The organism is Paenibacillus sp. A3 (assembly GCF_001399685.1).
In the GTDB taxonomy this organism is placed as follows: domain Bacteria; phylum Bacillota; class Bacilli; order Paenibacillales; family NBRC-103111; genus Paenibacillus_G.
In genome coordinates this window covers 1-57,671 of record NZ_JTHN01000023.1, presented here as the reverse complement: position 1 = coordinate 57,671, position 57,671 = coordinate 1, and the positions used below count along the sequence as shown (strand labels likewise).

Below are 57,671 nucleotides of genomic sequence, written 5' to 3'. Positions count from 1 at the left end.
TGATCTGCCGAAGCGACCGGAGCCGCCGATAAAATGACGCTGCGGCGGGTTTCACCTTTCCACGAAACCACGGCCTTTTTCTCCCCGGCCTTAATCCGGAAGGAATAGCCCGAAGGATGGGCGAAGGTCCATCCGTTCTCCCGATCCGGACCTGTAACGGTGTACTGGTACATTTTCGCCACAACGGCGGAGTGGAAATACAGCTCTCCGTCGCGCTCGTATCCTACTTTTGCATCCCCAAACGTAAACGTGTTATCTGTCTTGTATATAGCTCCCTTGCGGCTTATCTCCCCGGAAATTTGCATATCCTGCTCACGTCCCGGAAGCTGAAGCCGGTCACGGGTAGGGTTTAGGGTAACCCATGCGTTTCCAAGGAAGGTGGGGATTTGAAACCACCGTGTTCCGTTGGGGGCCGTCCAGGCTGCGGGGGCACGAATCTTTTGCGGGCCGAGAACCCCGTAGTTCAGCAGCTGAGAGCTGTCCGGATATTGGTAAAGCCATGTTTTATCCGACTGCAGATCGATTTCGGTGTTGTCCGGCTTGGCGTCTTCCGGATCTGCATATTTGGGATTGAACCAGCCTTCGCCTTCGTTTGACCGGACATGATACCAGGTTCCTTCCCAGTCTCGGACCGGATTCGCTTCGATTTTCTCAAAAACGGTTAGCGTCTGGGGAGCGGCTACATTGGGCTTACCGCTATAGGGAGACGGCGAAGGATACAAAGGCGCGGGCTGCCTCCTTGTGATCGTCTCGTTCGCTTCCGTGATAAACTCGCCGGGATAACGTGTCCATCTTGTTCCCTCCGGGGTCTCCACTTGGTAGAAGCTGCCTAAGGGAGATTGGAATTCTCCCGTCTCCGTGAATATCTGATCCCGGATCTGCCGATGGGAGGCTGAAGAATCCGCGACATGGTTCCACAGGGGAACGCTGCTAAATTCGGCGGTCCCATAATATTTTTTCTTAGTATGGCTGTAGTAGGAGCCGATTTGCTTGAGCGGCAGCCGAATCCATTGGTCACCGAGCCAAGACGTGCGGATCTTCAGCCATTTTAATTCGTTTTCGTCATGCTTCGGACTGTAAAACCATTGCTTCTCCGCGCCGACCACCTCCACTTGCTGGGGAGACAAAACGGCGGAAGGCTGTAGCTGGGTACTGGCTTGGTATAGATCGGCGTATTTTCCATTAAGGTGATCTTGGAAGGAGGGAGCACGTCAATGTTCACGGGTTCGGTCTTGATCCATCTATCACCAAAGGTCGTACGAATCTTCCACCAATTCGGCATTTCCGCCCAACGCGTTTCGGCTTCGATGACTTCAACCGTTTGCGGGGAGAAGGCTCCCTCGGTTTTGTTCACGAGCGCGTTCGGAATGACATAATACGGCGTATCTTGAAGCAGCGTCAATGTCCGAGGAATGCGAACGGCATCGGCAGGCTCGGTCGGGGTATCCGCATATTCCGAGGCCTTCCCGTGAACGGCCGAGGCCAGCGACAGGCCTATTCCCAAGAGGAAGGCCAAAGTTGATTTATTGCGCATAGCAGGTCTCCTTATTCATTCTGTCAATTTGCCGTAATACCATATTCTGGCAGATTCCTGAAGCGGAAGAAACGTTTTATTCGGTAAGTGGTGCCAAGTTGATTGTAACTTTTTGACAAGAACTGCGTCTAAGTTCATGTTTGCATCAAAAGAGCAGGAACGAGGAGATGACATTTGTTGAAACGAATTTTCCTTACATGGCTGAGTGCACTGCTGATGTTGTCCATGCTGACAAGTACGGCGAAGGCGGAGGGAGACACGGTTCAGGTTCGCATTGCTGGTTTTCCGGTGAAGGTCAACGGCCAAATCGTGAATAACACGCAGGTTGCGTATCCGTTCGTGGTGTACAAGGATATCACTTATGTGCCGCTGAACTGGGACTTGATTCAAGAGCTTGAACTGGATGTCGATTGGAGCGAGGAAGAAGGTCTGAAGGTTTATAGAGCTTGCTGCGCCACCTCTTATGGGAAGTATCCGGCGCTGGAAAAGAGCAGGCTCACGCAAAATCCGGCGACCACAAACTCGCTCACCCGCTCCTATTCGGCGAAAGTGGCTTCTTATCCTATTCAAATATGGGGCCACCAGATCGATAACGGACAAGAGCCGTATCCTTTTCTGGAATTCCGCAAAGTAACGTATATGCCGCTGACCTGGAAATTTGCCCATATGGCGCTCATGATGGACTTGCAGTGGAGCAGCGAGGAAGGCCTGGCCATTTCGAGCGGACAGGACGCGGTGATGCGGCAAATCGTTTATGACGACGCCGAGGCGCTGTATATTGATGCCCACCGGGGAACAGGCGGAATGCTCGCGGTGCTGAAGGTGGACAAAACGTTTCAAACGCATCCGGTATGGCTCGACCCGCCAGAGGCCGATTCGATTCGCGAGAAAGCCAAGCGGGCGGCAGAGACGCAGGCAAGTGAAGGGAAAAGCGTAGTGATCCAGCGGGATGGCGATAATTTGTCTTACGCAGGGCTGCCGCTTGGGCCGGTGCACGACGACGATAAAATCAATATGGGCGGAACCACGCTTCAAATCGAGGGGACGCTGTACGATATCGACAGTAGGCGGAAGCTGCTTGCCGTATATTCCTATTTCCCTCTGCCTGTGAAAGGCCCGCCGCCGCACAGCCGCTATCAGTTGTTCGCGATTATTGACGGAAGCGTACGCAAAGTCTCGAACTATCCTTATAAGCCGCAGCGCGTCCTAAAAAATAATGACGGCACCGTATGGATCGCGCGGGATCGGATGCCTTTTCGGGATCTTTATTATGGCGGTTCCGCGCTGTTGGCGCTGATGGACCCGGAAGGGAACATACGTCTTGCCAACGAAGTGTGGAATGAACAGGACGTAAGCCCTGTCGGGCTCGGAAGTCCCACGAGAAGCGCTGCGGACCGTGACGGTCGGATGGTTGTGCGGCTATACGGACAGCCCTATAAGGAAGACAAATCCGTTGTTTATGGGGCGGGAGGGCCATGGATGATGCCTGCCGAACCGTTCGACCCGGATAAAGACGGCTTTTATGAGGTAACACCGGAGCTGAAGCTCATACGTCTTGCGAAGGCTCCGGACCGGCAAGACGACCTAAAGCTGTATCGGGACAGCCAAGGCGATATCTACACGATTCACCGGTACAGCAATACGCTGACGAATTGGACACAGAACCGCTCCAAAACGTGGACGGATCTGGAACTGCTGAAATAAAAATAAAAAGTGCTTTTTGCGAAGTATGACACCCTGTTGTCATACTTCTTTTTGTATACTAACCATATAATCCAAAAAACAAAGGGGAATCACTTATGTCAAATGCCGTAACGATGTATGAGTACCATGCGTGGGCGAATCAAACGATGCTTAACCGGTTGAAGGAGCTTCCGCAAGACGTGTACAAGCAGGAGATTGTAAGCATTTTTCCATCCGTATCGAAGGCAATGGCTCATATTTATACCGTCGACAACTCATGGCTGGAGATCGCTTCCGGAACAGAAATGAAAGAAGCGATGAAGCTGGCGGAGCAAGTAACGAAAGAAGCGGAGAGGCAGAGCATCGAAGGGTTGGAGGCGATGTTCACCGCTTTATCCGAGCGGTATAGAGCATTCTTCAGACAGCAAGCCGATTTGGAAAAGGCGATCGTTTTGGATAATCCGTATGCCGGAATCCGGGAAACCCGTCTATCAGAAATCGTAATGCAGGTCGTGAATCACGGGACGTATCACCGCGGCAATATTTCGGCGATGCTGCGTCAGATGGGTCACGCCTCAGTCATGACGGAGTATGCCCTGTTCTGGTATCAGGATCAAGCTTAAGGCAGCATGCCTGCTGCCGAGCCGTACGATGAAGTTTCATGAAGCTTCGCAACTTTCCTGTATGCGGCGCGTCAGTTACAAAAACAGGAAAGGATTGACATTGGATGAGGAAAGCGATGAGGAAGCTTGCCCCGGTATGGGCTGCCATGCTGCTGATGCTGCCCGCCATAGCGAAGTATCCTGCAACCTCTTACGCCGACGAGCTCTCCATCAGCTTCGTGATTATCGGGGAGACGAACCTGTACGCTCGGGAGGGAGGCGGAGGCCGTCCGTTAGGCTCGATTTCGCCGTATCAGAACGTGCTGCTTGCGCCTGGGGCTCCTTTTAGCTTCTATGATGAGCGAAAGCCGGAGGAGTGGCTCAAGGTGCGGACCTGGCTCGGAGACCGGTGGATCCGTGACGACGAGAGAGTCCTGTACGGGACCTATGAAGAGCGGAGAAAGACACTGACGCTCCTAAACACGGAGAGGCTGTTCGACCGGCCTGACGCCCGGACGGATACGGGACAGTCGCTTGCGCCCCAGGAAATTGTGACTACTGCGGAGCTCCATTACGGACCGAAATACGTGATCAATGCGACAAGTGCCAGCGGACAAACCGGCACATGGTACCAAGTGGAGACAACATGGATGGGTCCAAAGTGGATTCTTAAGCCCGCTCTCATGGAGGATGTCCATGCCAAGACAGTGGACTATGATCTGAAACTGTCGGGAGCCGAAATCGCCTATGAAGTTCCGTATGATGGCGAGGGGAAAGGCGAAGCGGTGGAGCCGGGCATCGTTCATGCCATCGCCAAATGGCAGTATTCGCCGCAAGCTTTCTTCATCTTCACCTGGTACAAGGTACGCCTCCCGCAAGGCGAGCGGTGGATCAAACCTGAGCATGAGGTATTGGAGGATTATAAAGCGCTGAACGAGCCTGTAAAGCTGACCACGAAAACGCGATATTTTGAGGAACGGAGACCCAGCTATGATCGGAATCTTTGGTTGGAGCCTGGAGCTTACAAAGCCGTGCAGAGCGTGGGCGACTGGACGCAGCTGGAAACGCCGGAAGGCTTGAAGTGGGTAAATCTGAAGCGGGCTCTTTTGGAGCGGCCCGAGGGGATTGTACCGATCGAAGAGACGGTGAAGCTTACGGCAGAGACGCAGACATATTGGTTTCCTGCAACGGGCGAAATGTGCCATCTCAAAGGGTTCTTTACTCCGCAGGAGGTGCAGGCGTTCGAGAGGTGGACGTCGCCGGAAGGTGAGGTCTGGTACCATATCAAGACGTTTAGCGGCACCGAGTGGGTGAAACAGTAGGCGGCGGGCTTCTCGGCTGCGGTTCGATGAATGAGAGAGCAACATAACAAAAACCGCCTTGTGCTATAACTAGGATGAGCAGGGGAACCTGTTAATCGAGCATGAGGGGCTGGCAAATATGGGAAAATTGCAAGGCAAGATAGCTTTGGTGACAGGAGCAAGCCGGGGGATCGGACGCGGCATCGCGCTGCGTCTCGCGCAGGAAGGGGCATTGGTCGGCGTACATTATGCCAAGAACCGGAAGGCGGGCGAAGAGGTCGTTCGCGAGATTTGGGAAAAGGGTGGGGCGGCTTTTGCGGTTGGGGCGGATTTCAAATCGGCCAACGGCGTATATGAACTGATGGGAGCCATGGATGAAGCGCTGCGGGCACGCACGGGCGATAACCGCTTCGATATTCTCGTGAACAATGCCGGAATTGCTCAAACCGCCTTCATTGAGGATTTGACGGAAGAGATCTTCGAGGAAGAGATGACCATCAACGTCAAAGCGCCGCTGTTCCTCATCCGGGAAGCTTTGCCCCGGCTAAGAGACGAGGGGCGTATTATCAACATTTCGTCGGCGGTAACGCGGGTAGCTTTTCCCAACCTTCTCGGCTACAGCATGACCAAAGGAGCGATCAACACCATGACCTCCACCTTAGCCAAGCAATTGGGATCACGTAATATCACGATCAATGCGATCATGCCCGGAATTACGGATACGGATATGAACACCGCAACCAAGCAGGACCCGGAGGGGCGGAAGTTTGCCGCCGGTCTTTCGGTTTTTGACCGGTGGGGGCAGCCGGAAGACCTTGCGGATGTTGCAGCTTTCCTCGCTTCCCCGGACAGTCGATGGATTACCGGCCAGTGTATCGATGTCAGCGGAGGCACGCATCTGTAACATGAAAAAACAAGCCGGTCCAACACGTCATGTCGTGTTGGAACCGGCTTGCCGCTTTTTAAGCTCCGGCCTGCCGCAGCTTCCGTTCCTCCGCCAGGCGGTGGGAGCGGGTCAAACCAAGGGAAGCGGCGGCCGTCAAAGCTGCTACGACGACGCCTGCCGCTCCGATCCAGCTTATGGAGGTCAGCGAGGCCTGTTGTACGACCACACCGCCGATCCCCGCGCCGGCCGCCATGGCGAGCTGAAGCACCGAGCTGTTCAAGCTAAGCATAATGCCAGACGCTTCGGGAGCAAGCGTAATTAAATAGTACTGTTGGGTCGGACCCGACGACCATGCGGAGAAGGCCCAGAGCATGAGCAGCGGGAAGACGGCCGCCGGGGAGTGGGCGGCTAGCGACAGCAGGATGAGAGACACTGCGTGAAGCAGCATGCCTCCGATTAATGTACGGGGAACCCCCCATTTGTCGGTGCCGTAGCCTCCGAGCTTCGAACCGATCAGGCTGGCGATTCCGAAGGCGAACAAGCCGGCGCTCACGCCTTGTTCGCTCATGCCGGTAACCGTGAGCAGAAACGGCGAAATGTACGTATAAGCGATCGAGTAACCGGAAATCCAGAAGAAGGTGACGAGCAAAGCGACGGCGATTCTTGGCTCCTTCATCAGCGCGAGCTGTTTGCGAAGCGGTACCGGTTCTTCGCCGTCCGTCTGCGGAATCGTCCAGGAGACGGCCAGGATGGCAAGAAGCCCCAGCACGCCGATTCCGGCGAAGGTCATCTTCCAGTCGTAAACGGAGGCGACGACCCTTCCGAGTGGGACACCGACGATCAAGGCGGTGCTGAAGCCCATGACGAGCGTCGCAATGGCGCGTCCCTGTCTCTCCGGCGGGGCCAGCTTGGAAGCTACGGTCAAGGCGGTCACGACGAATACCCCGGTGCTGAGCGCAAGAATAATCCGGGAAACGATCAGAAATTCAAATCCCGGCAGCACCACGGCCATCCCGTTTCCGACGACGAAGACGCCGAGAGAATAGAGCAGCAGCTTGCGCCGCTCCAGACGGGCGGTAGCCGCCATAAGAATAGGGGTCCCAAAAGCATAGGCCAGCGAGAACACGGTAATGAGCTGACCCGCTGCGGACACCGGGACCCCTATATCCGCCGCTACTTTATCCAAAATCCCGGCGATAATAAACTCCGACGTGCCGACAAGAAAACTGACGACGGCCAGCATGTAAATTTTCCACGTGCTTGACATGATGATAGAAACTCCTCTCTCCACTCCAAAATATTTTTATATTTCTACAAACATAGAAATAAAACCGAAAAAAAAACTACTCCAGCAAATACGGCGCATACTTCTGGGCGATTTCGCGATTCACGCTGTAATAAATATACGTGCCGTCCTTGCGGAGCTTGAGCAGGCCGGAATCCGTCAGCTGCTTCAAATGATGGGACAGCGTCGAGCCCGCAACGCATTCGAGCTTGCTTCCGATATCCGAGCAGCACAGATTCCTTTCTTCCGTCAGCAGCAGGGCGATTTTAAGCCGGGTCGGTTCTCCGAGAGCTTTGTATATTTTGACAGCTTGCTGCAGTTCCGCGTTATTGTGCTCCATCGTTGCCTCATCCTTGCCAGTGTATTATTTCTATATGTATCGAAATTTAAAATAGCATACTGCTCCGCAAATGTAAATAGGCAATTTGACCATATAAGCGGACTACATGCAGGTGCCGGGGAGGAGACGGAAGAAGGATGGTCACGAAAATGTCGGATTTATGGGAAATTTCCACCGCCAGCATTAAATGTTATTACAGCGCTTACAATCATTTAATATGTCCATGAAATCTTTTGTTTGGCCACTTTACTGCTGCCGCGAACCGGTGTTAGGGTGGAATAGACGAGTCGTTTCTTTTCCTTGGATTGGCAGCTGCAGCAATTGCTAGGATGGTACCAGGCCGGAACAAACGAAGAGAGGTGCGTTATGTCAGAACGTAAAAAACGGAAAAAAGCTTTCTCTCGAACCGTTACGAAAGCGGTATCAATAGGGTTGACGGCCGTTATGGCGTCCACTCTGATGTTAGGGCCGAAAGCGGCTCTGGCGATGGAAACGCCGAAAGGGCCGGAGCAGCCTTATTTGTACGGCTACAACGCCAAGCAGATTAAGGAATGGACCCCGGAGAGCGACCCGTATGCTAAATATTTTCGTTCCCGCGTTCCGCTAGCGAAGCGGATCGGAGCGTTCCAGCCGACGCAGGCGCACCCGGAATTAACGGGTACGGCGCAAGTCATGAATCTTTCCGCCGATTATGATAAGGAGGAATGGTTCGAGGGGTACCGCTATAACGACAGCTTCAGCCGCAACGTGCTGAAATATTGGCAGTATCAGGACATTTATGCCTCCTGGCACGGCTTGCCGGTGTACGGCTCTCCGACCGAAGAGGGCAAGCGGGATTACGGCGTGGTGAACGTGCCCAATCCGGCTTATACCGATGCGGCCCACCGCAACGGGGTTATCAGTCTGGGCGGTTGGTTCTGGCCGCGCAACATCAATTTTGCGGAGCTCGTCGAGAAGACGCCGGACGGTAAATTCCCGGTCGCCGATAAAATGATCGAAATGGCGAAATATTTCGGCTTCGACGGATATTTTATCAACCAAGAAGCGACGATCAGCAAGGAGCATGCGGCACTGCTGATGGAAATGCTGAAATATATGCGCAGCCAAGGCCTGTATATGAGCTGGTACGACAGCTTGACCGTGGACGGCAAGGTCTCCTATGTAAACGGATTCAACAAGGAAAACTCGCCGTGGCTGCTGGACGAGCGTGACGGAAAGCGTGCCCACGACAGCATTTTCATGAACTACGCCTACACGCCGCAAGGCTTGGAGAGCAGCGCCGACCATGCACGCAAGCTTGGTCTTGATCCGTATGCCTCGCTCTTCGCCGGCATCGAAAACGACAAATTCCGCTTCGACCGCGGCTTGGAGCTGGATGCGATTTTCAAAAACGACGCCTCCCGTACGCCCCGGACGAGCGTAGCGCTTTTCGGCACGGATATGGTCTGGAACAAAGGTCCTAATCCGTTCGATATCCGCATGCAGCCGGAAATCGAGAAGCGCGAGCAGGCTTATTGGTCGGGACCGAAGGGCAATCCTGCGGAGAGCGGCCGGGCGGTCGGCACCGAATATGAGAGCTGGCCGGGAATCGCCCATTACATACCGGAGCGCTCCGTCATTGGCTCCTATCCTTTCGTGACCCGCTTCAACAACGGGCACGGGCTCGACTTCTTCGTGAACGGCCGGAAGTCCAGCGATACGGAGTGGAACAACATGGCGGCGCAGGACATCCTGCCGACTTGGCAGTGGTGGACGCAATCCGCGGGCAAGCCGCTGACGGTCGGATACGACTACGAAACCGCATGGAACGGCGGCTCTTCCTTGAAAGTGGAAGGTACGTTGAATTCGAGCCATGCTGCGGATATTCATCTGTACAAAACCGAGCTGCCGGTGACCAAAGACGTGGAGCTGTCGCTGACGTACAAATCGGACGTCCAGCTGCCGGACAAGAAAGGCAACGGCCAGGCGCAAGGGCATCTGAAGAAGGCAGCCGACATTCAGGCGCTGCTTACGTTCAAGGACGACCCGCAGCATCCGGCCGCCGTCGATTTGAAAGCCGGACCAAGCGACGATTGGACCACGGCCACGGCCAAACTGAAGCCGTTCGAGGGGCGCACGATCGCGGCAATCAGTCTGCGCGTCGGTTCGCAATCGGCGGATGACGTGCCATTTAAGGCTAACATCGGCGAATTGAAGCTGACGGACGGCAAGAAACCGCAGGCGCCTGCCGCCCCGACGGGCTTCCGGGTCGAGAAGGCGATGTTCGACGACAATCAAGCCGCGATGTTCGTGAAGTGGGACTTCAATGCGAAGCAGCAGGATGTTTGGTATTACGACCTTATGCGCGTGACAAACGGCAAGCGCGAATGGGTCGGACGGATTTACGACGAAGTGTATTACATCAAGTCGCTTCCTCGTCTCGGCGAGAATGAAGTGAAGCTGGAGCTGGTTGCCGTCGGCAAAGACGGAACGGCCAGCGAGCCGCAGGCGCTGACTTGGAAATGGGGAACCGGGGACAAGGTTCAATTCAATAAAGGTCCGGTTGCCGCGGCTTCCATTCATGCGATGCACCTGCAGGACAACAAGCTGACGATGGAAACAGGATGGACCAACTATGTCAATATCCGCGTCATGCCTTCCACGGCAGCAAATGTCAATGTCACCTGGACATCGAATAACGAAGCTGTCGCCAAAGTGGATGCGCGGGGCAAAGTGACTGCGGTAGGCCCGGGGGATTCGGTACTGACGGCGCAGACGGGGCCTGTCAACGGCCAGCCTGGCGTGAAGACGGAAATCCGCGTGAAGGTCGTGGCGCCGGAAAATCCTCAGAACGGCGTCGTCCTGCAGGCGGAAAAATACGATCAATCCAACGGTCTGTTCGTGCCGGGCACTTATGTGAATGTCCGTGACTTGAACTTTGCCGATTGGCTGTCGTTTAAGGATGTCGATTTCGGGGCAAAAGCAGCGTCAAAGCTGACGGTCCGGGCGGCCGTTCTGGCGAAGGACACCCGGGTGGAAGTACGCTTGGGCGGTCCGCAGGGCGAGCTCATCGCAGATGTGGCGCTGCCGGTGGAGGCGAAGCAGCTGGCGCCGTTCTACAAAAACTATACCGTCGATCTGAAAAAGCCCGTTACCGGGAAGCAGACCGTTCATGTGATTTTTAAAAACCCGAACTATACGAAATGGAGCGTCCGCGATAACGGCATCGCCGATGTAGACTGGTTCCAGTTCCAATAGTCCAAGGCAAAGCGCGTTCGCTCAAGCGAGCGGAACGATAAGGCCTCTCGTCCTATGCAACGAGAGGCCTTTTTGGCGGGGCGGGATCGGTTTTAGGAGTTCAAAGAAGCATTTTCTCCGGATGGAAATCAATTCACCCATTCAATATTTATTTAATTTGTTCCGCTAACTCTAAAATAATCCCTTCTGGTCCACGAACGTAGCACAATTTATATGCGCTTTCGTAGTTTTGTATCTTACCAAAAAATTCTGCTTCATTAGTACATAATTTTCTCCTCATTAATCCTCAATTTCAATTCCAGCTTGTTTAAATGGTTCTAATACTTTTGGATAACACAGTGAAATATATTCCACTGTTTTTAAATTTTTTAGATTCTGAAATCCTTCAACAGATATTACATCAAATAAACTGTCTTCGCCATCCCAATCTGGCTTTAGGATATGATAAATTTCATTCCCCCCATCAAAGCAAAGGGATTCAATCTTTTCCAAATCACTTATTTCCAAAGTTAACTCTTCCAAATAATCTCTGATTTCAACAATTGGTCCAGCTCCAGAATACCAATCGAAATTATTCGTATACTTATCTATTAAGTCTGTCAATTCTTTTAGAAATAGTGGCTCTTTATCTAACAAAGCTTCAATTACCACTAATTTAAAATTAAAATCTTTAAACATCTCACTCTTTCCCATTTTAACTACCTCCAATATTATCTCTATCCTAGGCTTTTAATCTAACCTGCACTATAAGTATTATAACAAATATGTAGAAATTAGCATTATTCAGATCCGTTAACTGTCATCGAAGGTATACGACATGTGCCGAAAGCGTTTGTCGATCTTCTTGCGGGAAAGTTCGTAGGTAAAGTTGTCGTCAGATATTATGCTTTTAATCGCAAGAAAAAAGGCCTGCAATCTGCCGCGTACGGCGGACTGCAGGCTCTTGCATTTTCCGGTGATGAGTCGTGTGAGCGGAAGAGGGTTACAGCGGCCCGGCTAAGGCTAGCCGCAGTCAAGCGTTAGCTGGTGGGAATGCCGCGGGCTTTCCAGATTCGGTCGATTTCTGCAGCGTGCTGGCCGCCGTAAAGCTGGAGATCGGCTTGCTTGATCGCTTTGGCGCCGTCCTTGAAGGTGGCTGTGGGCGTGAGAGAGAAGTGGGATTGGATGATGATTTTGGTGGCCACGTCGCGTCCGAAGGTTTGCGCCATATCGTACAATCCTTGGGACCAAATTTCGCCGTCCGCGTGCACTTGATTTTGGAGATCGCGCGGATATACTTTGTTTTCGTCCAAGCGCCGCAGGCATGGCGGATTTCCGCTGGAATACGACGTGGCGTCCCATTCGGCTACGCACGCTTTGCCGAAGCTGGTGGAGGAGGCAGCGTCTTCATAAGTCGCGCCGAGAAAATCGCCGAAGCCTTCGCCCATCGAGCCGCCTTCAAGGGAATCGCCGAAGCCCGGCACCTGATTGTCTTGAATCGCATGGCCATATTCGTGGGCGATAACGCCGGCGTCTTCCGCATCGTCTACCCCGCCGGTGCCGAAGGTCAATTGGCCGGTAGAAGGTTGATAGTACGAGTTGTCGTCCGGAGACGCGTTGACGTTGACTTTAATGGAACGGTTGTTGACATTTTTAAAGCCGAGCTGCTGCAAATACCGCTGCAGCGTATCGATGTGGTAGTAGACCATGACATCCTCGAAGCTGTCGTTGGAACGGGGGTAGTTGAATTGGTTGGAGGCCGAATACGTCTTGGCGGCGGAGTTAATGGTGACGTATGGCCCGCGCAGGTAACCGGAGCCGTCCAAGCCGAGGAGGGTAACCGATTTCAACTGCTTGGTCAGTTCGGAGGAATCTTTGTCGTTGTTATCTTTGAGGCTGCCGACGGAGCCTTGCGACTCGACAGGGTTGGGGAGGAACACTTGGCCGGTACCGTTCACGCGCTGGTTCAAATTCCGTTTGCGCAGCAGCTCTCCGCTGCCTGCATGAATGTAGGTTTCCCATGCGCCATAGGGGGCCTTGGTATGAACGACGACGCGGTAAGTAGGCGTAGCGACGCCCTTCTGGATCGTATAGCCGTATTCCTCCGAGGAGGGCGCCCATTCTCCCTGGGCCTGGTCTTCGACGAACCGGAGCGCTTTGGCCTTCATATCGCCGGACGGCAGCAGCTGCGACACCTGTTGAACCGTGGTGTAGGGCTCGTAGCCGGAGATGACCAAGGCGTTGCGGAAAGAACGGTCCAAGGTGACGGTTACCTGCCGGTTAAAGACCGGAGCGTTGTTCACCATTTGCTGATAACGGACATAATGGCCTGCATCGGTTTGAATCGTGGTCACGTGCTTCAAGTCGGACAAATCGGCCTTAAGCTGATACTGCTTGGCATGCTCCTTCAGATACTGGTCTGCGGCAGCTTTGGCATCGGCGGGCTGCTTCTGCTCGGCGCTGATCGGGGCTTCCGTTTCCGCCATGGCCGTAGGCACCGCCAGGGTGAGTACGATTGCGGCAGCCACCGTACTCCAAAGCTTGTGACGCTTGAACATAAAAACACCTCCATCAAGATAGGAATGCGTTACGAAATTCATTGTATTACTTAAATTGTAATATATGACAGTCGTAAGGGGCTGATCAGGCACAGACGGCAGCGTTTGACCCATTGCCTTGGAATAAAAAGGATGGTACAATCATTTTAAACAATGATTAAAACATTGTTTAAATCAATGATTAACTTAGTTTTTGAAGAGGAGGACGCCTATGCCGCCGGATCAAATGGAAACCAAAGACAAAATTTTGCAAGCGACCTTGGACATGATCAAGAAGGAAGGCTTTGAGAACGTCACGATAAGAAAGATTGCTGCCCATTCGGACACCAATATTGCGCTGATCAATTACTATTTCGGCTCCAAAGATAAATTAATCAGCGAGGCGATTAAAATTATGCTGCTCGGCTTTCGCGGGACGTTCGATGTTTTGGACGATGCTGCCATGCCGCCGAAAGAGAGGCTAAAAACGTTTCTGACGCTTTACGTGCAGGTCATTCAGCAGCACCCGGAGCTCGTCTCCCGAATCATCGCCACCGGAACCGCGATGTTCGCATCCCAAGTCGAATACGGCGAATTCCTTCGCGAGATGGGATTTCATAAAATTCAAGCCGTTTTGCAACAGATTACGCAGGAGGACCGTCCGGACAAATTAATGATGATGATTACACAGCTGTTCGGCGCGATTTTCCTTCCCGCTCTCATGAAGCCGATTCTCGAATCGGGAGCCGGAGTGAAGATGCTGCCGGTCGGGGAGCAGATCGATTGGTTCTTTGAACGCTATTTTCACGAAAAATGAAGAGGATAGGAGAGAAGCCATGAATTTCTTAAGAAAGTATTGGCAGGACCTGGGGATGCTTGTAGCTCTGGCCGTGTGCTTCTACTTGATCGTGAGCGGAAGCGGGATTCCGAAAATTAACGTGATGCTGTGGCTGAGCTTTGTTGCGATTCTGGTGCATCAATTCGAGGAGTACCGCTGGCCGGGTTATTTCGGAGGCTTGTTCAACGCCCTTATTTTTAAAAGCGGGCAACCGGACCGGTATCCGCTCAATCCGCAATCGGCCATGGTCATTAATCTGGTCATCGCCTACGTCTTTTACCTGCTTCCCCTGCTGTATCCGAATGTCATCTGGCTTGGTCTCGCTCCGATGCTTATGGGCTTTTTCCAGCTGATCTGGCACGGGATTTTTGCCAACCTGAAAGGGAGAACCTTCTATAATCCCGGTTTGTTCGCCGTCGTGTTTCTTCATATTCCTGTGGGAGGATGGTATGTCCACCATATCGTGACACAGGGGCTGGCTAGCGCGACGGACTGGATTGCGGGCACCGTTTACTTTATCATCGCCGTTTATATTTTGATCATCAAAGGGAACATGTGGCTGAAGGACCCGAACTCCCGTTACCGGTTTTCTCACCAGCAGTTAGGACCTTATAAGCCGAAGGGGATGTAAAGCTCAAGCTTCACTCCGAAACCGCTTTTGCCAAAAAAGCGGTTTTTTTGTCTTTTGTGACAAGAATGTCACTTTAGCGGTGCAAAATGTAATCTTAGGCCATAGATGATCGTTTCGCCGACCCTTTATAATAAAAGCAACCATTATCGAATAAATCCAACAAGCGGGGTTATTGCAGTGATGAAAATTGTTGAGGTGTCGGACGTAACGAAGGAATACGGGGAAAAGGCTAGCACCTTCCTGGCCTTGAAGGAGGTAAGCCTTGATTTTGACGAAGGCGAGTTTGTCGGGATTATGGGACCATCAGGGTCCGGCAAGACGACTTTGTTAAATATCATGTCGACGATTGACCGGCCCAGCTCGGGCCGCATCTTCATCGACGGATACGATATTACGACGATTAAGGATAAGGAGCTGGCGAAATTCCGGAGAGATACGATCGGGTTCGTGTTTCAGGCGTTCAATTTGCTCGACAATATGACCATCCGGGACAATATTGCTTTGCCGCTTACGCTGAATAACGTCAAGCTCGAAATCATCTTGAGCAAAATCGACGAGCTGACGCAATTGCTGGGCATTTCCGAGCAGCTCGATAAATACCCGTACGAATTGTCGGGCGGGCAAAAGCAGCGTGCCGCCATATGCCGGGCGCTGATTACGTCGCCCAAAGTGATTTTTGCCGACGAACCGACAGGGGCACTCGATTCCAAATCGTCGTCCGAGGTGCTGGAATGCTTCAAAAGCGTCAACAAAAAGCTGGACACCACGATTATTATGGTGACCCACGATGCCGTAGCCGCAAGCTATTGCGACAGAGTGATGTTTTTGAAGGACGGCCGGATTCACGGAAGGCTGGATAGCGACGGCAACAAGCAGGAGCTTTTCAAGAAGGTGCTGAATATGCTAGCGGTTATGGGAGGGACCAGTCATGAATTCCTTTAGGATCGCCTGCACGCTGCTCAGAAACAATTTGCAAATCTACGGTTTTTACTTGATCGTTCTGGTCGTAACCGTTGCGACTTACTATAATTTCGTGGCCATTCAATATAACGATACGTTCGCGCAAATTACGGCTCGGCTGCAATCCGCCACGGTGGCGAGCATGACGTGCGGGTTCGTCTTGATGTGCACCGTCGTTTTCTTTATGTGGCATGCGAACGGATTTTTTTTCAAGCAGCGGCAAAAGGAAACCGGCATTTATATGCTGATGGGCATCAGCACCTCCAAGATCGGAAGAGTATTCGCCATCGAAAGTATGCTTCTGGGCATGCTGTCCTTGGTTCTGGGCTTGGCGGCGGGCATTTTGTTTTCGAAGCTGTTCTTCATGCTTCTCGGAAAAGCGATGTATCTGGAGGCCGAAATCCCGTTCATGATCTCCATAAAGGCGATTATCCAGCTCGTGATCGTGTTCGGCATCATCTTCGTAGTGCTGGGGTTCAAAAATTTCCGGGAAGTTCAAAAAAGCCAGCTCATCCAAATGATCCATGCGACGAAAGCGAAGCCCGTTGTCCCTAAGTTGAATTATGCGAAGGGCATCTTGGGGGTTATTCTGATCGCCGCAGGCTATGCGGTGGCATCCGGCTTTACGCGTTGGATATCGGATCTGCTGTCTGCTTCGATGGCGACGCTGATTCTGGTCAGCTTCGGTACCTACTTCTTCTTCGGAAGCTTCCTGACGATTGTTTTCAGCCGATGGGTCAAGGCCAAGCATATGGTCTATAAAAACGTCAGGCTGGTGAGCGTCAGCAACATTTTTTTCAGGCTGAAGTCGAATTACCGAAGCTTGGCGATGACGGCCATCTTGGCGGCGGCTACGGTAACCGCCTTCAGTGTCAGCCTGGCGTTCAAGCAGTACGCGAAGGATCACGAGCTCATTGAAGCGCCGTACAGCATCAGCTATGAAGGCAGCGATCCGGCGGTCAAGGTGAAAGTGATGGAAGCGATCGGCGCGTCAGAGCACCAATTGCTCGGCTGGAACCCCATCCATATGGTGCCGGGGAAAGTGGAATATACGAGCGGTCAAAAGGTGGATTTCAACAACGACGCGTATATTATCGGCTATTCGGAGCTCGCAAAGACACTGCAATTTTTGCAATATCCCGGTTCGGAGACCTTGCTCAGGCAAATCGATCCGGATAAAACCGAAGCCGTCTTTATAATAAATGCAAACACGCTGGCATCGCCGATTCGGGTAGGCGGCGAAGAGATCCGCTGGAACGGAAACACGTATACACTGAAGCAGGCCAAACAGGTGCCCGTGACGGGAAACGTACCCAAATTCGGCAATAAAAATATTTATGTCATGCCGGACAGCGCGTACGAGAAGGCGAGGGAGCGCGGCCCGGAAATTACGTTTAACGGCATTCGGATCACCGGACAGGAAAACAGCGAACCGCTGGTCCGGACGCTTGCCGGAATCGTACCCGACGGCAAAGTGAACGGAACGATGAAGCAATTTGCGCAGGACTATTACACGCTCGGAACGTTTTTCTTCCTGGGGCTGATCATGTCGATCGTTTTTGTGCTGGCTACGTTCAGTACGATCTATTTTAAAATATTAAGCGACGCGTTCTCGGATCAAGAGCAGTATGCGATTCTCAAAAAAATCGGCATGAGCAAACAAGAGGTGGAACGGTCCGTCTATCTGCAAGTCGGAATCGCGTTCGTGCTGCCGGTCATCGTCGGAATCGCCCACAGCGTCGTTGCGATGGACATGCTGGAGAAGGTGATGAATGTGAACTTTTTCCTGCAAATGGTGCTGGGGATAGGACTATTCGTCCTGGTCATGGTCGCATTTTATGTCGGAATCAGTAAAAATTATACGAAAATGGTTTATGAAGAATAAGTGCAGCAATATACGGGAAGCTGAAAAAACCGGCCTGGCTCAGGTCCGGTTTTTTGGGTTGAGTTGGATTGAACAACGAAAGGGGACTAATGCGTTTTTCCTATTTACCAAATGGAGGGATTAGTGTATCCTTATTCCAAGGCTTTTATCCTATTTTTCCCCTATGTTAGCTCAAAAGCTGCAATTTTTATGGTATGACTGTATGTGTTTTTCAGTCTTAGCGCAAAAATGGAGGGGCTTATGACATTAACTGAGATTATTCTTAACAAAACGTCAGTCGAGGAAAGACACATCGTTTTTGTGAAGAAGCAGGGCGAGGAAAAGAAGGTCTCGTACCGCGAGTTATTGAAAACAAGCTCCACAATGTTAGGTTTTTTGCAAAGCAAAGGCATCCGGCACAAGGAGGAATTGGTTTTTCAATTAAAAGATAACGAAGATTTTATTTATATGTTTTGGGCCGGCATTCTCGGCGGGATGGTCCCGGTGCCCGTGACTCCGGGCAGCAACGATGAGCACAGGCTGAAATTTTTTAAAGTATGGAACCGGTTGAACAATCCGTATTTGATCTGTGATGCGGAGCACTACGACATCCTGAAGAAATATGCGGACAGCAAAGGCATCGCTTTCGCGGACATTTCCAGGAAGGTCATTCTCATTGCGGAAGTATACGACCATGAAACCGAAGGAATCGTCCATGAGAGTCAAGAAAATGATACCGCTTTCATCCAATTCTCGTCAGGCTCCACCGGAGATCCCAAGGGCGTCGTGCTGACGCACCGCAATCTGCTCGCCAATATCGAGGGGATCGTCGACATTTCGAACATGACGGAGGCGGACAGTCTGCTGACGTGGCTGCCGCTCACTCACGATATGGGCATTATCGGATGTCATCTGATGCCGGTCGTTTGCAACATCGATCAGGTGCAGATCCAGACGAACGACTTCGTCCGAAGGCCGACGATCTGGCTGGAGAAGGCCAGTCAGCACCGCTCCACGATTTTGTTCTCGCCGAACTTCGGGTATCGGTATATTTTAAAGTTTATGAAAAAATCGGCCGGCGGCGCCTACGACTTATCGCATGTCCGCAAAATATTCAATGGTGCGGAGCCGATCTCCCCCGACTTGTGCGAGGAATTCTTGACCTCGATGAGCGAGTATAACTTGAGCCCCGCGGCGATGTACCCGGGCTATGGGCTCGCCGAGGCCAGTCTTGTCGTATCGTTTCCGGATGCTTCGGAAGAAAATATAAGAACCTTTTATATTGACCGCAGACGGATGAATCTGGGACAAGAGGTTGTTTTTCTGGACGACAAGCATTCGGCCCACGCCGCCGCATTTGTCGATGTCGGCTATCCCATCAAGCATACGAGCGTGCGGATCACGAATGCGGAGCGGGAACCGGTCAAGGATAATATCGTCGGGTTCATTGAGATTAAAGGCGAGAACGTGACGAGCGGCTACTATAATATGAAAGAAAAAACGAAAGAAGTGCTCAATTCGGAAGGGTGGTTAAACACCGGCGATGTGGGCTTTATGCGAAACGGCAGACTGGTCGTGATTGGGAGATATAAGGATGTCTTATTTTTAAACGGACAAAATCATTATGCTCATGATCTGGAACGAATCGTGCTGGAGGTCGCCGGCATACCGTTAACTGAAGCCGAGGTTGCGATAGGAGGGGTGCGTGACTATAAACAACAAACCGAAGAGGTCGCCGCTTTTGTTAAGTTTTCCAAAAAGCCGGAAGACTTCTTATCTGTCGAAAGCAACGTTAAAAGGGAGGTTAGTTTACGTGCAGGCATTCAAATTGCCTATGTAGTTCCGATCAAGCAAATACCGAAGACGACAAGCGGAAAGGTTCAGCGCTTCAATCTGGTGGAACGGTTCGAAGCCGGCGAATTCGTGCCGGTTTTAAACGAGCTTGCCGATGCCCGGAAGCTCAAGGAAAGGCAGGAGCACCAGGAGCTAAGCGGCCTGGAGCGCGCAATCGCATCCGTATGCCAAGAATACCTGGAAGGCGCCGAGGTGGGACTGACGGACAACTTTTTTGAACTGGGCTTCAGCTCGATCCAGTTGAATCAGATTGCCTTCGCGCTGCAGGAATTGTATGGGGACAAGGTCAGAATGCCCGATCTGTACGCGAATCCGACCATCCGCGAGTTGGCCCGTTATATCCAATACGGCAGCAAAGCCGGACCGGATGAAGGGCGTCTCCCTCGTACAGATGAAGGGAATGTCCGCTCTCGCTCCGGGGAAGTGGCGATCGTCGGCATTGCCGTTAAGCTGCCCAAAGCCGACAACCTGGACGACTATTGGGAAACGATTATTTCGGGACGGGAAACGGTCGGGGACCTGCCGGCCAACCGTCAGGCGGATCTGGCTGCCTATGCAGCCAAGGAAGGGTACGATCCGGACCGCCTCCGGTATCATCGGGCATCCTATCTGGATGAAATCGACACCTTCGATTATCCGTATTTCAAAATTTTGCCCGTGGAAGCGGTCGCGATGTCGCCGGCGCAGCGGCTGTTTCTCGAGACGGCCGCCAAGGCGTTTGAAGATGCGGGCTATGGCGGGAGCCGGTTGAAAGGGACGAAAACCGGCGTGTATGCAGGCTATATCGGGGACCTGGACGGCTATAAGTACCAGCGGATGCTCGCTTTGTCGCAGGATGCGAGTACGCCGACGGGATATTTATCTTCGAATATCGCCGGCAGAGTCTCATATATTTTCGATCTGAAAGGCCCGGCGTTGATGGTCGATACAGCTTGCTCCTCCTCCTTGGTCGCCTTGGACCTGGCTTGCGAAGCTATTCGCAACGGTCAGTGCGAGCAGGCGCTTGTCGGCGGAGTCCGTTTGAAAACCGTGCCGGTCGACGACGGGTTCAAGGCGGGGTTCGAGTCCGCCGACGGTAGGTCGAGACCGTTCGATTCGTCAGGCGGCGGGACAGGGGAAGGCGAAGGGGTGATCGCCGTCTTGATCAAGCCTTTAAGCGCAGCTGTACGGGACCGGGACCCTGTCTATGCCGTCATCAAGGGGAGCGCGGTGAACCATGACGGGGCGTCCGCAGGGATGTCGGCCCCGAATCCGGCAGCTCAGACGGCGGCGATTGTGGAAGCCTTGCAGCGGGCGAAGGTCGACCCGGCCACGATAGGCTACGTGGAAGCGCAAGGGACGGGCGCTCCTGCGGGCGATCCCATCGAGGTGCAAGGGCTGACCGATGCGTATGCCCAATTTACGTCCGACACCGGGTACTGTTCGATCGGTTCGGTACGGGCGAATATCGGGCATTTATACGAAGTTTCCGGGCTGTCGAGCCTGGTGAAATGCTGCTTGATGCTGAAGCATAAGCAGCTCCCGTCGCTCGCCAATTTTAAAGAGGCGAATCGACAGATCCGCTTCGAGGAATCGCCGTTTTATGTCGCGCGGGCCGCTGCGGATTGGCAGCCGATCGGCGGGGTCAGAAGGTGCGCGATCAACAATTTCGGATTTTCCGGTACAAACGCTCATGTCATTTTGGAAGAGTTCGTTGATACAGACGGGGGCGGGGCGCAACGGTCGGATTCGGGCGGGACGCTGCATTTGTTTACGTTAAGCGCTAAAAGTAAAACCGTGCTGAAAAGGCTGGTGGAGCAATATATCCGCTATCTTGAACGGAATGGGGACGCGCGTATCGAGGACGTATGCTATACGGCAGGTACGGCGCGCGAGCACTATGAGGTGAGAGTGGCTGTTCTGGCGTATTCCACGGCAGAGCTGCTGACGAAGCTGAAGCGGTTTGACCACAAGACGCAAGTGGCCGAGAAGGTGTTCTACGGGGTTCACAAAAAAGTAAAGCTGTCGAAGACGGTCAAGAACGTCGGAGAATTGAACGAGAACGATGTGGAGCAGCTAAGCCGCAGCGGAAATCAATTGTTGGTGGAACTTGACCTTGCAAACGGGGAAAGCCAACTGCTGCGAGTTGCGCAGATTTATACCAGAGGTGCCGAGCTTGCGTGGAGTCTCTTGTACGACCGGCAGCCGGCGCGAAGGATTCATCTTCCGACGTATGCATTTGACCCGTTGAAATGCTGGCCGAGCTTTGAGCTTGCTTCCGATGCTGCGCGGGAAATTGCGGCTTCTGAAGCGGGGGCGACTTAAACTTAGGAGGAGACATGCCGTATGCGTAACGTATCCTTCCATGACACGCTGGAGCAGTTCACCGACATCATAGCCGGAATTACGAAAATCAAAAAAAGCGAGCTCGACCCTCATGAAAATTTAATCGAACTTGGCATCGATTCAATGATCTATACGAAAATCCATGCTGCGGTTGTCCGGCAATTCGGAGTCGATATTCCGTACTCGAAGCTGTACGGAGAGCTGACGGATATGAACAAAATTGCGCTTTATCTCGCAACGGTTTCGAAGGATCAGCCGTCCGAACGGGTTGAAACGGACGATTCGCCCGAGACTCCGGCGCTGCAGGAAATTGCCGTGACCGCTCCCGCCCGGGCTCAGGCCGCCCATTCGGTTGAAGAGGAAGCGGCGATGCGAAGACGCAACCGGATGAAGCGGCTCTTGGTCGAAGCGGCGGCGGAGCCGGAAACGGAAAACCGCGCTTTTCTATTATCCAAAGAGCAAGTAAACATATTGGGACAATGCGAGATTGCTGGGGGAAGCTCGGCTTTCAACGAAGCGTTGGCGTTCCGGATCAACGGGAGCCTCGACCTGAACGTCCTGCAGCAAAGCTGGGATCAGCTGGTGGAGCGGCACGAGGCTCTCAGGACGGTTGTCGATCCCGAGCGCCGGACGCAAACGGTACGGAGCGGGATACGGGTTCAGATCGAAGCGCTAGACGCTGCCGGACAGGATGCCGCGGTGATGCTGGACGCTTTTGCGGAAAAACCGTTTCGGCTGACCGAACCGCTGTTTCGGGCGGCGCTCATTCGGGAGACGGAGAAGCAAGCGATTTTTGCTTTTGTCGTCCATCACCTCATTGCCGACGGCTGGTCGATCGGGGTTCTATACCATGAGCTGGCCGAAATTTACAACAGTCACTGTACGGGGCGTGAGCCGGAGCTGGAGCCTGCATGGCCGTTCAGCAGCTATTTGCGGGTGAAGGACGCGGAGGGGCTGATCGAAGCGCGGCCATTTCCGGCCGGGACCGGCGTCCCGCAAACGGACAATTTCGTCGATCTATCGACGGATTTCTCGGCCAAGCCAAAGCGGTTTACTGGCGCCAGATTCGAGGTGAGAGAAAGCAAGGATACGCTGCGGCTGCTGAGAAAAGCGTCGGCGCAATGCGGCACAAGCCTGTTTCATACGATGGCTTCCTTATTTGCCGCCTTCTTAAGCAAGGTGACGCAAAACCGGCGGACGACCTTCGGAGTCCCTTTTGCAGGGCAGCATATCGTCGGGGTCGAATCGCTGGTAGGCAATTGCGTCGAGATGATCGGCGTCTGTCTGGAGGTCGAAGAGACGGATTCGCTGGAACGTCTTGCGGGCAAAGCGAGGCGTTATTTTGAAGAGTTGGAAGCGGCACATTATTTCGATCCTGCACATGCGGAACAGAGCTATAATGTCGTCTTTAACATGGTTCGGGGCTTTACGGGTCAAGCCTTCCATGGCACGGAAACGGACTATGTGCCGGTCGGCATCGCCGAGAGCAAGTACGATTTGTTCGTCACTTTGTTTGAATTTGGAAATGAGCTAATTATAAGATTTGATTATAATACGGGGATCTTATCGGAAGATACGGCGAAGCGGTGGGCGGCGTATTTTCAGCAATGGATGCGAATCCGGATCGCCGAGGAGACCCGGCCGGTTGCCGAAATCAATATCGTTCCCGGCGAAGAAGTGCAGCGCATTCTTGCCTTCTATTCGACCTTGAAGCCAGAGGACGTCGAGCGAAAGCTGGGAATCAACGCTGCCGATTACGGGATTGCGCAGCACGAAGATGCGAGAGTGTTCGTGTTGGACCGGGAAATGCAGCTTGCGGGGCTGGGGATCGTGGGCGACATTTATATCGGCCCAAGCGACATTGAAATTTACAATACGAATTTGCGCGGAAGATGGCTTGAGCATGGAGAGCTGCAGGTGTTGGGCGAGGAAGCGAAGCTGCTCCGCATCAAGGGAAGACTTGCTAGTCTTCATGTAATCGAGGAGCGCTTAAGAAGCCATGCACTCATTGCCGAAGCGGCATGCGACTATGACGAAGCGCGTTCCGGGCTGACAGCGTACGTCACCGCCGTCGAGTCGTTGACGGATGCAAGCGCCATCGCCGCCGAACTCAGGAAAGAGCTGCCTCCCTATATGATTCCGGACGTCTTCCTTCAGGTGGACGATATTCGCACCAGAGCGAACGCGCAGGCCGTGGCCTATAAGGAACAGTTCACCGAAACGGAGCGGCAGTTGCGCCGTCTCTGGGCGGACATCTTGCATGTGCAGTCGGTTGCAGCGGAAGACGACTTCTTCCAGCTGGGCGGAAATTCGTTGAAGGCGATGAAGCTCCTCGCAGCCTTGCAAAAGCAGTTCGACAAGAAGCTCCAGCTCAGGAGTTTGTTCGAGCGGCCGACGATCCGGCATCTTTCCTCGCTGCTGGATGCCGCGTCGGTGGAGGAGCGGCAGGAGCGAACCATCCCGCCTGTGGAGCCGTGCGAGCATTATCCGGCATCGTCCGCCCAAAAAAGGCTGTACGCTCTTCATCAACTGCATCCGGAAAGCTTGAATTACAATGTATCCAGCGCGATTGAAATCGAAGGACGTCTGGACATCGCGTCGCTAGAGAAAGCGGTCCTTCAAGTGATCGCGAGACATGAAGCGCTGAGAACGTATTTTGAAGAAGCGGACGGGACGGTCGTTCAAAGGATCGTTCGCAACCTCAGCCTTCCGATGCCGTACGACGAAAAGCCGGAAGGGATCGAAGCAAGCCGTTATCTGGAAGAGCAAGCCCAGCAGTTCATACAACCCTTTGATTTGAGCCGGCTTCCGCTGCTGCGCGTGAAATTGTTCAAGCTGGAAGATACGAAGCATGTGCTGCTGCTGGATACGCACCACATTGTGTTTGACGGAGCAAGCGCGGTCCTGTTCGCGCAAGGACTGCTGGCCGCCTATGACGGTCTGGAGCTGGCTCCGCCCCGCATTCAGTACAAAGACTACGTTTTATGGAGCCAACGGCACCGGTCCGAAGAAGAGACCCGCAAGCAGGAGCAATTCTGGATGGGCGTGTTCGCGGATCGTATCCCGGTTTTGCAGCTTCCGACGGATTTCAATCGCCCGGTCCGGCAAACGTTTCGCGGAAGCCACCTTTCGTTTCCGCTCGAGGACCGCATCGGGCGGCAAATCGACGAATGGTGCAAAGCGAATCACTTTACCCCCTATATGTTTTTTCTCGCAGCGCTTTATGTGCTGCTGTCCAAATACGCCGCACAAGACGATATTGTCATCGGAACAGCGGTCGAAGGCCGAAATCATGCGGATGCGGACCCGCTGCTCGGAATGTTCGTCAACACCGTTCCGATGCGCCATGCACCGGTTCCCGCCAAGACGTTCGTTCAATTTCTCACCGATGTGAAGGACCATGCGTTAAGCGTCCTTGAGCATGCCGATTACCCGTTCGAAGAGCTGGTCAATCTGCTCAACGTTCCCCGAGATATAAGCCGTAATCCGCTGTTTGATGCGCTGTTTACGTTTCACAACAATCAAAGGCTGACATTTCAAGGCGAGAACCTCCGGTTAAGCTGTCATGAGCTCAAGACGGGCAGCTCGAAGGTCGATTTGTTTTTTGAAGTGCGGCATGAGGGGCAGTACCGATGCGGCATCGAGTTCAATACCGATTTGTTTAAGCCGGAAACGGTCGAGCGGATGGCTGTTCATTGGCTGAAGCTTATGGAAAATATCCTAAATCGGCCCGAGCAGCGCCTGTACGAGCTGGAAATGATCGGCGAGGACGAAAGGCACGAATTATTGTACGGGCTGAATGATACGAAAGCGGCGTATCCCGCGGACAAAACGATTCATCAATTGTTCGAGGAGCAGGCGGAGCGCACGCCGGAACAGATCGCTGTCGTTTATGAGGGCTGTTCACTCACTTACAAGCAGCTCAACGAACGATCCAACCAACTCGCCGCCTGGCTGCGGGAGCAAGGAGTCCAAGCGGAAACGATCGTAGGGGTCATGGTGGAGCGGTCTGTCGAGATGATCGTAGCTATGCTGGGCACGCTGAAGGCAGGCGGCGCTTATTTGCCTATCGATACGAAGCTGCCCAAGGACAGAATCGACTACATGATCAAGGACTCGCAGCTCGGCGTGTTGATTACCTCCGGCGGGTTGGCTCAGGACGCCGATTTTACCGGAACCCGGGTAGACGTTTTGGATGAGCGCATTTATCACGGGCCAGCAGGTCCGCTCCATTCCGTCAATCACAGCCGTCATCTGGCGTATATCATCTACACTTCCGGGACGACCGGCCAGCCTAAAGGCGTGATGGTCGAGCATAACAATGTGGTCCGGCTTCTATTTAACGACAAGATGCCGTTTGATTTTACGGAAAACGACGTTTGGACGATGTTCCATTCGAACTGCTTCGATTTTTCCGTTTGGGAAATGTATGGCGCTTTGTTGCACGGAGGCAAATTGGTTGTGGTACCGGAGGCTGTAACGACAGATTTCGAAAGCTATTTGGCCTTGCTGAAACACGAACACGTGACGGTGCTTAATCAAACGCCGTCCGCCTTTTATAACTTGATGAATCTCGAAATCCAGGATAGCGGCCGGAAGCTGAGCTTACGGTATGTCATCTTCGGCGGGGAAGCCCTGAAACCGAAAATGTTGAAGCCGTGGAAACAGAAATACCCGGATACGCGACTGATCAACATGTACGGCATCACCGAAACGACGGTTCATGTCACGTACAAGGAAATCGGGATGCAGGAAATCGCCAGCGGGATCAGCAATATCGGCAAAGCGATCCCGACGCTGTCCACCTACGTGATGGACGAGCATTTGAACATTCAGCCGTTCGGCGTTCCTGGCGAGCTGTACGTAGGCGGCGACGGGGTGACACGGGGGTATTTAAACCGCGAAGAGCTGACGCAGCAGCGTTTTTTGCGCCATCCGCATAAGGAGCACGAGCGGATTTACCGGTCGGGCGATTGGGTCCGGCTGCTGCCCGGCGGAGAGATGGAATATTTGGGCCGGATCGACCATCAGGTGAAAATCAGAGGCTACCGCATCGAGCTCGGGGAGATTGAAAATCGGCTGCTCGGCCATGCCCTTATCGAAGATGCCGTTGTGCTGGCGAAGGAGGACAATCAGCAGCAGTCTTATTTATGCGCTTATATCGTCTGCCGCGAAGAAGTCGATAAGACGGAACTCCAAACCTTTTTAAAAGGAAGCTTGCCCGATTATATGATTCCGGCTTTTTTTATCCGGCTGGAACAGTTTCCGCTGACGAGCAATGGGAAGGTCGACCGAAAAAGGCTGCCGGAGCCCGACATTGGCAGTCTGCTCGCGACCGGATATGAAGCCCCGCACAATGAGCTGCAAGCCAAGCTGGCGGCCATCTGGGAAGCGGCGTTAGGCGTGTCGAGAGTAGGGATCGATGACAACTTCTTCGACCTGGGAGGGCATTCGTTAAAAGCGACTGCGGTAACGAGCGAGATTCACAAGGCGTTTCAGGTCAAAATTCCGCTAAAAGAGCTGTTTCAGCATCCGACGATCCGCGAAATTGCCGGCTATATCGAGCGAAGCGGCGAGAACGGTTATGAGCCTATCGAGCCGTGCGGGGAGAAGGAAGCGTACGAAACGTCCTCTGCGCAGAAACGGCTGTATGCCGTCCAGCAGCGTGATCCCCGGAGCATTGCGTATAATATGCCGGGCATGTTCGAGCTGGGAGAAGAGGCCGACCAAGGCCGCATCGAGCAGGCGCTTCAAGAGTTAGTGCGCAGGCATGGAGCGTTAAGAACCTCGTTCGAGACGGCGGATGGCGAAGTCGTTCAGAAAATCGCCCGCGCTGTCCCGTTTCAACTGGAAGTTCGGCAGGGGAGTGAAGCCGATTTGGCCGGGATTGCGAGCCGCTTTATCCGGCCGTTCGAGCTGGACAAAGCTCCGCTGTTCCGTGCGGAATTTGTCAACACCCCGGGGAGCCGTTACTTGCTGATCGATATGCACCATATCATTTCGGACGGCCTGTCTATACGGACGTTCATCGACGAATTGGCCATGCTGTACGACGGAGCCGTCTTGGAGCCGCTGCGTATCCAATATCCGGATTTTGCCGTCTGGCATAACCGTTACCTGCAATCGGAAGACGTGAAGAAGCAGGAGCAATACTGGGTGAATCAATTCCAGGACGGCGTTCAGGTGCTGCAGCTGCCATACGATTTTGCCCGTCCCGCACTGCAGAGCTTCGAAGGAAATACGATCAGCCTCACCGTGGATGAACCCGTGACGAAACGACTGCGCGGGTTCGCGAAGGAACGGGAATGCACCCTGCAGATGGTTCTGCTGTCCGCCTTCTACATCTTGTTGTCCAAGTACAGCGGACAGGACGATATCGTCGTGGGCGTACCGGTCTCCGGGCGGTCCCGTGCAGAGCTTCGATCCGTCATGGGGATGTTTGTGAATACGCTGGCGCTCAGAAACCGTCCTCGCGGAGATCAATCGTATCTTGCGTTTTTGGACGATGTGAAGGAGAACTCGCTGAAGGCTTACGAAAATGACAGCTATCCGCTGGAACGGCTGCTGGAAAAGCTGAATATCGTCAGGGATATTAGCCGAAATCCGTTGTTTGACGTCTTGTTCGACATGTATAGCGTGGAAGCCCCGGACGGGACGAAGCGAGAAGCGAACGGATTTGCGCTGGAACTGAAAGGCATTCCGAGCCATATTTCCAAATTCGATATCAACTTACATGTTATGGAAAAAAATGATGCCTTGACGCTGAGCTTCGAGTACTGCACGAAGCTGTTTCGAGAGCAAACGATCGAAAAAATGGCGCAGCATTTTATCGAGATTTTAAACGGGATCGGCCGCCATGGTGATCAAAAAATTTCGGAAATCGAGATGCTCGGCCGGGAAGAGCTGCATACGCTCCTTCATCGTTTCAGTGGCACGAACGCGAATTATCGGAAAGAGATGGTCCACGAATTATTCGAGGAGCAGGCTGCCAGGACGCCAGATCGGATCGCCGTGATTGCCGATGAACGGCAGCTCACTTACCGGGAATTGAATGCTAGAGCGAATCAGCTGGCGCACCGGCTGAAATCGCTGGGAATCGGAGCGGATACGCTGGTCGGCGTCTGCTTGGGACGCAGCCCGGAGCTGGTCACGAGCCTGTTGGCCGTGCTCAAAGCCGGCGGCGCTTATGTGCTTCTGGACCCGGCGCTGCCGAAGGAGCGGCTCGGCATGATGGCGGAGCGCGCCGGATTAAAGGCGCTGGTGACCAAGCTGGCATGGGCGGAAGGCTTGGCGGCCCGGCCGGACATGGCGGTTGTGTGTCTGGATGACGAAGCGGCGGGGCTGGACAACGAGCCGGAGCATAACCCGCACGGCGAGGCCTGCGCTGAGCACCGGATGTATGTGATCTATACGTCAGGATCGACGGGAATGCCGAAAGGAGCGAGCGTCTACCGGTCCGGCTTCGCAAACCTGATCCAGTGGTATATCAACGAGTTCGGAATGACGGAAGCTGATCGGATGCTGCTCATCTCGTCGCCGAGCTTCGACCTTACGCAGAAGAACATTTTCGCTCCGCTCGTCACCGGAGGACAACTGGTGCTGCTGCCGACGGGTCCTTACGATGCGCGTGAAGTGGCAAAACTGGTCGAGCGGCACGGGATTACGCTGCTGAACGGGACGCCAAGCGCCTTTTATCCGCTGTTGGACGAAACGGCGTCAGCGGGCTACAGGCCGCTGGGCACGCTGCGGCACGTCTTTCTCGGCGGGGAGCCGATTGCGGCGGACAAGCTTGTGCTCTGGACGGCGTCGGACGCTTGCCGGGCCGAGGTGGTCAATACGTACGGTCCCACGGAGTGTACGGATGTCACGGTCTACAGCCGTCTGACGAATATGCCGTCTCTTGCAGGAAAGCCGGTGCCCATTGGCCGGCCGGTGGCAGGCACGCGCGTGTATATCTTGAACCGGGAGCTAGGCTTGGTGCCGACAGGCTTGCCGGGCGAGCTGTGCATTGCCGGTGTGCAGGTCGGCGGCGGTTATATCGGCGACGCGGAGCTGACCGCGAGCAGCTTCGTGGCGAATCCGTACGCGGAGGAAGCGACACCGGTATTGTATCGTACGGGGGATTTGGCGCGGTTTTTACCCGACGGGACGATCGAATATTTGGGGCGGATCGACCACCAGGTCAAGCTGCGAGGCTATCGCATCGAGCCGGGCGAAATCGAAGCTGCGTTGCGGGAGAGCGGCGGCGTGAAGGATGCGTTCGTCATGGCGAGGGAGGATCAGCCGGGGAATCCGCAGCTTGTGGCCTACGTGGTGCCGGAAGATGCAGCGGAGGAAGCGGCGAGCGCAGGCAATAGCCTTTCTGCGCTGTGGCGCAACGAATTGCGGCGCAAGCTGCCGGACTATATGGTGCCGTCGGCTATCATCGTCATGGAGGAGCTGCCGTTGTCGCCCAACGGCAAAATCGACCGCAAAGCGCTGCCGGCGCCGGATATCCAAGCGCTGACCGCGAGCGAATACGAGGCTCCGCGCAACGATATCGAAGCGAAGCTGGCCGAAATTTGCAGCGAGGTGCTGGGGGTAAGCCAGGTCGGCATCAACGCGAATTTCTTCGATCTCGGAGGCGACTCCATCAAGGCGATCCGCATTACCTCCAAATTGCAAAAGTACGGCTATACTTTGGAAATCAAAGATATTTTCGACGACGGAACGCTAAAAAGCATCGGGTGCAAAATCAAAAGCAGCGAAACCGACATCAATCAAGCCCCTGTTGAAGGTGAAGCGGTGTTTATTCCGATTCAAAGGATGTTTTTCGAACGGAATCTGACCAATAGGCACCACTGGAATCAGGCGGCCATGATCTTCCGAAAGGAGCGGTTTCAAGAAGACATCGTACGACAGGTGTTCCGTCACATCGTACGGCATCACGACGCATTAAGGATGGTTTACCGTCAAGAGGGCGATGGCATCGTCCAGTATAATCGTGGGGTTCAAGCGGACGAGGCGCTGGTTGCGTTCGAGCTGTTTGATTATACCGGTTGCGACGGCTGCGAAGAAGAAATGAAACTTCGCTGCAGCGAGCTGCAAAGCGGGTTGGATTTGGCGAAGGGGCCGCTGGTTCAGCTAGGTCTGTTCCGGACGGACGAAGGCGATCACCTGCTTATCGCGATTCACCATCTCGTTGTGGACGGGGTATCCTGGAGAATTTTGTTCGAAGACTTTGCTTTGGGCTACCGGCAGGCGCTGGGCGGAGAGGCCGTCCAATTTCAAGATAAAACGAACTCGTTCCGGGAATGGGGCGCCTATTTGCAAAAACAGCTTGAGAGCGACGAGCTGCAAGCGGAGTTTGCGTATTGGGATGCGATTGAAAAAGCCGAGATTAAGCCCCTTCCGGCAGATCAGGCGATTGGCGGGGAGTACAATAAAATCAAATATGCGCAGGACATCGCCGTCGAGTTCAGCATGGAAGAAACCGAGGATCTGCTAAGAAATGTCAATAAAGCCTACAACACGGAAATCAACGACATTTTGTTGACGGCCTTGGGACTGACGGTACGGGAATGGACTTCGGAAGAACGGGTACTTATTAATCTGGAGGGTCACGGCAGAGTCAAGCTGGCGGGCGATATCAACGTCAACCGGACCGTAGGATGGTTTACGGCCCAGTATCCCTTGCTGTTGACGATGACAGACGCAGCGCTATCCGATGCCGTCAAGCGGGTCAAAGAAACGCTCCGGCATGTGCCGAACAAAGGGATCGGCTATGGCATTCTCAAGTATATGAACCATACGCGGGTATGGCCTTCGCGGGAACCGGAAATCAGCTTTAATTATTTGGGGCAGTTCGACGGCGAGCTGAACACCGATATGTTCGAGTGGTCGCCTCTATCCTGCGGGGACAGCAAGAGTTTGGAAGGAGAGCGAATTAGCGAGATCGACATCAATGGGATGATCACCGGACAGCGGCTGGCCTTTACGATCTCCTACAATGCCAAGAAGTATCGCGAAAGCACGATGGCCGAAGTAGGGGCGAGCTTCAGGAAGCACCTGCTGGCGATTATCGACCACTGCAAAAGCCGGGAAACGGCCGAAACGACGCCTTCCGATTTTTCGGACCCTGCCTTGACTTTGGAAGAGTTGGAATGCTTGAAGCAGAAGTACGAAGCCGATAACCGCTTCCGCATTGCCGATATTTATCCGCTGACCCCGATGCAGGAGGGCATGCTGTTCCATGCGTTATTGGACCGGGAGTCCGCCGCCTATTTCGAGCAAAATACTTATATGGCCCATGGACATCTCGACATGGAGCTGATGAGGAAAAGCTTCAACAAGCTGATCGAACGGTACGAACTTTTAAGGACGGTCATCGTCTATCGTCATTTGGATCGGCCCAGACAAGTCGTGCTGGCGGAGCGGCAAGCGAATGTGTATTTCGAAGACGTAACGCATCTGAACGAGGCGGCCCGGCAGGCCTGCGTCGAGCAGTTTGAACGGTCGGATCGGGCGAACTTGTTTGAATTGAGCGAGGACTTGTTGATCCGGCTGTCCGTTTTAAAGCTTGGCGACCGGCAATATAAAGTGATCTGGAGCTCGCACCATATTCTGGCGGACGGTTGGAGCCTTTGGGTGCTCATGAAAGATTTCTTCGAGCTGTACGCCAAGCTCAAAAACAACGAGCCACTGGACGCTCCGGAACCGAAACGGTATGTCGAGTACATTCACTGGCTGCAGCGGCAAAATCAAGAAGAGGCCCGGGCGTATTGGGAGCGCCGCTTGGAGGAGTACGAGGCCGTTGCAAAATTACCAGATTCCGCGAAAGCGGCTGCCGGAGAATACGTCTTGGGCCGGCTGGAGTTCCGGATCGACAAGACGCGAAGCGAGCGGCTCAGGATGCTGGCCCAACGCACGCAGACGACGATCAATACGGTCATCCAAGCCGTATGGGGCCTTTTGCTTCAGAAGGTTAATCATACTTCGGATGTCGTCTTCGGCGCCGTCGTATCCGGCCGGAATGCGGGAATCGGCGGAATTGACGAGTTGGTCGGCTTGTTGATCAATACGATCCCCGTGCGTGTGAGCTGCGGGCCGGACAGCCGGTTTATCGACGTTTTGAAGGAACTGCAGCAGCAATCGCTCGAATCCGCGCGGTACGATTATTATCCGCTTGCGGACATTCAAGCCCTGACCGCCTTAAAGGATAAGCTCATTCATAACAAAATTACGTTCCAAAACTATTACGTGGACGAACATTTCATCGGTTTTGATTTCAAGGAGCGATTGGGCTACAGCGTGCAGGATTTCGACGGATACGAGCAGACCAGCTTTGATTTTAACGTGAAGGTCGTGCCGAACGAAGAATTGGAGATCACATTTTCTTACAACGAATTGCTGTATGATCGGGAGAGCGTAGCCGGCGTCAAGCGTCATTTTGAGCAAATGATTGAAGTCGTCGCTGCGAACGAGCACATTCCGGTCTCGCAGATCGAGATGATCACGGCGGAAGAAAAGCACCGGATTTTGCACGACTTTAACGATACGAAGGCGGACTACTTGGGCCAGGGCGGCACGATGGTGGAGCTGTTCGAGGCCCAGGCGGAAAGAAGGCCGGACCATCCCGCGGTTGTATGCGGAGACCGGCAGCTTACCTATCGGGAACTGAACAAGCAATCCAACCGGCTCGCCCGCGCGCTGCGGAGCCGGGGCGTGGGTGCGGACATGATCGTCGGACTGCTGGCGGAGCCGTCGCTGGAGCTGGCCGTCGGTCTTCTCGGCATTCTGAAATCGGGCGGCGCATATCTGCCGATCGATCCGGGCCAGCCGCAGGAACGGATTGGGTATATGCTTGACGATGCGGCCGTCCGGATTATTGTGACCGCCGGAGTTGCCGAATTGGAAAAGGTCGATTTCCACGGCGAAGTGATCGATTTTAGCGATGCCGTGCTGTGGGCGGGCGAAGGCGATGGCAGCAATCTCGTACCTGTCCATACGGGCGACAGCCTGGCCTACGTCATCTATACATCGGGCACGACAGGCAAGTCGAAAGGAGTCATGATTACCCATTCGAATCTGGCCAATTACTGCCATGCGATGCTGGAGGAAGCTTCGGTCACGGATGAAGACGCGACGGCGCTGCTGTCCTCGTATGCGTTCGACTTGGGCTATACGTCGGTATATACTGCCTTGACCGGCGGCATTACGCTGCATCTGCTGCCGGAGGATACGTACAAGGAGCCGAACGCGCTCGTCCGGTATATCGGGGAACATTGCACGTATTTGAAAATGACGCCGTCGCTGTTCCAGCTTCTGCTGCAAGGAGAAGGCGTGGAGCAGATGGTCGAAACGAGCCGCCTTCGGCTGATCATCCTTGGCGGAGAGCCGTTCAACGTCAAGGATATCGAGCGGTTTTACCGGATGGACCGGCAGCGCCGGGTTCGCCTGATGAACCATTACGGACCGACGGAAAGCACGGTCGGCTGCGTGACGGCGCCGATTCCCCGGGACGGGCTGGAGTCGTTCACCGGTGTGATCGGCAAACCGCTGCCCAATGTCAGGGTGGTTATCGTGGACCGACAGGGTCATCTTGCGCCGGTCGGGGTGCCGGGCGAGCTGTGCGTCGCCGGTGCCGGACTCGCAAGAGGTTACTTGAACCGGCCGGAATTAAGCGCGGAGAAGTTTACGGACAATCCGTTCGAGCCCGGGGAGCGTCTGTACCGGACCGGGGACTTGGCGAAGTGGCGTCCGGACGGACAAATCGAATTTATCGGCCGGACCGACAACCAGGTGAAGATCCGGGGCTTCCGGATCGAGCCGGGAGAGATCGAGGCGAAGCTGCTCGGCCTTCCGGGTGTCAAGGAAGCCGTCGTCATCGCCCGCGAGAACCGGCATCACGAGAAGGTTTTGGCGGCGTATCTCGTAGGAGATGGCTGCGCCGAACTGGCCGATATCCGCAGCGCCTTGAAAGAAAGCCTGCCGCATTACATGGTGCCGACGTATTTTACGCTGCTGGAGCGGATGCCGCTGACGAGCAACGGCAAGATTGACCGGCGCGCGCTGCCGGAGCCGTCTTTCGGCGGAGGTTCAGTGGATGACTACGAAGCGCCGAGAACCGAGGCGGAGGCGAAGCTGGCCGAGGTGTGGCGCGAGGTATTGGGCGTGGAGCGGGTCGGCATCCGCGACAACTTCTTCGACCTGGGCGGCCATTCGTTAAAAGCGACCGTACTGGTCAGCAAAATCCATAAACGGCTGAACGTCGAGGTGCCGTTGAAGGAAGTGTTCCGCAGTCCGACGCTCGAAGCGATGGGCAGGTACGTCGAGAACAGCGGGCAAACCCTCTACACCTCGATTGAACCGTGCGCACCGCAGCCGTTTTACGAAACGTCTTCCGCCCAAAAACGGATGTACCTGATCCAGCAGCTGGAGAAGGGCATCGTCTACAACATGCCGGCCATCTGCGAAGTCGAGGGGAACATCGACCCCGGCCGCATCGAAGCGGCATTCCGGGCGCTGGTGAAAAGACACGAATCGCTGCGCACCTCCTTCGAAAGCTTGAACGGCAGCATCGTTCAGCGAATCGAGACGGAGCTTGCGTTTGCGCTTGAGCGAAGAGCAGCGAGTGACGAAGACGCGGACGCGGGGTTTGAAGCTTTTGTCCGTCCGTTCGACTTGGGGAAAGCCCCTTTGTTCCGGGCAGCACTCGTTCCGAGGCGGGGCAAAACGTATTTGTGGGTCGATATGCATCACATCATCAGCGACGGGGTATCCATGCGGCTGTTGATGAAGCAGTTGATCGAGCTGTACAACGGTAAGCCGTTGGAGCCGCTTCGCATTCAATACAAAGATTTTGCGGTTTGGCAAAACAAGTTTTTGCAATCGGAGGCGATGAGGCGGCAGGAGGCTTACTGGGTGAACCGGTTCGAGGGCGACATCCCGGTATTGAACTTGCCGTACGATGACGAACGACCTGTCATGCAAAGCTTCGAAGGGAGTGTCCTGAGCTTTGCTATGGACGAAGCGTTGACGGAAGGGCTGCGCAAGCTGGCCCGTGAAACCGGCAGCACCTTGCATATGGTTCTGCTGTCCGCCTTCCATATTCTGCTGTCGAAGTACAGCGGACAGGAAGATATTGTGATCGGAAGCCCGGTCGCCGGAAGACCCCACGCCGATCTGCAGACCATCGTGGGGATGTTCGTCAACACGCTGGCGCTGCGGAATCGGGCTTCGGGAGAAAAGCGCTACAGCGAGTTTTTAAAGGAGGTCAAAGAAAACGCGCTCCATGCCTATGAGAACCAGAGCTACCAGTTCGAGGAGCTTCTGGATAAGGTGCGCGTGAAGCGGGACACGGGCCGCAATCCGCTGTTCGATGTGATGTTCAATATGAGCTATGCGGATGGGGAATGGCTGGCCGCTTCTCCGGAGCTCACGCTGAAGCTCGTCCCCACCGGCAGCAGCATCTCCAAGTTCGATCTAACGCTTCATGCGGTGGAGAACGAGAAGACGATCCGGTATACGATCGAATACTGCACCAAGCTGTTCCGCGCGGAGACGATCGACCGGATCGGCCGGAATTACTCGCACGTTTTGAACCGCCTGTGCCTTGACCCCGAGACAGCGATTTCTGCGATCGAAGTCGTAACCGAGGACGAAAAGCGGCAGCTGACGGAGCAATTCAACGCGACGCAAATGGAGTATCCGCGGGAGAAGACGCTGCCGCAATTGTTCGAGGCGCAGGCCGAAGCGCAGCCGGACCGGATCGCGGCCGTATTCGGGGACCGGTCCTTCACGTACCGGGAGCTGAATGTCAGAGCCAACCAGCTAGCTCGCGTGCTGCGTAGCTACGGGGTCGGGCCGGATACAATCGTCGGCCTCATGGTCGGACGGTCGCTGGAGATGCTTGTCGGCATTCTCGGTATCCTGAAGGCGGGCGGCGCTTACCTGCCGATCGATCCGACCCATCCGGGAGAACGGATCGCGTATATGCTGGAGGATGCGAAGATCGGACTGCTGGCGACGTCCCGCGAACTGGGCGATAGTCTGGCATTCGGCGGGACGGTGCTGGATATGACGGACGAGGCGCTTTACCGGGGAGATGCCGGCAACTTGGAGGCTGCGAATACGTGTCGCGATTTGGCGTATGTGCTGTATACCTCCGGCTCCACGGGCAACCCGAAAGGCGTCATGGTGGAGCACCGGCAGGTGAACAATTTTATTCACGCCATCGTGAGCGAAACGGAGCTGAACCGCTGCGCAAGCATCCTGTGCCTGACCACGATCTCCTTCGACATTTTCGGTCTGGAGACGCTGGTGCCGTTGACGCACGGGATGAAAGTCGTCGTGGCTGGCGATGAAGAAGGCGGCGACGGGACGAAGCTGGCTGCCTTGATCGAGCGGCACGGCATCGACGCGATGCAGAGCACGCCGTCTCGGCTCAAGATGCTGCTGGAGCATTCGGCGTTCGGGCGCGCCTTGGGCGGGCTGAGCAAGCTTCTGGTCGGAGGCGAGGAGCTGCCTGCGGCGCTGTGGCAGCGGATTCGAGCTTACGGTGAAAAGCTTCAAGTGTACAACGTGTACGGCCCGACGGAAACGACGATCTGGTCCACGGCGAAGCGCATGCAGGGCGAAGCGGTCGGACTGACCATCGGGAAGCCGATCGGCAACACGCAGATTTACATCGTGGATGCCCATCATCAGCTCGTTCCGATCGGCGTGCCGGGACAATTGTGCATCGCGGGCGACGGCGTAGCCCGGGGCTACTTCAACCGGCCGGAGCTGACGGCCGAGAAGTTCGTGGACAATCCGCACGCGCCCGGAACGCGGATGTACAAAACGGGCGATCTGGCCCGCTGGCTGCCGCACGGGGAGATCGAATTTTTGGGCCGGATCGACAATCAAGTCAAGATCCGCGGCTACCGCATCGAGCTGGGCGAGATCGAGAACCGGCTGGTCCGTCACCCGTCGGTCAAGGAAGCGGTGGTGACCGCCCGGGCCGACGAACAGCAGCAAACCTATTTGTGCGCATACGTCGTCGCTCGGGAAGGCGGCGAAACCGATAAAGCGCAGCTCAAGCAGCACTTGAAGGAAAGCCTGCCGGAGTACATGATCCCGCCCTATTTCGTCCGGCTGGACAGCATTCCGCTGACGAGCAACGGCAAGGTCGACCGGAAAGCGCTGCCTGCGCCGGACCGGAGCGGACTGATCGTAAGCGACTACGAAGCCCCGCACAGCGTCGTTCAGGAAGCGCTGGCGGACATCTGGCGCGGCGTGCTGGGTGTCGGAAAGATCGGCATCCACGACAACTTCTTCGACCTTGGCGGCCACTCGCTGAAAGCGACGTTGGTCATGGGCGAAATCCATAAGCGGCTGCACGTCGAAGTGCCGCTGCGGGAGCTGTTCCGCTACCCGACGATCCAAGAGCTCGGCGCTTATATCGAAGGCAGCGAAGCCCGGGCGTACGAGGCGATCGAGCCGTGCGGAGAGCAGGCTTGGTACGAGGCATCGTCTGCGCAGAAGCGGATGTACGCGGTGCAGCAGCTCGACAAGCGGAGCACGGCTTATAACATGCCCGGCGTGTTCGAGCTGGAGGGCGAAGCGGACGCGGCGCGGATCGAGGCGGCGCTGAAGCGGCTCGTGCAGCGACACGAGGCGCTGCGCATCTCGTTCCTGACGGTGGACGGGGACATTGTGCAAAGGATCGAGCGCGACCCTGCGTTCACGTTGGCGGTCAGACCAGGCAGCAGCATGGATATTCAGACGATTGCCGCAGAGTTCGTGCGCGCGTTCGAGCTGGAGAGCGCGCCGCTTTTCCGGGCGGAGCTAGTCGTGAACGCAGGGGAAACGTACCTGCTGATCGACATGCACCATATTGTTTCGGACGGCGTGTCGATGAGCATTTTGGTCAAGGAGTTTGTCCGGCTGTACAACGGGGAGAGCCTGGAGCCGCTGCGCATCCAGTACAAGGATTTCGCGGCATGGCACAACAAGCGGCTGCGCTCGGGCGAGCTGGAGCGGCAGGAAGCGTATTGGATGGGTCAATTCGAGGACGGGGCGCCGCTGCTTACGCTTCCGTACGATTACGAAAGACCGGCCGTGCAGAGCTTTGAGGGCGGGAAGCTGCACTTCGCGCTCGACGAGGAAGCATCCCGGGGGCTGCAAGCGATCGCCAGGGAGCACGCAGCGACGATGCCGATGGTGCTGCTGTCGGTCTTCACGATTCTGCTGTCGAAGTACAGCGGGCAGGAGGACATCGTCGTCGGGATGCCGGCCGCCGGTCGGCCGCATGCGGATCTGCAGTCGATGGTGGGGATGTTCGCGAGCACGCTGGCGTTGCGGAACCGGCCGGAAGGCGGGAAGTCGTACGGCGCATTCCTGCAGGAGATCAAGGACGGCTTGCTCCGCGCCCACGATCATCAGAGCTACCCGCTGGAGGCATTGATCGAGAAAGCGAATATCCGAAGAGAACCGGGAAGAAACCCGTTGTTCGATGTCATGTTCGACATGTCCGGTCTGGAACAAACGGCGGCCATTGCCTTAGACGGACTGACGCTAAAGCAAACCGGGATCGAAAGCCAAATTTCGAAATTCGATCTGACTTTGAAAGCGGCGGAAACCCCGACCGGGATCGGGCTGACGCTGGAATACGCTTCTACGCTGTTCAAGCGGGAGACGATAGAACGGGCTGAGGAGCATATCCGGTTAATCGTGACGGAGATCGTGCAGAATCCGGAAATCGCGCTCAAGCATATCAGCTTGTTCAATCAAGCCGAGGAAGCCAAGCTATCGGCCATCGAGGACGAGGTCAACCAATTGCGAAACACCGCGTTTCAGTTTTAATCTTGCTGCCTTTTTCGAAGCGGGCCTTACGATAAAATCTTTTTTCCGTTCGAGCCGGCCGGTGTGCCGGTCCGGTTCGGCCGGAAGATCGGATAGAGGGTGAAGGTGAATATGCTCAATCAGGATGAGAAAATGTCGTCGGGCGAAAAAATCGCGCAATCCAGTGAATATTGGAAAAGCCTAAGACTCTCCGATGTGGACCGGGGCGCAGTGCCGCATGATTTTTTTAGCGAAGGCAAGTACGAGAAAAGAATCGAGACCTTCTCCGTCGACGAGGCGCTGTTGGAAAAGCTGGGTGCGCTGACTCATAACCACGACCTGCCTTTATTCGTCGTTTTTGCAGCGGGGCTGGTTATTCAATTGTCCCGGTACAGCAATCAAGATGCGTATATTCTAGGAATCCCTGCTTATGTTGGCAGCCTGAAAGAGGATCATCCGATTAAAAATAATATACTTCCTTTAAAAACCGGCTTCTCCGGAGAAGCGACCGTAAAGCAGCTGCTGAAGGCTGTGCAGGAAAGCGTGCTGAAGGCGTACGACCATCAGTATTGCGACGTCGAGCACGTCCTGAGAAGCGCGAATACGTGCCGGAGCGTTATGGAATTGACCTCAGCCAATATCGCCTTGAACACCCTGCATACGCCGGGGCATATCGAATCGATAATCAAGTCCGCCCATAATCGGCTCGCCGTATGCCTGGACAAGCAAGGGACCCGTTCCTTGGACGTATCGCTCGTTTATAATGCGAAGCTGTTCAAAGAAGAGACGATGGAGCTTTTCGGAGCAAGGTATCTCCGAATTATGCGCGAGCTTGTTACCGATCTGGAGCGGCGCGTCCGTGACATCGAGATGATCGCGGAGGAAGAAAAGCGGCAAATCCTCCATGCCTTCAACGACACGTACGCCGACTATCCGCGCGAAGCGACGGTAAAAGAACTGTTCGAAGCGCAGGCGGACCAGACGCCCGATCAGCTCGCCGCCGTGTGCGGGAACCGGTCGTTAGCCTACAAAGCGTTGAACGAGAAAGCCAACCAATTGGCGCGGCTGCTGAGCAGGAAGGGCGTACGGCCGGATACCCTCGTGGCGATTATGACCCACGGCTCTTTAGAGCTGATCGTCGCCATGCTGGCGGTGTTGAAAGCGGGCGGAGCCTACGTGCCCATTGACGTCAGCTATCCTGACGAACGGAAGGAATACATGCTTCGCGATGCCGGCGTCGATATTGTGCTATCCACCCGAGAGCTGATGGACGGGCTCGCCTTCGAGGGAACTTTCCTTGATCTGACGGACGATAGTCTCTTCACCGGGGACGTCAGCAATCCGGAGCCGGCCGCCTCCTCCCGAAATTTGGCTTACGTCATCTACACGTCCGGAAGCACGGGAAATCCGAAGGGGGTCATGATCGAGCACCGCTCCCTGATCAATTACATCAGCTTCTGCAGAGCGCACTACCAGGAAAACGGCATCGGCGATTTTCCTTTGTTCACCTCCATTTCGTTCGATTTAACGGTCACATCGATTTACGTTCCTCTCTTATCCGGCAAAAAAATAACGGTCTACGATACAAGCGACAAGCTCTCTTTTCTCCAGATCGTGGAACAGCCGCTGGACATCATGAAGCTCACCCCGGCCCATTTAAGCGTCATTAACGGATTGCCGATCGACAATATCGCCATTTCGAAATTTATCGTCGGCGGGGAGGAATTGTCTTACCCGCTGACCGACAGCATTTACCGTAAGTTCCAAGGGAAAGTCGACATTATTAACGAATACGGGCCGACCGAAGCGACCGTAGGCTGCATCGTGTACAAGTATGAGCCGAAGGAGCAGTGGGAAAAGACGCTGCCGATCGGAAAGCCGATTCACAATACGAGAATTTATATTCTCGATCAGGAACGCGGCCTGGCGCCGATAGGCGTCGTCGGCGAGCTGTGGATTGCCGGTGACGGACTGGCCCGGGGCTACTGGAACAGGCCCGAGCTGACGGCGGAGAAGTTCGCCGAAGATCCGTTTCACGCCGGAGAACGAATGTACCGGACCGGGGATATCGCAAGATGGCTGCCGGACGGCAACATCGAATTTTTTGGCAGAACGGACAATCAGGTGAAGATCCGGGGCTTCCGCATCGAACTCGGAGAGATTGAGGCGCGGCTGCTCGGTCATCCCGAGGTGAAGGAAGCTGTTGTGCTCGCTAGAGAGAACGAACGGAACGAAAAATATTTGGCCGCTTATTTTGTAGGAACCGCCAAGGCGGACGTTTCGGACATCAAAAGCTACTTGAAAGACAATTTGCCCGAATACATGGTGCCGCCGTACTTTACGCAGCTGGAGCAACTGCCGCTGACGGGCAACGGCAAGATCGACCGGAAGGCGCTGCCGGAACCCGATAGGGGCGGAAGAGCGGACGTATACGAAGCGCCGAGGAACGAAGCGGAGGCGAGGCTTGCCGATGTGTGGGCCGAGGTGCTCGGCGTGGAGCGGGTCGGCATTCGCGATAACTTCTTCGACTTGGGCGGCGACTCCATCAAGGCGATCCGAATCGCTTCCAAGCTGCAGAGATATGGCTACCGACTGGAAGTCCAGGAGCTGTTCAACCACGGCACCATTCAAGAGGTCAGCGGTAAAATTACCGCGAAGAAAGGCGGCATCCGGCAAGAAGCCGTCACCGGAGAGGCTGCATTAACGCCGATTCAAGCGATGTTCTTCGAGCGCGGCATCACCGACCGGCACCATTGGAATCAATCCGTCATGCTGTACAGCAAGGACGGTTTTCGGGAAGACATCGTGCGGGACGTATTCAAGCAGATCGTCATCCATCACGACGCCCTGAGGATGGTTTATCCAACTGGGAACGGCTGGATCAGACAAGTGAACCGGGCTGCCGACGGCCGGTTGTTCGATTTTATGGTGGCGGATTATCGTCAGGAGGCGGATGCGGAAGAGCTGATTCGCGAGCAAGGGTATCGGCTTCAAAGCAGCATCGATCTGGAGCATGGGCCGCTCGTCAAACTGGGCTTGTTCCGGACGAACGAAGGGGATCATCTGCTGATTGCCATCCACCATCTGGTTATCGATGGCGTATCGTGGAGGATTTTGTTGGAAGACTTCGTCTTGGGCTGCAAGCAGGCGCTGAACGGCGAGCGCATCGGTTTTCAGGAGAAAACCGACTCCTTTCAAGCGTGGGGGGCGTATTTGCGGAGATTGGCGGAAAGCGAACGGCTGCAGGAAGAAGCGGCCTATTGGGAACGGATCGAACAGGCCGATGTGAAACCGCTGCCGGCCGACAGGCCGTGGAACGAAGCGGACGGCAAGCATAAGCCGGCGTCGCAGCGGAAGGTTCGAATCGAATTCAGCCGGGACGATACGGAAGATTTAGTAAAGCGAACGAACCGTGCCTACAATACGGACATCCAGACCGTCTTGCTGACGGCGCTGACGCTCGCCGTGCAGGAATGGACGGCCGAAGAACGGGTGCTCGTCAATCTGGAAGGACACGGCAGAGAAACGCCGGAAGGGGAGCTCGATATCAGCCGGACCGTCGGTTGGTTCACTACCCACTATCCGGTTCTCTTGGAAGCGGACCGGGGCAGCAGCCTCGCTTATTCGATCAAGCGGGTAAAAGAAACACTGAAGCAAATTCCGCATAAAGGAATCGGCTACGGCATCCTGAAGCACCTCGGCGAGCCGAAGCCGTGGAAGGCCCGGCCGCAAATCAGCTTCAATTATTTAGGGCAATTCGACGAGGAGCTTCGCAGCGGCATGTTCGAGTTGTCCAAGCTGTCCGGCGGTCCTTCCGTCAGCCCGAACGCCGAGCCTTTGTACGAGATCGATATCGTCGGTGACATTTCGAACCATCGGCTCGCCATGACGATTGCCTATAACAGCGGCAGCCATCACGAAACGACCATAACGAATCTGGCTGATTCGTTTAAGCGCCATCTTCTGGCTGTCGTCCGCCATTGCATGAGCCAACCTCATGTGGAACGGACGCCTTCCGATTACTTGGCGGGCGATCTGGAGCTGGAAGAGCTCGATGCGCTGAAAACGAAATATGAAAGCGGTATGCAGCTTCGAATCAAAGAAATATACCCGCTCACGCCGATGCAGGAGGGCATGCTGTTCCATTCGCTGATGGATGGGGAATCGAGCGCCTATTTTGAGCAACGGGCGTTTACGGTCGAAGGCTTGCTCGACATGGCGTTGTTCGAAGAAAGCTTCAAGCGGCTCATTCGGCGGTACGATATTTTAAAAGCGGCCATCGTTCATGAAAGCTTGAGAACGCCGAAGCAAATCATACTCGAAGGTCGGCAGGCCAGCTTCCGATATGAGGATTTGAGCGCATGGCCGGAAGGGAAGCGTGCGGATTATGTCGCGGCCTTTGAAACTGCAGATCGTACCGCAGGATTCCGTCTTTGCGAAGATCCATTGATCCGTTTGACCGTATTCCGGCTGAGCGGAATGCAGTTCCGGATCGTCTGGAGCTGGCACCATATTTTAATGGACGGCTGGTGCGGCGGCATTGTCATGAACGATTTCTTCACGATTTACTACTCTCTCCTGAATCAACAAGAGCCGGCATTGGAAGCGCCTGTACCTTACTCGGGGTATATCGAGTGGTTGCAGCGGCAGTCTAAAAGCAAGGCGGCCCGGTACTGGGAACGGTATGTGGAAGGCTACGAGACGGTAGCGCAAATTCCCGGCAACGCTGCACCGGACGGTAAAGCCTACAAAAAGGGCCAGCTCGTATTTACGCTAAACAAGGCATGGACGGAAGCATTGACAACGATCGGCAAAAAGGCGCAGGTGACGATCAATACCGTCATCCAAGCCGTTTGGGGTGTACTGCTGCAAAAATACGTTCATGCGGAGGATGTCGTGTTCGGGGCCGTCGTCTCGGGACGGAGCGCCGATGTGGACCGGATCGACGAGATGGTCGGGCTGTTCATCAACACGATACCTGTACGTGTGAAAACCGAAAAGAGCACCCGGTTTGTCGATTTGCTGCAGCGGATGCAGCAAGAGGCGCTGGAGGGCGGAAAATACGATTATTTTCCGCTCGCGGACGTTCAAGCGCTGTCGAAGGTAAAGCGGAAGCTGGTCAATCATATTGTGACTTTCCAAAATTATTATGTCGACGAAGCGATGATCCGCTGGAATACGAATCCGGAGTTGAAAGTGACGGATGCGGCGCTCTACGAGCAAAACAACTACGACCTTGACGTGACGATCGTTCCCGGCGACGAGTTGAGAATTCTGCTTGCGTACAATGAGCATGTATACGATGCGGAATGCGCTGCCGGCGTGCAGCGCCATTTGGAGCAAATTGTCGCGACGGTCGCCGCGAATGCGGAAATACCGGTTTCGCAGATCGAGATGATTACGATAGAAGAGAAGCACCGGATTTTGTACGATTTTAACATCACGATGACGGACGGGCCGCTGGTAAAGACGATCCATCGCATATTCGAGGAACAGGCGGAGCGCACGCCGGACCAAGCGGCCGTGGTGTATCAGGGCGTTCGGCTCACCTACCGCGAGCTGAACGAACGGGCCAACCGGCTCGCCCGCACCTTGCGGGCCGAGGGAATACGTCCGGACGGCTTGGTTGGCATTATGGCGGAACGCTCGCTGGAGATGATTGTCGGGATTCTCGGAATTTTGAAAGCAGGCGGCGCGTACGTCCCGATTGACCCGGACTACCCCGGGGAGCGCATCCAATATATGCTGGAAGATTCGAGAGCGCAGCTCCTTGTGCTGAGCCATCGCCGCTTGCAGGAACGGACAGCCTATACGGGAAAAATCTTGGCGTTGGACGACGCCGAAGCCTACGATGCGGATGGAACGAATCCGGAGCCAGCGGCAGAGCCGAGTCATTTGGCGTACGTGATTTATACGTCGGGAACGACGGGGAAGCCCAAGGGCGTCATGGTCGAGCATCGGCAGGTGGCTGCCTTGTCCGAAGCGTGGAGGCGGGAGTACCGCTTGCAGGAGGAGCACGTTCGGCTGCTGCAATGGGCAAGCTTCTCGTTCGACGTGTTTACCGGCGATCTGGTACGGGCGCTGCTGAACGGCGGGGAGCTCATCCTGTGCCCGGGCGACGCCAGGCTTGATCCTGCGGCCATTTACGGGCTGATGCGGGAGCATCGGGTTACCATTTTCGAATCCACCCCGGCCCTTGTCCTTCCTCTGATGAACGACGCGTTCGAGCACGGGTGGGATATGAGCTTTATGCGGACGCTGATCGTTGGCTCGGATCAATGGCCTGCGGGTGAATTCCGGCAATTGAACGACCGCTTCGGCGCATCCATGAGAATTATGAACAGCTACGGAGTGACGGAGGCGTGCATCGATGCCAGTTATTTTGAGCAAACAGAGGGGCAATCGCCGCGCGGATATCGCAGCTTGCCGATCGGCAAGCCGCTGCCGGGCGTCAAGCTGTACATTTTAAGCGAAACGCTGGCGGTTCAGCCGATCGGCGTGACGGGCGAGCTGTATATCGGCGGATGCGGGGTAGCGCGAGGTTATCTTCATCGTCCGGAGCTGACCGCGGAGAAGTTCGTAGACAACCCGTTCGCGCCGGGCGAGCGCATGTACCGGACAGGAGACTTGGCCCGCTGGCTGCCGGACGGAAACGTCGAATTTTTGGGCCGGATCGACGATCAGGTCAAGGTGCGCGGCTTCCGAATCGAGCCGGGGGAAATCGAGGCGAAGCTGCTCGCCCATCCGGCCGTCAAGGAAGCGGTCGTCCTGACGAAGGAAATCCGGGAGAGGGAAACCGTTTTGGCGGCGTATCTCGTCGGACCGGACAAGGCTGCGCTAAACGAAATTAGGAGCTCTTTGAGGGAGAGCCTGCCGCATTACATGGTGCCGTCGCATTTCACGCTGCTGGAGCGGATGCCGCTAACGGGCAACGGCAAGGTTGACCGCCGTGCGCTGCCGGAGCCGGACTTTGCCGGAGGGGCGGGCGATTATGAGGCGCCGGGAACCGAGACGGAGGCGAAGCTGGCCGAGGTGTGGCGCGAAGTGCTCGGCGTGGGTCAGGTGGGCGTCGGCGACAACTTCTTCGATCTTGGCGGAGATTCGATCAAAGCGATCCGTATCGTTTCCAAGCTGCAAAAGCATGGATACCGGTTGGAGATCAAGGAGCTGTTCCAAGGCGGCAGCGTGAAGGAAATAAGCCGTAGAATAACGCAAAATGAAAACCGCATCGAGCAGGCGGTGGTTACCGGAGAAGTCGGGCTTACGCCGATCCAAACGATGTTTTTCGAGCAAAGCTTTACCGACCCGCATCATTGGAATCAAGCCGTCATGCTGTACAGCCGGTCAGGGTTTCAGGAGGACATCGTCCGCCAGGTGTTTGAACGAATCGTGATCCACCACGATGCGCTGAGGATGATTTACCGCAAAGAAAACAACCGGGTCGTCCAGGTGAACCGGGCGGCCGAAGGACCGCTGTTCGATATGACCGTGATTGATTATCGTTCCGGCTCAACCGATCAGGAAACCATCGAGGAACAATGCCGCCTTATTCAAAGCAGCATCGATCTGGAGCAAGGCCCGCTGGTGAAATTGGGATTGTTTCAAACGTTTGACGGCGATCACCTGCTGATCGTCATCCATCATTTGGTAGTCGATGGCGTGTCTTGGCGAATTTTGCTGGAGGACTTTGCCTTGGGCAGCCAGCAGGCTTTGAACGGAGAGCCGATCGTTTTCCAGAACAAAACGAACTCCTTCCAAGAGTGGGCCGCTTATTTGCGGAAGCAGGCGACAAGCGACAGGCTGCGGCAGGAGATTACGTATTGGGACCGTCTGGACAAAGCCGACATCCCCGTCTTGCCTGCGGACCGGAAGGACGCGGAAGACAGCTATAAGCTTAAACATGTTCGAAGCGTAAGCGCGACGTTCAGCAAGGAAGAAACGGAGCATTTACTGAAGGACACGAATCGAGCCTACCGTACGGAAATCAACGACATCCTGCTAACGGCGCTGGGACTTGCGATCGGGGAATGGACGGCCGGGGAGCAAGTGCTTGTGAATCTGGAGGGCCACGGAAGGGAGAAGCTGGAGGGGGATATCGATATGACCCGGACCGTAGGCTGGTTCACGACGTATTATCCGGTTCTTCTCCCGGTGCGGAAAGACAGCCCGCTCTCTTATTCGATCAAGAGTGTCAAAGAAACCTTGAGGCGGGTTCCCCATAAAGGAATAGGCTATGGAATTTTGAAATATTTGGGAGAAGCGCGTATTTGGAATAAGGTGAGGCCCCAGATCAATTTCAACTACTTGGGGCAGTTCGACGAGGAGTTCGCCAACGGCATCTTTGAAATGTCCCCGTTACCCGCAGGCCCTTCGGTCAGTCCGGAAGGGGAGCAGGAGTTTGACATCGATATAAGCGGAATCATCACGAACCGGCGCCTCGAAATCACGATCCGGTATAACAGCCGCTGCTATAACGAAAGCACGATGGAAAATGTCGCGGCAATGTACAAACGCAGCCTGCTCGCCATCATTGAGCATTGTAGCAGCCAGCCTTCCGCCCAGTTGACACCTTCGGATTATTCGGCAGGGGATTTGGATCTTGAAGAGCTGGAGGCGTTGAAAACGAGCTATGAAAAAGAACGGAAGTTCAAAATCCAAGACATTTATCCGCTTACCCCGATGCAGGAAGGCATGCTGTTCCACTCCTTGCTGGATCACGGCTCGGGCGCTTATTTTGAACAGACGTCGTTTGTAAGCGAAGGCGAGCTGGATATCGCGCTGTTCGAAGCGAGCTTCCGCCGGCTCGTCGAGCGGTACGACATTTTGAGAACGGTCATCGTACACGAAAATCTGAAATCGCCCAAGCAAATGATACTCGAAGGCCGGGCGGCGGACTTCCATTACGAGGACCTCAGCGCATTAGGGGAGGAACAGCGGGCTTGGCGGATCGCAGCCTTTGAAGCGGAAGACCGGAAGCGGGGCTTCTCGCTCAGCGAGGACAGCTTAATCCGCTTGTCCGTACTCAAGCTTGGCCGGGAACGCTACAAGGTGATTTGGAGCTCGCACCATATTTTAATGGACGGCTGGTGCAGCGCCATCGTGATTCGAGATTTCTTCGCGATTTACGGCGCGCTGCGGAACGGGCGGAAAATCGCTTTGCAGGAACCGGCACGTTATCGGGACTATATCCGGTGGCTGCAGCAGCAGCCTAAAAACAAAGCGCGGCAATATTGGCAGGACTACGTGACCGGCTACGATACGGTCGCCCGGCTGCCCGGCAACGCTAAAGCTAACGACGGGGAAATCCAGTTCCAGAGAGGAAAGCTGACGTTTACCGTGGAGAAGGCTATGACGGAGGCGCTTGCGAACATCGGTAAAGAAGCGCAGGTGACGATGAATACGGTCATTCAAGCCGTGTGGGGAATTTTGCTCCAAAAGTATGTCAATACGGAAGACGTCGTCTTCGGATCCGTCGTTTCCGGCCGGAACGCCGATGTGGAAGGCATCGAAGAGATGGTCGGACTGTTTATCAATACGATCCCCGTACGGGTGAAAAGCGATCGGAACACCCGGTTTATCGATCTGTTAAAAGACATGCAGAACGATTCGCTCGAATCGGCTCCGTACGATTATTACCCGCTGGCGGACATCCAATCGATGTCGGAAGTGAGGCAGCAGCTAGTCAATCATATCGTGATTTTTCAAAACTTTTATGTCGAGGATCGGGTTCAAGGCCCGCATGAGGCCGAGCTTGGCTTTACGTTGAATGAGGTCACCGTGCATGAGCAGACGAACTATGATTTTGATGTGATGGTGTTCCCGGGCGATGAGCTGAGGGTCATGTTTTCTTACAATGAAGAGATGTACGATCGGCAAAGCGTGACGAAGGTCATGCGCCATTTTCAGCACATTATAGGAGCAGTTTCCGGGAATGGCGAAAAGAAGGTTTCGCAGATCGACATGACGACCGAGGACGAAAAGCAGCTTCTGCTGCATGCGTTCAATGCGACGAAAATGGAATACCCGCGGGAGAGGACGCTCCAGCAGTTGTTCGAGGCGCAGGCGGAAGAGCGGCCGGATCGGGTCGCCGTTGTGTTCGGGGACCGGTCCTTCACGTACCGGGAGCTGAACGAAAAGTCCAATCAATTGGCCCGTCTGCTGCGCGGCCAAGGGGTCAAGGCGGATACGATTGTCGGAATCATGATCGAACGGTCTCTCGAGATGATCGTCGGGCTTCTTGGCATTTTGAAGGCCGGGGGCGCCTATTTGCCGATCGATCCGAACCATCCAAAGGAACGGATCGAGTACATGCTGGAGGATGCGAAGCTCGGGATACTGGCGACATCCGCCAAGCTGGCCGATACGGTAGTGTTTCGCGGGACGATTATCGATATAACCGATGCCAAGGTTTATAGCGGCGAATCCGGCAACCTGGAGACCGTAAGTGCGTGCGGCGATTTGGCGTATGTCATCTATACGTCCGGTTCGACGGGCAACCCGAAAGGCGTCATGGTCGAGCACCGGCAGGTGAACAATTTCATTCACGCGATGGCGAAGGAAACGGAACTGGCCTTGTGCGGCAGCTTGCTGTGCATCACGACGATTTCCTTCGACATCTTCGGTCTGGAAACGCTGCTTCCGTTGACACACGGGATGAAGGTCATTGTGGCCGGCGAAGAAGAAGGCAGCGACGGCGCGCTGCTGGCGGCTTTGATCGAGCGGCACGGAATCGAAGCGATGCAGAGCACGCCTTCGCGCTTGAAGCTGCTGCTGGAGCATGCGTCGTTCCGGCGCGTTTTGGGCAAGCTGGACACGGTTCTGGTCGGGGGCGAAGAGCTGCCCGCTGCGCTGAGAGACCAGCTCCAAGGCTATGAGGGGCTGAACCTGTACAACGTATACGGCCCGACGGAAACAACGATTTGGTCCACCGCGAAGCGCATGCAGGGCGAAGCGGCCGGGGTGACCATCGGGAAGCCGATCGGCAACACGCAGGTCTATATCGTGGACGCCCATCATCAGCTTGTTCCCATTGGAGTGCCAGGGCAATTGTGCATCGCAGGCGATGGCGTAGCGCGGGGGTATTTCCATCGGCCGGAGCTGACGGCCGAGAAGTTCGTGGAGAACCCGTTCGCCGCCGGGACGCGGATGTACGTAACCGGCGATTTGGCCTGCTGGCTGCCGCAGGGCGAGATCGAATTTTTGGGCCGGATGGACAATCAGGTGAAAATCAGAGGCTACCGGATCGAGCTGGGCGAGATCGAAGCCCGATTAACCGACTGCGAATCGGTCAAGGAAGCGGTCGTCGTCGCCAGAGAGGACGAGCGGAAGCAAAACTACTTGTGCGCTTATGTCGTTGGCCAGGAAGGCGTTGACATTGATAAAGCGAAGCTGCGGCAGCATTTGAAACAAAGCTTGCCGGAGTACATGCTTCCTTCTTATGTCGTCCAACTGGAGCGCATCCCGCTTACGAGCAACGGGAAGGTGAACCGGAAGGCGCTGCCTGTACCGGACGAAAGCGGGCTGGTTGTCAGCGGCTATTACGAAGCGCCGCGAAACGGCATCGAAGAGGCGCTGGTGAGCATATGGATCGGCGTGCTGGGCGTCGAAAAAATCGGCATCCACGACAATTTCTTCGATCTTGGCGGTCACTCGCTGAAGGCGACGATCGTGATGGGCGAAATCCATAAGCGGCTTCAGGTCGAAGTGCCGCTGCGGGAGCTGTTCCGGAGGCCGACGATCCGAGAGCTGGCCGGTTATATCGAAAGCAGCGCCGTACAGGCGTATGAAGCCATTCAGCCGTGCGAACAAGCGTGGTACGAAGCGTCATCGGCGCAAAAACGGATGTACGCGCTACAGCAGTTGGACCGGCAGAGCATGGCCTACAACATGCCCGGCGTATTCGAGCTGGAAGGGGCGTCGGATGCGAAGCGGATCGAAGCGGCGCTGAAGCGGCTCGTGCAACGACACGAGGCGCTGCGCACCTCCTTTGCTACGGTGGACGGGGATATCGTGCAAAGGATCGATCCCGATCCTGCGTTTGCGATGACCTTCAGACGGGGAAGCCGGACGGATATTCATACAATCGCCGCCGAATTTGTTCGCCCGTTCGAGTTGGAACGCGCGCCGCTGTTTCGGGCGGAGCTGGCCGAGAGCGAAGGGAGAACGTATTTGCTGATCGACATGCACCACATCGTATCGGATGGCGTGTCCATCGGCATTCTGTTCAGGGAGTTTGTCCGGCTCTACAATGGCGAAGCGCTGGAGCCGCTACGGATTCAGTACAAAGATTTTGCCGCTTGGCAAAACAGGCAGCTGCGCGAAGGCGCCATGGAAAAGCTGGAAGCTTACTGGATCAGCCAGTTCGAGGATGGCGTTCCGGTTCTAACGCTGCCGTACGATTACGAAAGACCGGCCATGCAAAGCTTCGGGGGCGAGGCTCTGCACTTCGCGCTCGGGGAGGAAGCGACCGTGCGGCTTCGGGCGATGGCGAAGGAGCAGGAAGCGACGATGCCGATGGTGCTGTTGTCGGCCTTTACGATCTTGCTGTCCAAGTACAGCGGGCAGGAGGACATCGTGGTCGGGCTGCCGATCGCCGGACGGCCGCACGCCGACCTGCAATCGATGGTGGGCATGTTCGTGAACACGCTGGCCTTGCGGAACCGGCCGCAGAGCGGGAAGACGTACAGCGCGTTTTTGCAAGAAGTGAAACAAAACTCGATTCGCGCCTATGACCATCAGAGCTATCCGCTGGAGCAATTGATCGATAGGTTGAATGTCCGGCGGGACAGGAGCCGCAATCCGTTATTCGATGTCATCTTTCATCTGAACAATATCGACTATGACACCGGGTTGGAAATGGACGGTCTTCTTCTCAAGCCTGTTCCGCTCGACAGCAGCTTAACCCGGGCGGATGTAACCTTATCCGGCTACGAAACCCATAATAATATCGAGCTGAATTTTACCTATTCCACGCAGCTGTTCCAGCGGCAGACGATCGAGCGGGCGATTGTCGATTACATGCGCATCATCAGCAGAATATGTGCCGATCCTCTTCAAACAATACACGAAATTTGCCGTTTAAGCGAAGAAGAGGAAGCTAATATTTTACAAGAAAAAGCGGAGGTCCACAGCTTGAGAAGCGCCGAGTTTGATTTTTAAGACGATTTCAGGGGACGGAGGTTTGACATGGAAAACAACGGCCTTATCTATGACGATGCAGCAGGTTCCGGTACGTACTGGACAAGCTTGGCTTTGGACGAAATCGATAGAACCGGCATACGCTACGACGGGTTCCTCGGCCATTCCTATCAGCGCGAAAGCCTCACGGTTTCCTTGGAGGAAGGGCTGGCTGACAAATTAAACTCCGTTACGAAAAACAATGACCTGCTGCTGTATGTGATTTTCTTGGCGGCCTTGGATATTGCCCTGTATAAGTACACGGGCCATGAAGAACGCATCATCGGCGTCCCGGCGTATGCTTTGGGCAAGGGCAAGCAACAAGCGCTTGGCCCAAAAGTGCTGCCCTTGAAAACGAGCCTGCGCGGAGAGCTCATCGTCAAACAGCTGCTCAAAGAGACCCAGCAGCGCCTGCTGGATGCTTACGAGAATCAATATGCCGATGTGGAACATATCCTGCGGCAGGCTCACGTCTGCGAAACGGTCATGGATTTGACCCCCGTCAGTCTGACGATGAGTCGTCTGCATGTCCGTGACGATATCGACTTCATTTGCGGCTCCGGCAAAAATGAACTCGCCCTGTGCATCGATAAGGACGAGGACGGCTCCATTGAAGCCGCCTTCGTCTATAACGCTGGCTTGCTTGAGACAGAGACGATCAGACTGTTCGCAGCCAAGTATGTTGAAATCGTCCGCCAAATCATCACCGATCCGGGTCAAAGCGTCGCTCGGCTTCGTCTTGCTAATGAAGAAGAAACGAACCGAATTCTCATTGATTTTAATCGTACAAAGACGCAGTACAGCGAACAAAATAAAACTTTACCGGAGCTGTTCGAGGCGCAAGCCGAACAAACGCCGGACCGCATAGCCTTGCGGTTTGGAGACCGGCAGCTCACGTATCGGGAGTTGAACGAAAAATCCAATGCGGTTGCAAGGGTGCTGCGAGCAAACGGCGTTAAGCCGGAAGCAATCGTCGGCGTGCTGCTGGAGAGGTCGCCGGAGATGGCCGCCGGACTGCTTGGCATTTTGAAAGCCGGCGGCGCTTATGTACCGATTGATCCGAAGCATCCGAAAGAGCGCATCGAGTTCATCCTCCGGGAGACGGGAGCGCAGCAGTTGCTGTCGACCCGCAGCTTGACGGACGGCATTTCATTCGGCGGGACGCTGCTGGATGCAGCCGATTCGAGTCTGTTCATGGGAGACGGGGGCAAGCTGGACTACGTTGCAAAGCCCCATCATTTGGCCTACGTGGTTTACACTTCGGGAACGACGGGGAATCCCAAAGGGGTGATGGTCGAGCACGGTACGCTGAGCTTGACGATGCTCTGGGAGCGTCAGGAGTATGGCTTTACAGCCGACGATGTCTCGCTTGTTACGACGAATTACGCTTTTGACGGATTTATCACCGCTTGCTTCACCCCTTTGATTTCCGGAAGCCGCGTCATTTTGACGAGCGACGAGGAATCGGCGAATCCGTATCGGATCGCCGAATATCTGAAGCATGGGGCAGTGACCTATTATACCAGCGTGCCGGCGATCTATTTGACGGTATTGGAGTACTTGGATGCGGAAAATACCAAGCGCCTCAAGGCCGTTACATTGGTCGGCGAAGAGCTGCCGGTCAAAGCGGTCGAGCATACGCGGCGGCTCAATCCGGATATTGAAATCATCAACCGGTACGGACCTTCCGAAAACACGGTGGACACCACGATTCTGAGGCAAGTTCAGTCGGGCGGCAGCGGCAGTGGCAGCATTCCGATCGGGAAGCCGGTCCCGAATACGAAAGTTTTTATCGTCGATAAGCATCACGACCTCGTTCCGATCGGCGTGCCCGGCGAACTGTGTATCGGCGGGGACCGGTTGGCGCGGGGGTATTGGAAGCAGCCGGAGCTGACGCGCGAGAAGTTTATCGAAAGTCCTTTTGAGCCCGGGAAAAAGATGTACAAAACAGGCGACCGGGCGAAATGGCTGCCGGACGGGAACATTCAATTTCTGGGAAGAATCGATAACCAAGTGAAGGTCAGAGGGATTCGCATCGAGCTTCGGGAGATTGAAAACCGGCTGCTTGCCCACCCGGATGTTAGGGAAGCTGTCGTACGGGTCCGGGAGAACGAACGGCAGGAGAACGATTTAATCGTTTATTTCACGGGAAATCCGGGGATGAGTGCGTCTGCCGTCAAAGCCTGGTTAAAAAAGAGCTTGCCCGATTCCATGGTACCTGCGCATGCGATCCGGCTCGACCGCATGCCATTGACGCATAATGGAAAAGTAAACCGGCGCGCTTTACCTGAGCCGGATCTGCGCGGGGCGCGGGAGGAGGAATACGCTGCTCCAAGAAATGAAATCGAGGCGCTGCTCGCGGGCGTCTGGAGCGATGTCTTGGGGGTCGAGCGGATCGGGATCGATGAGGATTTTTTCGATCTGGGAGGACATTCCTTAAAAGGGACGATTCTGATCGGCAAACTCCACAAGCAGATGAACGTCAAGCTGGCGCTCAAAGATTTGTTTCTGCATCCGACGATCCGGGAACTGGGCGGCTATATCGAGGCGGGCCGGGATTTTGGGCGCGACATCGCGTACGAGATGATCGAGCCGTGCGAAGCGCAGGAATGGTACGAAACCTCCTCCGCCCAGAAACGCATGTTTATGGTCCAGCAGATCGAAAAAGGCGCCGCCTACAATATGCCGGCGATCTGCGAAGTGGAGGGCGATTTCGATGCGGAGCGCATCGAAGCGGCCTTTCGGGCGCTGATTTCGAGGCATGAGTCGCTGCGCACCTCCTTCGATAGCCGGAACGGCGTCATCATGCAAACCATTCACGACGGTCTCGAGTTTCTTATGGCCATTCGAGAAGAGAATGACCGGGACATCGACACGCTGATCCGGGACTTCGTACGGCCCTTCGAATTGAGGCGGGCGCCGCTGTTCCGGGCAGAGCTTGTTCACAGCCGCAGTCGGACGTATCTTATGGTCGATATGCATCATATCGTCAGCGACGGGGTATCCGTCCGGCTGCTGATGCGTGAATTCGTGAAGCTGTACAACGGCGGACAGTTGGAGCCGCTTCGCATCCAGTACAAAGATTTTGCCGCTTGGCAAAACAAGCTCCTGCAATCGGAAAGCATGGGCCGGCAAGAGGCGTATTGGCTTGAGCGGTTTAAGGACGAGCTTCCCGCGCTCGAACTGCCGTACGATGAGGCGCGCCCCGCCATGCAGAGCTTCGAAGGGAGCCGCGTAAGCTTCACTCTGCATGAAGCGGAAGCGGAGCAAGTGCGGAGCATCGCCCGGGAGACGGGCAGCACGACGCAGATGGTGCTGCTGTCGGCAATTTATATTTTGCTGGCCAAGTACAGCGGGCAGGAAGATATCGTGATCGGAAGCCCGATTGCAGGCCGATCGCATCCCGATTTGCAGGGCATCATGGGAATGTTCGTCAATACGCTTGCGCTGCGCAATCAAGTGGCGGGAGAAAAACGCTATTTGTCATTTTTGGAGGAAGTCAAGCGAAACGCGCTTGAGGCTTACGAGAACGAAAGCTACCCGTTCGAAGTGCTGCTGGATAAGGTACAGGTGATGCGGGACACGAGCCGCAACCCGCTGTTTGACGTCGTGTTCAATATGAGTCATGCAGACGATGACGGCGAAGCGGCGATCCGCGGCCTCCGGTTAACTCCAATTTCGTGGGAGAGCGGTCAGGCCAAGTTCGATTTGACGCTGAATGCGGATGAAAACGGGCGGTCGATCGAGTGCAGCATCGAATACAGCACCAAATTGTTTCGCGCGGATACGATCGCCAGAATGGGGCGGCATTACAAGCAAATTGTCGCGCAAATAGGCAAGGACCGCGAAGTCAGGCTGGCCGACATCGACCTCATTACGGAAGATGAGAAACGGGAAATTTTGTTCGAGTTCAACGCGACGAAGAGGGACTACCCGAAAGACCGGACGATTCATTCGCTCTTCGAGGAGCAGGCGGAGAAGGGGCCCGACCGGATTGCGGCCGTATTCGGGGACCGGACCATTACGTATCGTGAACTGAACGCGAGGGGAAATCAACTTGCCGCTGTGCTCAGGGACAAAGGAGTCGTGGCGGACACCGTCGTAGGGATCATGGTCGAGCGGTCGATCGAGATGCTGATCGGCATTCTGGGCATATTGAAAGCCGGCGGAGCATATCTCCCGATTGATCCCGATTATCCGGCGGAGCGGAGCGACTACATGCTGAAGGATTGCGACGCCCGCATTCTGCTCGTATCCGGCGAAGCCGGGGGGAATCTCCGGTTCGCGGGCGAGCGGCTGGATGTTGCCGTCTCGTCCGAGACTAGCGGCGCCGGGGACGCGCTCACCAATCCGGACAACACAACGTCGGCATCGCATCTGGCCTATGTGGTATATTCGTCCGGCAGTACGGGGCAGCCGAAGGGAATATTGGCGGAGCACCGGAATGTCGTGCGCCTCGTGAAAAATACCAACTACGTCGAGTTTCGGGAAGGCGACCGCATTCTGCAAACGGGGGCGCTCGTCTTCGACGCCACGACGTTCGAGGTATGGGGCGCGCTGCTGAACGGGCTCACGCTGCATTTGGTTTCCAACGAGACGATTTTGTCCCCCTTGGCATTGGAGCGGGAGCTGGCGGAGAACCGCATCGCGATCCTGTGGCTGTCCGTCGCCTTGTTCAACCAACTGGCGCAGGAGAAGCCGGAGCTGTTCCGTCCGTTAACCTACTTGATCGTGGGCGGCGAGGTGCTCTCGACGAAGCATATCAATCTGGTCCGCAGCCGGTGCCCCGGCGTGCATATCCTCAACGTCTACGGCCCGACCGAAAACACGACAT

At 55.1% G+C, this 57,671-nt stretch carries 19 protein-coding genes and 1 pseudogene (1 of these 20 running past the window's edge); 13 read left to right on the top strand and 7 right to left on the bottom strand.

All coding sequences use genetic code 11. The features are described from left to right. Positions 1-1,127, bottom strand: the 5' portion of a protein-coding gene (locus QJ48_RS02930; RefSeq protein WP_237762788.1) for a hypothetical protein. The gene continues 322 nt to the left of window position 1, outside the view; only the first 1,127 of its 1,449 coding nucleotides appear in the window; the start codon lies at positions 1,125-1,127; its stop codon lies beyond the left edge, outside the window. Beyond that, complete coding sequence (locus tag QJ48_RS38460) at positions 1,049-1,534, bottom strand: hypothetical protein (protein WP_237762787.1); 486 nt, start codon at positions 1,532-1,534, stop codon at positions 1,049-1,051. Before QJ48_RS38460 ends, QJ48_RS02930 begins: the two co-directional genes overlap by 79 nt. A 177-nt stretch (positions 1,535-1,711) precedes the next feature. Between QJ48_RS38460 and QJ48_RS02925 the strand changes: the two genes are divergently transcribed. From QJ48_RS02925 to QJ48_RS02910, 4 genes are all read left to right on the top strand, one after another. Next, positions 1,712-3,238, top strand: coding sequence for a hypothetical protein (locus QJ48_RS02925; RefSeq protein WP_054972166.1), 1,527 nt, complete (start codon positions 1,712-1,714; stop codon positions 3,236-3,238). 95 nt (positions 3,239-3,333) lie between these two features. Continuing rightward, positions 3,334-3,840: a DinB family protein gene (locus QJ48_RS02920; RefSeq protein ID WP_054972165.1), complete on the top strand. Its 507-nt coding sequence runs from the start codon at positions 3,334-3,336 to the stop codon at positions 3,838-3,840. 116 nt (positions 3,841-3,956) lie between these two features. Then, complete coding sequence (locus tag QJ48_RS02915; RefSeq protein WP_237762786.1) at positions 3,957-5,141, top strand: hypothetical protein; 1,185 nt, start codon at positions 3,957-3,959, stop codon at positions 5,139-5,141. Positions 5,142-5,259: 118 nt separating this feature from the next. Beyond that, positions 5,260-6,024, top strand: coding sequence for an SDR family oxidoreductase (locus tag QJ48_RS02910; protein ID WP_054972163.1), 765 nt, complete (start codon positions 5,260-5,262; stop codon positions 6,022-6,024). Between the two features lie 58 nt (positions 6,025-6,082). Here the strand turns inward: QJ48_RS02910 and QJ48_RS02905 are convergent, their stop codons facing one another. Both QJ48_RS02905 and QJ48_RS02900 read right to left on the bottom strand, forming a co-directional pair. Then, complete coding sequence (locus QJ48_RS02905; RefSeq protein WP_054972162.1) at positions 6,083-7,273, bottom strand: MFS transporter; 1,191 nt, start codon at positions 7,271-7,273, stop codon at positions 6,083-6,085. A 76-nt stretch (positions 7,274-7,349) separates the two neighbouring features. Beyond that, positions 7,350-7,631, bottom strand: coding sequence for a helix-turn-helix transcriptional regulator (locus tag QJ48_RS02900; protein ID WP_054972161.1), 282 nt, complete (start codon positions 7,629-7,631; stop codon positions 7,350-7,352). 366 nt (positions 7,632-7,997) lie between these two features. On the opposite strand from QJ48_RS02900, the gene QJ48_RS02895 reads away from it, so the two are divergent. Beyond that, on the top strand, positions 7,998-10,868 hold the full coding sequence (locus tag QJ48_RS02895; protein WP_237762785.1) for an endo-beta-N-acetylglucosaminidase: 2,871 nt from the start codon (positions 7,998-8,000) through the stop codon (positions 10,866-10,868). Between the two features lie 148 nt (positions 10,869-11,016). Here the strand turns inward: QJ48_RS02895 and QJ48_RS38455 are convergent. The 3 genes and pseudogenes from QJ48_RS38455 to QJ48_RS02880 all read right to left on the bottom strand — a co-directional run. Further along, positions 11,017-11,106: pseudogene (locus QJ48_RS38455) on the bottom strand (VOC family protein); the annotation flags it as partial. A gap of 41 nt (positions 11,107-11,147) precedes the next feature. Beyond that, positions 11,148-11,561, bottom strand: coding sequence for a DUF6892 domain-containing protein (locus tag QJ48_RS02890; protein ID WP_054972159.1), 414 nt, complete (start codon positions 11,559-11,561; stop codon positions 11,148-11,150). Between the two features lie 326 nt (positions 11,562-11,887). Continuing rightward, positions 11,888-13,405, bottom strand: a complete 1,518-nt coding sequence (locus QJ48_RS02880) for a M36 family metallopeptidase (RefSeq protein WP_054972157.1) — start codon at positions 13,403-13,405, stop codon at positions 11,888-11,890. A 211-nt stretch (positions 13,406-13,616) separates the two neighbouring features. Between QJ48_RS02880 and QJ48_RS02875 the strand changes: the two genes are divergently transcribed. The 8 genes from QJ48_RS02875 to QJ48_RS02840 form a co-directional block, all read left to right on the top strand. Next, the gene (locus QJ48_RS02875) at positions 13,617-14,201 is read left to right on the top strand and encodes a TetR/AcrR family transcriptional regulator (RefSeq protein WP_054972156.1); all 585 of its coding nucleotides are present in this window, start codon (positions 13,617-13,619) and stop codon (positions 14,199-14,201) included. Positions 14,202-14,220: 19 nt separating this feature from the next. Next, complete coding sequence (locus QJ48_RS02870) at positions 14,221-14,853, top strand: HXXEE domain-containing protein (RefSeq protein WP_054972155.1); 633 nt, start codon at positions 14,221-14,223, stop codon at positions 14,851-14,853. 180 nt (positions 14,854-15,033) lie between these two features. Continuing rightward, the gene (locus QJ48_RS02865; protein ID WP_054972154.1) at positions 15,034-15,795 is read left to right on the top strand and encodes an ABC transporter ATP-binding protein; all 762 of its coding nucleotides are present in this window, start codon (positions 15,034-15,036) and stop codon (positions 15,793-15,795) included. Beyond that, complete coding sequence (locus QJ48_RS02860; RefSeq protein ID WP_054972153.1) at positions 15,782-17,698, top strand: ABC transporter permease; 1,917 nt, start codon at positions 15,782-15,784, stop codon at positions 17,696-17,698. Before QJ48_RS02865 ends, QJ48_RS02860 begins: the two co-directional genes overlap by 14 nt. Before the next feature lie 240 nt (positions 17,699-17,938). Continuing rightward, positions 17,939-21,835, top strand: a complete 3,897-nt coding sequence (locus tag QJ48_RS02855; RefSeq protein WP_054972152.1) for a beta-ketoacyl synthase N-terminal-like domain-containing protein — start codon at positions 17,939-17,941, stop codon at positions 21,833-21,835. A 21-nt stretch (positions 21,836-21,856) separates the two neighbouring features. Then, positions 21,857-39,682 carry a non-ribosomal peptide synthetase gene (locus tag QJ48_RS02850; RefSeq protein ID WP_054972151.1) on the top strand — a complete coding sequence of 5,942 codons (17,826 nt, stop codon included), beginning with the start codon at positions 21,857-21,859 and terminating at the stop codon, positions 39,680-39,682. A 111-nt stretch (positions 39,683-39,793) separates the two neighbouring features. Continuing rightward, entirely contained in the window at positions 39,794-52,819 is a 13,026-nt protein-coding gene (locus QJ48_RS02845) for a non-ribosomal peptide synthetase (protein WP_054972150.1), read from the top strand. A gap of 27 nt (positions 52,820-52,846) precedes the next feature. Beyond that, positions 52,847-57,671 (top strand): non-ribosomal peptide synthetase (locus QJ48_RS02840; protein ID WP_157261485.1); only part of this gene is annotated, 4,825 nt, incomplete at its 3' end.

Coding starts and splice junctions, on each gene's coding strand:
- QJ48_RS02870 (WP_054972155.1), top strand. CDS start 14,221: ATGAATTTCTTAAGAAAGTATTGGCAGGACCTGGGGATGCTTGTAGCT.
- QJ48_RS02915 (WP_237762786.1), top strand. CDS start 3,957: ATGAGGAAGCTTGCCCCGGTATGGGCTGCCATGCTGCTGATGCTGCCC.
- QJ48_RS02920 (WP_054972165.1), top strand. CDS start 3,334: ATGTCAAATGCCGTAACGATGTATGAGTACCATGCGTGGGCGAATCAA.
- QJ48_RS02880 (WP_054972157.1), bottom strand. CDS start 13,405: ATGTTCAAGCGTCACAAGCTTTGGAGTACGGTGGCTGCCGCAATCGTA.
- QJ48_RS02845 (WP_054972150.1), top strand. CDS start 39,794: ATGCTCAATCAGGATGAGAAAATGTCGTCGGGCGAAAAAATCGCGCAA.
- QJ48_RS02850 (WP_054972151.1), top strand. CDS start 21,857: ATGCGTAACGTATCCTTCCATGACACGCTGGAGCAGTTCACCGACATC.
- QJ48_RS02860 (WP_054972153.1), top strand. CDS start 15,782: ATGAATTCCTTTAGGATCGCCTGCACGCTGCTCAGAAACAATTTGCAA.
- QJ48_RS02910 (WP_054972163.1), top strand. CDS start 5,260: ATGGGAAAATTGCAAGGCAAGATAGCTTTGGTGACAGGAGCAAGCCGG.
- QJ48_RS02890 (WP_054972159.1), bottom strand. CDS start 11,561: ATGGGAAAGAGTGAGATGTTTAAAGATTTTAATTTTAAATTAGTGGTA.
- QJ48_RS02865 (WP_054972154.1), top strand. CDS start 15,034: ATGAAAATTGTTGAGGTGTCGGACGTAACGAAGGAATACGGGGAAAAG.
- QJ48_RS02855 (WP_054972152.1), top strand. CDS start 17,939: ATGACATTAACTGAGATTATTCTTAACAAAACGTCAGTCGAGGAAAGA.
- QJ48_RS02900 (WP_054972161.1), bottom strand. CDS start 7,631: ATGGAGCACAATAACGCGGAACTGCAGCAAGCTGTCAAAATATACAAA.
- QJ48_RS02895 (WP_237762785.1), top strand. CDS start 7,998: ATGTCAGAACGTAAAAAACGGAAAAAAGCTTTCTCTCGAACCGTTACG.
- QJ48_RS38460 (WP_237762787.1), bottom strand. CDS start 1,534: ATGCGCAATAAATCAACTTTGGCCTTCCTCTTGGGAATAGGCCTGTCG.
- QJ48_RS02905 (WP_054972162.1), bottom strand. CDS start 7,273: ATGTCAAGCACGTGGAAAATTTACATGCTGGCCGTCGTCAGTTTTCTT.
- QJ48_RS02875 (WP_054972156.1), top strand. CDS start 13,617: ATGCCGCCGGATCAAATGGAAACCAAAGACAAAATTTTGCAAGCGACC.